Raw genomic sequence first — 56128 nt, 5'->3', positions numbered from 1 at the left:
AGGAGTTGCCGCCCGCGCTGAGCGAGCGGCTGGCCGCCGCGCGCCGCATCGCGCTGGCGCACAAGAAGGCAGAGGTCACGGTCAAGGTACCGCGACTGGCGCTGGCCGGCGCAGATGCCGGGCCCATCTTCGAAGAAGACGATACGCCGCTGCACCGCGCCGGCAGCTGGCTGCGCCGGCTCGCGCTGCTGTGGGCGCTGATCGTGCTGGCCATCGGGCTGGTGGCGATCTACCAGTGGCAACAGCAGAAGCGCATCGACGAACTGGCGGACGTGGATGCCGCCATGTTGCTGGACGAACTGCCCCCGGCCGCCTACGCCGACCAGGGCTTCCACGTTTTCCTCAAGCGCGGCCAATAAGCCCGATGATCCGCCCCCACTCCGACGCTCCTCGTCGCCGGCTGGTTCTGATCGTGTCCGCAGGACTGGTCGCAGCCGCCGCCTGGGTGCTGAATCCGCCCTCCGCGCACGCGCAAGGCAGCGCACCGGCCGCTTCCGCGGCCGCCTCGGTGCCGGCACCCGCGCGCGGCGCTGCGCAGGCCCGTCCCAAGTGGGACGAACTGACCCCGGTCCAGCAGCGCATCCTGGCCCCGCTGCAACCCGCCTGGGAGAGCCTGGGCGAGCTGCACCGGCGCAAGTGGCTGCAGATCGCCGAGCGCTACCCGAAGTTCTCGCCGGCCGAGCAGTCCCGGCTGCAGGCGCGCATGACCGAGTGGATCCGGATGACGCCGCAGCAGCGCCGCCTGGCACGCGAGAATTACCAGATCACGCGCTCGCTGCCGGCGGCCAAGAAGGCCGAGGCCTGGGACAAGTACCAGCACCTGCCGGAAGAGCAGAAGAAGAAACTCGCTGCCGCCGAAACCCCGCACCACCCGGGAGCCGTCAGCGCCCTGCCATCGGCCAGGCGCCTGCCCGTGCAGACCGGCAAGCCGTTGGCGCGGCCGGCCGTGCCGGCCAGCGCGCCGACCGCCCCCACCCCGGCGGCGGCGGCCACGGCCAAGCCGGCGGCCAGTGCCGCCGTGGCCGAAAGCGCGCCCGCGCCGGCCTCGGCTCCGACCCCGCAGGCCGCCGATCCGGCCGAGCCTGCCACCGATACCGCGGCCACCACCCCGGCCGACGCGACCCCCCGCAACTGAAGCAGGAACACCCGGCAGGCCTGGCCTCTGCCTGCGGCCGCACGCGCCGCCGGCGCCCTTTGGCATAATGCCGCGATGCCCGCGATCCCCGCGGGCGGGCGCCTGCCGGTGCCCGACGTCCGCCCGCGCCATGACTGCCGCCACCTTCGCCGAACCGCCCGCCGCCAGCCGCTCACCGTCCCTGCGCCGCCGCCTCGCCTGCATGCTCTACGAGGGCGTGCTGCTGTTCGGCGTGCTGAGCGCATCCACCGCCGCCTACCTGGTGATCCGGCCCGGCCTGCGCGCATCGGGGCTGGATACGGCGCTGGCCATGCAGGCATGGAGCTTCCTGGCGATGGGCCTGTACTTCGTCTGGTTCTGGCAGCGCAACGGGCAGACACTGGCCATGCAGACCTGGCGCATGCGCGTGGAAACCGCGCAGGGCAAACCGCCGCGCTGGCCGCAGGCAGCCTGGCGCTATCTGCTCGCCTGGCTGTGGCTGCCGCCCTCGGCCGCCGTCGGCCACGCGCTGGGGCTGGTCAAGGGCCCCTTCCTGGCCGTGCTGGCCGCTGGACTGCTGCTGTGGGTGATGCTCGCCTGGCTCGACCCGCAGCGCCGCTTCCTGCACGATCGCCTGGCCGGCACCCGGCTGGTCGACCTGCGGCCGCCGCGGGCATGACGCTCTCGGCCAGCGCCCTGCGCCGGCTCGCCCTGGCCGGGCAGTTCGGCCTGGGGCTGGCCTGCGCCGCGGCACTGGCCCGCTGGGCCAGCTGGCGCTGGCCGGCGGCAGCGCTGGGGGCGGCCTTGCTGGCCGCACTGGTGTTCGGGCTGGTCGTGGCCGGCGCCTTCGCCATCTCGCTGTCTGGCGCGGGCGTCCCCGCCACGCGGCGCCCTGCCGTGCCGCAGGCAGCCGCCATCGCCCCGCTCGGGGCGGCCGCGGCACTGGCCTGCTACCTGTACGAATGCACCGCCGTGTTCCGCATGTTCAACTGGATCGAGCCCTTCCGCTCCAGCCTGTCCTTCGTCCCGCCGCACGCCGGCGCGCCGGCGCGGCCGCCACTGCTGCTGGTGCATGGCTACGCCTGCAATCATGCCGTGTGGCTCGACCTGCAGCCGGCGCTGGCGGCGGCGGGCTACGCCTGCGAGGCGATCGACCTCCTGCCCCTGTTCGACAGCATCGACAACCATGCAGGCACCGTGCTGGCGCGCATGCGCGCCATCCATGCGCGCACCGGCCAGGCACCGCTGCTGCTGTGCCACAGCATGGGCGGGCTGGCCGCGCGGGCGGCGCTGGTGCGCGGCCGCGCCGAAGGCGGCGCGCCCTGCGCCGGACTGGTCACACTGGGCTCGCCGCACCAGGGCTGCGCACTGGCCAGCCTGGGGGCCGGCGCCAGTGCGCGCCAGATGCGTTGCGACAGCGCCTGGTTGCGTGCGCTGGCCGACGCCGAAGGGCCGGCCGAGCGCGCCCTGCTCGCCTCCGTGTTCAGCTGGCATGACTCCATCGCCGGCCCGGCCGGCACCAGTTGCCTGCCCGGCGCCCGCCACTGGCCGCTGGCGGGCGTCGGCCACGTGGCGCTGCTGCGCCATCCGCGCGCACGCGACGCCGTGCTCGCCGCCCTCGATGCCTTCGCCAGTGCCGCACCGCATGCTGCCGGCGCCACGCCGTCGGCACGCGCGCCGCGCAAGGCCTGATCGGAGTCCTCCCGGGAGACCTGGGGAGAGCGGTTGCGGGCCGGTCCCGGCCGCCCCGGTCTTCATGTGACATTCATGTTCTCGTCACGGCGCAGTCATGGGGCACTGGCTCAATGCAGCCATCGCCCTTACCGGTGCCGCCATGGTTCACGCAATCCGATTCGCCCGCGGCTGTCTCGCCCGGGCCGCGCACAAGCTGCGCGGCAGTGCTGCCGGGACCCCGCCCCTGCCAGTCGCGCTGGCCGCCTTCATGCCGCCCTCCGGGCTCGATGCCCCGGCAGCCCGTCCCGCCCCCGCCGCCACCCCCGCCCTCTCCGACGCCAATCAGCACGACGCCAGGCAAACCGCCCCGCACACGGTGCAGCGCTACCGCGCCATCTGGGTCTCGGACGTCCACCTGGGCACCGCGGGCTGCCAGGCCGACTACCTGCTCGACTTCCTCAAGCACAACGAATCGGAGCGGCTCTACCTGGTCGGCGACATCATCGACGGCTGGCAACTGCGGCGCGGCTGGTACTGGCCGCAAAGCCACAACGATGTGGTGCAGAAGCTGCTGCGCAAGGCGCGCAAGGGCACCGAAGTGATCTACGTGCCGGGCAACCACGATGAGATGGCGCGGCAGTTCGACGGCCTCGCCTTCGGCGACATCACGGTGCGCGAGGATGCAGTCCACGTGACCGCCACCGGCCGGCACCTGTGGGTGGTGCACGGCGACCTGTTCGACGGCGTGGTACAGCACGCACGCTGGCTGGCCTACCTGGGCGACTCGCTGTACACCGTGATCCTGGCCTTGAACCGCCATTTCAACCGGGTGCGCGCGCGCCTCGGCTTCCCCTACTGGTCGTTGTCGCAATACCTGAAGCACCAGGTCAAGAACGCCGTCAACTACATCAACTCCTTCGAGCACGCGATGGTCGAAGAAGCGCGCCGGCGCGGCTGCGACGGCGTCATCTGCGGCCATATCCACAAGGCCGAGATCCGCGAGGTCGACGGCCAGCTCTATTGCAACGACGGCGACTGGGTCGAAAGCCTGTCGGCACTGGTCGAGACCATGGAAGGCGAGTTGAAGATCGTCTACTGGACCACCTTGCTCGACCCGCCGGCGCCGCCGCGCGCGCGCCGACGCCGCGCCGCCCTGCCCGCCTGAATCCCGCGCGGCGCCCGCCGGCGCGCCGCCTCCCCAGACCAACCATGTCCGCGCAGCAAGGCGGACCGATGCACAAGCGGCCAGCGCCGCGAGGAGCCAGCATGAAGATCCTGATCGTCACCGACGCCTGGGAACCGCAGGTCAACGGCGTGGTGCGCACGCTCAAGTCGACGCGCCGCGAGCTGGAGGCCATGGGGCACACGGTGGAACTGCTCACGCCGCTCGAGTTCCGTACCGTGCCGTGCCCTACCTATCCCGAAATCCGCCTGTCGCTGCTGCCCGGCCGCGCGGTCGCCGAACGCATCCGCGCCTTCGCGCCGGACGCGCTGCATATCGCCACCGAAGGTCCGCTCGGCATGGCAGCGCGCCGGCATGCGCTGCGCAGCAAGGTGCCCTTCACCACGGCCTACCACACGCGCTTCCCGGAGTACGTGCAAGCGCGCTTCGGCATCCCGCTGGCCTGGACCTACCGCTTCCTGAGCTGGTTCCACGGGCCGGCCCGGGCTGTGATGGCGCCGACCCCGGTAGTGCTCGACGACCTGCGCCGCTACGGCATCGGCCACGCCGTGCTGTGGTCGCGCGGAGTGGACCTGGACGTGTTCACCGCCCAGCGCGCCAACGTGTTGAACACGGCGCATCCGATCTTCCTCTACGTCGGCCGCGTCGCCGTCGAGAAGAACGTCGAGGCCTTCCTCGCGCTGGACCTGCCGGGCTCGAAGTGGGTGGTCGGCGACGGCCCGGCCCTGGCCTCGCTGCGCGCGCGTTATCCGGGTGCCAACTATCTGGGCGTGCTGAGCCAGCCCGAGCTGGCCAAGGTGTATGCTTCGGCCGATGTCTTCGTCTTTCCGAGCCGCACGGATACCTTCGGCCTGGTGCTGCTGGAAGCGCTGGCCAGCGGCCTGCCGGTGGCAGCCTACCCGGTCACCGGCCCCATCGACGTGCTGGGCGAGAGCCGGGCCGGCGTGATGCACGAAGACCTGCGCGAAGCCTGCCTGGAAGCGCTGCGCATCGATCGCGCCACCGCCCGCGCTCATGCCGAGCTGTTCTCGTGGCGCGCCGCTACCGAGCAGTTCCTGTCTCATCTGCGGCCGCTGGCCGCCGCCCACGGCGGCGCCACGGCCTCACGCCAACCGCAAGACCATGTCGAAAATGCAGCCGCAATCCGCACCGCTTCCCTCCAAGGCGAAACCGGCTCCGGTGCCAACGCCGGCCGAAGCGAGCACTGAGTACACCATCGAGCACAACCCGTACAAGGGCAACCGCGGCCTGGCGCGCGCCTGGCGCGCCGCCGTCAACTCCCTGTCCGGCCTGCGCTATGCCGTGCTGGAGGAAAGCGCCTTCCGCCAGGAACTGACGCTGGTGGCCATCCTGACGCCGTGCGCGCTGCTGGCGCCGGTCAGCGTGGTCGAGCGCATCCTGCTGCTGGGCACGCTGCTGCTGGTGCTGATCGTGGAATTGCTCAACTCCAGTGTCGAAGCCGCGGTCGACCGCATCTCGCTGGAGCGCAACAGCCTGTCCAAGCGCGCCAAGGACTACGGCAGCGCGGCGGTCATGCTGGCGCTGATCCTGTGCGGCGGAACCTGGATCGCGATCCTCGAGCCGCTGGTGGCACGCTGGCTGCAGGCGTCCTGACTTCGGCGCATGGCGGCGGGCGGCGCGGTAGCGGGGAGCCCGGAAAGCCAGGGAACGGGCGGTGTTTGCTTATAATCGCTGTCCCACGCCCCGATCCAACGGCAGCCCATGGAATCCAAACCGCAAACCGGCCCCCGCCGCACGAGGGACCGCATCCTCGACGTCTCGCTGCGCCTGTTCAATGAACTGGGCGAGCCGAACGTGACCACCACCACGATCGCGGAGGCGATGGAGATCAGTCCCGGCAACCTCTACTATCACTTCCGCAACAAGGACGACATCATCAACTCCATCTTCGTGCAGTTCGAGCAGGAGATGGAGCGCCGCCTGAAGCTGCCCGACGACCACAAGGCCACGCTCGACGAAAGCTGGGGCTACCTCCAGTACATGTCCGAGTTCCTGTGGAACTACCGCTTCCTCTATCGCGACATCAACGACCTGCTGGCGCGCAACCGGATGCTGGAGACCAACTTCAAGCGCATCGTCGAGCAGAAGAACCGCTTCGCCCAGGCCATCTGCCGGCAGTTCATCGAGGACGGCGAGATGGTGGCCACGCCCGAGCAGGTCGAAGCCATCTGCACCAATATCGTCGTGGTCGCCACCTACTGGCTGTCGTTCCAGTTCGTGCAGCACCCGCGCCAGTACAACGACCCGGAACGGATCCGCGGCTACCTGCACGGCTCCAGCTACCACATCTTCTCCATCCTCGCGCCCTACCTGCGCGGCAAGGCGCGTGCCGCCTTCGACCAGCTAGCGCGCGATTACGCGGCCGTCAAGGCCGCCCAGACCATCAAGGAATCGAAGTGAAATCCGTCTGCGTGTATTGCGGCTCCAGCCCCGGCCACCGTCCCGAATACGCCGAACAGGCGCGTGCGCTCGGCCAGGCGCTGGCCGAGCGCGGCCTGGCGCTGGTCTACGGCGGCGGCAAGGTCGGCCTGATGGGCATCATCGCCGACGCCGTGCTGGCCCATGGCGGCACCGCCATCGGCATCATCCCGCAGGCGCTGATGGACAAGGAGGTCGGCCACCGCGGGCTGAGCGAGCTGCACGTGGTGCGCAATATGCACGAGCGCAAGCAGATGATGGCCGACCGCGCCGACGCCTTCATCGCCATGCCCGGCGGCGTGGGCACCTACGAAGAATTGTTCGAGACCGTCACCTGGCAGCAGCTCGGCTACCACGCCAAACCCATCGGCCTGCTCAATGTGGCGGGCTTCTACGACGGCATGCTGGGCTTCCTCTCGCATGCGGTGCAGGAAGGCTTCCTCAAGCAGGTCCATGCCGACCTGCTGCACGTCGACACCGCGCCGGCCGGTCTGCTCGCCAAGCTGGAGCAGGCACCGCGTGTGACCGTCGACAAGTGGCAGGAAAAGCGCGCCGAGGCCTGAGCGCCGCCGGCGCCGCCCTGCCCCGCGCAGCCATGGCCTAGAAGGACGAGCCCGGCTCGCGCAGGAAGGCCGCTTCCTCGGCCGTGCCGGCCCGCCCCAGGATCGCATTGCGGTGCGGGAAACGCCCGAAGCGCACGATGATGGCGCGGTGCTTGTCGGCCCACTCCACGGTGTCGACCGCGCCGCCACTCTCGTCGCGCAGCCGGTGCGTCAGCCTGACCGATTCGTCCTGGGCCGCGAGTTCTTCCGCATGCTCGAAGGGCAGGTAGCAGAACATGCGGTGCCAGCCGGTCGGCAGGCGCAGGTCGCCGCCGCCGGCCACCAGCCGGCGCGCCAGCGCCAGTGCGCGCGCATCGGTGGCGAAGCTGCGCGCATCGCCGCGGAACAGGTTGCGCGGGAACTGGTCGAGCAGCACGATGCGCGCGCAGGTGCCTTCCGGCGTCTGTGCCCAGGCGGCGTCCTGCGCCTCGCCACCGGGCGCGGCGGCGGCCTCCCATTCGGCCAGGAAGGCCTGGCGGATGGTGTCGTCGAAAGCGGCCGATTTGGCGAACCACTCGCGGCGCGAGGTATCCCAGGCGGGAGAGTCGGGTGTGCCGAACCAGAAATCGAGCACGCGGCGGGCGGCGGCGGGAAGCTTGTCCGTCATGCCTGGCGATCTCCTGCTAGTCGAAAAATTGGACGGAGGCGGCGCCGGCGCGCTCAGCGCGCCACGTTGCGCATCCAGTCGGCGGTCTGGAACAGGGCCTCCATCAGGCGCAGCTGCAGCGGCTCCGGCAGGCCCGTGTCCTGCATCGCCAGCGCCATGCAGCGCATCCACTGGTCACGCTCGCTGGTGCCGATCTCGAAGGGCAGATGGCGCGCGCGCAGGCGCGGGTGGCCGAAGCGCTCGATGAAGTAGTTGGGCCCGCCGAGCCAGCCGCACAGGAACCAGAACAGCTTGTCGCGCGAGCCGTCCAGCGAGGCGGGATGCAGCGCGCGCAGTCCGGCGAACTCCGGCTCGAGGTCCATCAGGTCGTAGAAGCGGTCGACCAGTTCGCGCACGCGCGCCTCGCCGCCGATCAGTTCGTAGGCGCTGGTTTCGCGCTTTGCGCCGTCGCCCGGGGTGTCGTTGTGTTCCGTACTCGTCATGCTGTAAGGGGTGTTGGCTGGATCAGGGCGGCCGAACAGGGCTGCCGAAAGCCGCCATGATACGGGGAATACGGGGATCCGGCCGCACGCGCGGCGGCGGGCCGGGTCCCCCGTTTCATGGCGACGGCCCCCGGCGGCGGCGACCGTGCCTGCCTCAGGCGTCGCGCAAGGTCGCCAGGGCCGGCTGGCGCAGCACTTCGCGCAGGCCCAGCCAGCCGCCGGCCAACGCACACAGCGCCCCCGCCACCACGCCGGCCGGCACGATCCACGGATTGAAGCGGTAGGGAAAATCGAACACCTGCGTGGCCAGCCCCCAGCCTACCGCGAGCGCGCCCAGGCTGGCCAGCAGGCCGGCCAGCGCGCCCACCACCAGGAACTCCGCGTATTGGGTCTGGCGCACCAGCGCGGCCGAGGCCCCCAGCGCCTTGAGCAGGCCGGCGTCGCGCCGGCGCTCGTCGCGCGTGCCGGACAGCGCCGCATACAGCACCGTCACACCGGCCGCCAGCGTGAAGGCGAACAGGAACTCGACCGCGGCGATGACCTGGTCCAGCACCTGCTGCACCTGGCGCAGGATCAGCTCGGTGTTGACCACGGTGATGTTGGGGAAAGCCGCCACCAGCCGGTTATCCAGCGGCGCCTGCGTCGACGGCAGGTGGAAGGCCGTGATGTAGGTCTCCGGCATGCCGTGCATCATGGCCGGTGGCAGGATCACGAAGAAATTGACGCGCATCGAACTCCAGTCGAGCTTGCGCAGCGATGTCACCCTGGCCTCCACCGGCTGGCCCGCCACATCGAAGCGCAGCGTGTCGCCCAGGCGGATGCCGAGGGTGCGGGCGATGCCCTCTTCCACCGAGGCCCCGGCCAGCTGCCCGCGCGGCCAGCTGCCGGCAACCACGCGGTTGCCCTCGGGCAGGGTGTCCATGTAGGACAGGTTGAATTCCCGCTCGACCAGGTTGCGCGCCCGCTCGGCCGGATAGTCGGCTCCCGTCACCGCGCGACCGTCGATATGGGTGAGGCGCCCGCGCACCATCGGATACAGCAGGTCCTGGATACCAGCGCCGGCGAGCCGGGCGCGCAGGGCGTCGCGCTGGTCGGGCTGGATGTTGATGACGAAGCGGTTGGGCGCGTCGGCCGGCGTGGCACCGCGCCACGAGGCGATCAGGTCGCTGCGCGTCATGCCGAGCAGCAGCAGCGCCATCAGGCCCACCGCCAGGGCCACCGTCTGCAGCACAGTGACGCCGCGCCGCCGCTCCAGCACCGCCAGCGCGAAACGCCAGCCGACCCCGGCCACGCCGCTGCCCAGGCGCCCGCGCAGCAGCCGCGCCAGCGCGCCCAGCACCGCCAGCGACAACAGGCCGAACAACAGGCCTGCCGCGAGGAAGCCGCCTGCCGTCAGCAGGCCGAGCTTGAGGTCGCGCGCGGCGGCCAGCAGCAGCAGGCCGAAGGCGGCCAGCCCGAAGCCGTAGGCCAGCCAGGCCGATACCGGCGGCAGGCCGAGGTCGCGCCGCAGCACGCGCAACGGCGATACGCGCGTCAGCGACAGCAACGGCGGCAAGGCGAAACCGCTCAGCAGGACCAGGCCCGACAGCAGGCCGAGCGCGGCCGGGCGCGGCGACGGCGGCGGCAAGGTCACGGTCAGCAGGCCGCCCAGCGACAGCAGCAGGCCATAGTGCGCCAGATAGCCCAGCGCCACCCCGACGGCAGCGCCGGCCAGGCCCAGCAGCACAAATTCCAGCCCGAAGGCGCGCAGGATCTGCCCGCGCGACAGCCCCAGGCACTTGTAGACCGCGCAGGCATCGGTGTGACGCTGCACGTAGCGGCGCGCCGACATGGCGATCGCCACCGCGGCGATCATCGCCGACAGCACCGCCACCAGCGACAGGAAACGCTCGGCGCGGTCGAGCGTGGCGCGCATCTGCGGCTGGCCGGTCTCCAGCGACTCGACCCGCATATTGCGCAGGCCGAGCCGCGCGATCTCCTGCTGGGCCCAGCGCTGGAAGGCAGCGGCGGCGGGATCGGCACCCGCCACCAGCAGCCGGTAGCTGACGCGGCTGCCCCAGCCGACCAGGCCGGTGCTGTCCAGGTCCGACAGCGCCAGCATCACGCGCGGCGCGAAGTTCATGAAGCCGGCACCGCGGTCCAGCTCCTGGGTGAGGATGCGCGCGACACGGAAGCCACGGCTGCCGAGCTGGACGGTATCGCCCATGCGCAGCCCCAGCGCATCGAGCAGGGCTTCATCGACCCACACCGTGCCGGGCTCGGGAATGCCTTCGGCAACCGTCTCGGGGCCGCCCGGCGCGGCGCTCGTCTTGAGCCGCCCCCGCAGCGGATAGGCCGGACTGACGGCCTTGAGCGCGGCCAGCCGGCTCGGCGCGTCGCCCGCCGCCGCGCCGCGGGCCGTGGCCATGCTGGGGAAGGTCACGGTCTGGGCCACCGCCAGCCCGGCCTGCCGGGCGTGGTCGGCGAAGCCGGCGGGAAACGGCTGGTCGGCCACCAGCAGCACGTCGGCGCCGATCATCTGGCGCGCATCGCGCTCCAGCCCCAGCCGCATGCGGTCGGCCAGGAAGCCGACGCTGCTGAGCGCGGCCACGGCCAGCACCAGCGCAAACAGCAGCAGGTTCAGTTCGCCGGCCAGCCAGTCGCGCCGGGCCATGCGCAAGGCCTGGCGCCAGGCGGAAAAGCGTGCGGCAGCGGCTGGCGCACCGGGGCTGGCGGGAGCGGTCGGCGGCGGGAATGGCTGGCTTGGCGGCTGGGTCATCGTCGTCGGTCGGGAAAAGGCATGGCCTCGGGTCAAGGCCGGTTCAAGGGTGGATGCCGCAGTGGATGCCGGGCTGGGCCGTCTTGCCGGCGGCAGGATCCGCGCCGTGGCACGACAAGGCGATCGCCATCACGATACCCGCTACTCGCGCCCGGCCGGCTGCCGCGTCCGCGCCGCGGCCCGTCCGAGGGCACCGTGCAGGCGGCGTACACCGCGCCACAGGCGTGGCAGCAGCCAGGCGGCCAGCCCCAGGAAGACCAGCAGCAGCACCAGGAACAGCAGCGGCAGGAAGAACGACAGCAGCAGGCCGGCGGTGGCGCCGAGGTCCTCGCTGAAGGAAGCGACCCAGTTGGAAAACGGCTCGGGCGAGACATTGATCAAGGCGCGCGTGCCCGCCTTGACTGCGTGGGCGGTGCCCGCCAGCGTGCCGCCGGCCAGGCCGGCGGCCACCACCCACTGCGGATCGAGCTGGCCGAAGGCGGCCGCCGCCAGGATGGCGCCGGCGGGAATGCGCACGAAGGTCTGGATGCCGTCCCAGACCGAGTCGAAGCCCGGCATCTTGTCCGCCAGGAACTCCGCCAGCGCCAGTACGGCGGCCAGGCCGAGCACCCACCAGGACGTCAGCGGCTGCAGTCCGGGGGGCAGGTGCAGCCAGCCCAGGCGGGCCAGCAGGCCGGCGGTGAACACGGCCAGGTAGAGGCGGAAGCCGCTGGTCCAGGACAACCCGGCTGCCAGCGCGGCCGTTTCCAGCATGGCGCTCCTTGTGATCGGCTGCGGCAGGATTGCCGCTGGATGCAGTGTAATCCGGATCGCGCAGGCACCCGGCACGGGCGGCGCGGCACCGCCATTGTGCAGAGAACGCCGGTTCAGGCGGCGTCCGCCACCTGCGGCAGGTCGGCCGCCACCTCGGCGATCATGCGGCGCAGCCACAGCACATCGGGCGCGGCGTGGCAGCGCTCGTGCCAGAGCTGGTAGAAGCGCATGCGCGGGAAGACCACCGGCGAGGGCACCATGCGGATCGGCAGGTACTGGGCGTAGTGGGCGGCGAACTGTCGGCCCGTGGTGAAGACCATGTCGGTCTTCATCAGCACGTAGGGCACCAGGCCGAAATACGGCAGCGTGACCTGGATATTGCGCTTGTAGCCTTGCTCGGCCAGCGCCTGGTCGATCATGCTGCGCTGCATCGAGGCATAGGGCGCCGGCGCCAGGTGCGGCATCTCCAGGTAGTGCTTCAGCGTCAGGCCCTTGCGCGCCAGCGGATGCTGGGCGCCCAGCATGCAGACCACCTCGTCCTCGAACAGCGGCGAGATGTGCAGGTGCTCGGGCGGCGACAGCCAGTTGCCGACCACGATGTCGAGCTGGCCCTGCTCCAGGTCCTCCAGGAAGTCGCTGCCGGCGGTCATCGGATGCACGAACAGCTTGGCGCCGGGCGCCAGCCGGCGCACCCGCTCGACGATATTGGGCAGGAAGAAGGCGTCCAGGTAGTCCGGCGCGCCGAGGTGGAAGGTGCGCGTGGTGGTGGCCGGGTCGAACTGCTGCGGCGGGCGCGCGATGCGGTCCATCGCCGCCAGGCTCTGCTCGGCCAGCAGCAGCAGCTCGCGGCCGCGCTCGGTCGGTACCATGCCGCTCTTGCCCCGCACCAGGATGGCATCGCCGGTGATTTCGCGCAGACGCTTGAGCGTATTGCTGATGGCCGGCTGCGACTGGCCCAGGCGCACGGCCGTGCGGGTCACGCTCTGCTCGGTGAGCAGGGTATGCAGCACCCGCAGCAGGTAGGTATCGAGATGGTCGCGTCCGTGCATGGGGCGGTCGCCGCGGGGCCGGCCGGGCCGGCGGCGGTGGTGGCGAGGAGGATGGGAACGGCGCATAGTGTAAGCGAGGCACCCGGCGGCAGGTCAATCCGCGCGCACCCTGGCCGCCCGCTCTCCGCCCTGATGGCGCACATCACCTGGGCCGAATATTGCTTGCTCCAGCCCGATGCTATGTTTCACGCCATAACACAAGGCACCTAACGGAATACGAGACCATGGAGACGCAACCCATCCGCTTCTACCATCGCGGCCAGATCCAGGAAGTCGCGGACGCCCCGATCACCCGCACCGTGCTGCAGTACCTGCGCGAGGACGTGCGCTGCACGGGCACCAAGGAGGGCTGCGCCGAGGGCGACTGCGGCGCCTGCACCGTCGTCATCGGCGAGCTGCAGGACGACGGCCAGGTCGCCTTCAAGGCGGTCAACTCCTGCATCCAGTTCCTGCCCACGCTGGACGGCAAGGCACTGATCACGGTCGAGGACCTGCGCCAGGCCGACGGCACCCTGCACCCGGTGCAGGAAGCGCTGGTGGAATGCCATGGCTCGCAATGCGGCTTCTGCACGCCCGGCTTCGTCATGTCGCTGTGGGCGCTGTACCAGCAGCACACGCCGGGCGGCGACGCCCCCGCGCGCAGCACCATCTGCGATGCCCTGACCGGCAACCTGTGCCGCTGCACCGGCTACCGTCCCATCATCGACGCCGGCCAGCGCATGATGGCGCTGCCCGCGCCGCGGCCCGGCAAGCTCGAGCCGCGCAGCATCGCCGAGGCCCTGCGCGGCCTGCGCCGCGACGGCACCTTCCACTACAGCGCCGCCGGCCGGCAGTTCCATGCGCCGCGCACCGCCTCCGCCTTCGCCGCGCTCAAGGCCGCCGAGCCGGGCATCCGCATCCTGGCCGGCAGCACCGACGTCGGCCTGTGGGTGACCAAGCAGTTCCGCGAACTGGGCGACCTGCTCTATATCGGCCAGGTACAGGACCTGTACTACGTCGAACCGCGCGACGGCATGCTCGAGATCGGTGCCGCCGTGCCGCTGGAGCCGGCCTACGCCGCGCTCACGGCCCATCACCCGGCACTGGAAGAGCTGTGGAAGCGCTTCGCCTCGCTGCCGATCCGCAATGCCGGCACGCTCGGCGGCAATATCGCCAACGGTTCGCCGATCGGCGATTCGATGCCGGCGCTGATCGCGCTGGGTGCCGAAGTGGTGCTGCAACATGGCGACACGCGCCGCACCTTGCCGCTCGAAGACCTCTACCTGGCCTACCAGAAGACCGCCATGGCCGCAGGCGAGTTCGTCGCCGCGCTGCGCGTGCCGCTGGCAGGCCCGGCGCACTTCCGCACCTACAAGCTGTCCAAGCGCTTCGACGAGGACATCTCCGCGGTCTGCGCCGCCTTCGCCATCGACGTCGAGGACGGCATCGTCACGCGCGCGCGCATCGCCTTCGGCGGCATGGCCGCCACGCCCAAGCGCGCCGCCGCGGCCGAGGCGGCCCTCACCGGCCAGCCCTGGGACGAAGCCAGCGCGCGCGCCGCCATGGCCGCGCTGGGCCAGGACTACACGCCGTTGACCGACATGCGCGCCAGCGCCGCCTACCGCGCGCGCGGCGCCGCCAACCTGCTCTACCGCTTCTGGCTGGAGACGCGCGCCGACGCGCTGCCCGCCGCCAGTGTCAACGTCCGCGCCCCCGGCGCCGGCGCCGACGTGATCGCCGCCGGTGTCTAAGGAGTGAACGGCATGAACAAGCAGACCGAACCCTTCCTGCTCGACGAAAGCGTGGCCACCGAGGCTGCGCCACAGGTCGGCATCTCGCGCCCGCACGAGTCCGCCCACCTGCACGTGGCCGGCACCGCCACCTACACCGACGACATCCCCGAGCTGGCCGGCACGCTGCACGCCGCCCTGGGCATGAGTGCGCGCGCCCATGCGCGCATCAGGTCGATCTCGCTCGACAAGGTGCGCGCCGCGCGCGGCGTGGTCGCGGTGCTGACCGCGGACGATATCCCGGCCGTCAACGACTGCGGCCCGATCATCCACGACGACCCCATCCTGGCCCGCGAGGTGGTCCAGTTCATCGGCCAGCCGGTGTTCCTGGTGGTGGCCAGCTCGCACGACGCGGCGCGCCGCGCCGCACGCCTGGGCGAGATCGAGTACGAAGACCTGCCGCCGGTACTGTCGCCCGAGGCCGCGCACGCCGCGGGCAGCTATGTGCTGCCGCCGATGCACCTGACGCGCGGCGAGCCCGCTGCCCGCATCGGCGCCGCGGCCCATCGCGACAGCGGCCACATCCGCCTGGGCGGCCAGGAGCAGTTCTACCTGGAGGGCCAGATCTCCTATGCCGTCCCCAAGGAAAACGACGGCATGCACGTGTGGTGCTCGACGCAGCACCCCACCGAGATGCAGCACGCGGTGGCCCATATGCTGGGCTGGCACGTGCACCAGGTCCAGGTGGAGTGCCGCCGCATGGGCGGCGGCTTCGGCGGCAAGGAATCGCAGTCGGCCCTGTTCGCCTGCTGCGCGGCGCTGGCCGCGTGGAAGCTGCTGTGCCCGGTCAAGCTGCGCCCGGACCGCGACGACGACATGATGATCACCGGCAAGCGCCATGACTTCGTCTTCGACTACCAGGCCGGCCACGATGCCGAGGGCCGCCTCGAAGGCGTGCAGGTGGAGATGGTGTCGCGCGCCGGCTTCTCGGCCGACCTGTCGGGCCCGGTGATGACCCGCGCGATCTGCCATTTCGACAATGCCTACTGGCTGCCGGACGTGCAGATCGACGGCTACTGCGGCAAGACCAATACCCAGAGCAATACCGCCTTCCGCGGCTTCGGCGGCCCGCAGGGCGCCTTCGCCATCGAGTACATCCTCGACAACGTCGCCCGCGCGGTCGGGCGCGACGCCTTCGACGTGCGCCGCGCCAACCTGTACGGCAAGGGCGAGCGCAACGTCACGCCCTATGGACAGACCGTGGAGGACAACGTCATCCACGAACTGCTCGACGAGCTCGAGGCCAGCAGCGAATACCGCGCCCGCCGCGCCGCCACGCGCGCCTTCAACGCGGCCAGCCCGGTGCTGAAGAAGGGCATCGCCATCACCCCGGTGAAGTTTGGCATCTCCTTCAACGTGGCCCACTTCAACCAGGCGGGCGCACTGGTGCACGTCTACAACGACGGCTCGGTGCTGGTGAACCACGGCGGCACCGAGATGGGCCAGGGCCTGAACACCAAGGTGGCGATGGTGGTGGCGCACGAACTGGGCATCCGCCTCGAACGCGTGCGCTGCAGCGCCACCGACACCAGCAAGGTGGCCAACACCTCGGCCACCGCCGCCTCCACCGGCGCCGACCTGAACGGCAAGGCGGCGCAGGACGCGGCCCGCCAGATCCGCGAGCGCCTGGCCGCCTTCGCCGCGCGCAAGGCCGGCGTGGACGTGTCGGAAGTGCGCTTCGGCGACGACCTGGTGGTGGCCGGCGAACTGCGCCAGCCCTTCGACGAGCTGGCGCGCGAAGCCTACGTGGCGCGCGTGCAGCTGTGGTCCGACGGCTTCTACACCACGCCCAAGCTGCACTGGGACCAGAGCAAGCTGCAGGGCCGTCCCTTCTACTATTTCGCCTACGGCGCGGCCTGCTCCGAGGTGCTGGTCGACACGCTGACCGGCGAATGGCGCCTGCTGCGCGCCGACGTGCTGCATGACGCCGGCCGCTCGCTCAACCCGGCGCTGGACATCGGCCAGGTCGAGGGCGCCTTCATCCAGGGCATGGGCTGGCTGACCACCGAGGAGCTGTGGTGGAACCAGAACGGCAAGCTGATGACGCATGCGCCGTCCACCTACAAGATCCCGACCGTCAACGACTGCCCGGAGACCTTCAACGTGCGGCTGTTCCAGAACCGCAACGTGGAAGACAGCATCCACCGCTCCAAGGCTGTCGGCGAGCCGCCGCTGCTGCTGCCGTTCTCGGTCTTCTTCGCCATCCGCGACGCCGTGGCGGCGCTGGGCGACTACCGGATCAATCCGCCGCTGACGGCTCCGGCCACCGGCGAGGCGATCCTCGATGCCGCGGACGCGGTGAGGGAGGCGGTGGCTGCACAGGAATGACGGATCGCGGGGGATGACCGACGGGCGCAGGCAGTTCGCGTGCTGACGCGGCTCCACGCGCCGGCCCTCTCCCCTCACGCCCCGAAGGCAAGACCGCAGCAATCCACCGATCGCCGCATCCAGCACAAGCCGACACCGACAACCGAAACCCGCCACCACCCAAAGACCGAACCATGCAGGACGCTCCGCTCCAACCCTTCCGCTTCGCCGACGCCGCCCGCTGGGTGCGCGCGGGGGTGCCCGTGGCGATGGTCACCATCGTCGAGGTCAAGGGCTCGGCCCCGCGCGAGCCCGGCGTGCGCATGCTGGTGACGGCGGACGCGCTGGTCGGCACCATCGGCGGCGGCCACCTGGAGTGGCGCGGCATGGAGATCGCCCGCACGATGCTGGACGCCGGCAGCGGCAGCCCGTCGCGCCGCATCGAGCGCATCCCGCTCGGGCCGGCCCTCGGCCAATGCTGTGGCGGCGTGGTCAAGCTCGCCTTCGAGGTGCTGAGCGAGGCCGACCTGCCATGGCTCGATGCGGCCGAGGCGGCCTTCGCGCGCGGCGACGCGCTGCTGCGCACGGTGCCGCCATCCGGTCCCGCGCGCCATGTACCCAGCCGTGCCGTGGCGCCGGCGGTGGCGCTGCAGGCCGGCGGCGGCTGGAGCGACACGCTGGTCTCAGACGCCATGCAGATCGTGCTGTTCGGCGCCGGCCATGTCGGCCACGCCCTGGTCAAGGTGCTGGCCAACCTGCCGTGCCAGGTGCGCTGGGTCGACGAGCGCGACACCCTGTTCCCGCCGGGCCTGCCCGCCAACGTGCGCGCCGAGGCCACCGACACGCCCGAGGCCGAGGTCGACGCGGCCCCGCGCGGCAGCTACTTCCTGGTGATGACGCACAGCCACGCGCTCGACCTGGCCTTGTGCGAACAGATCCTGCGGCGGCGCGACTTCGCCTACTTCGGCCTGATCGGCTCGAAGACCAAGCGCGCGCGCTTCGAGCACCGCCTGGCCGAGCGCGGCGTGGACAGCGCGCGCCTCGCCGAGATGACCTGCCCGATGGGGGTGGCCGGCATCACCGACAAGGCTCCAGCTATGATTGCGGTTGCCATCGTCGCCCAACTGCTCCAGGTGCGCGATCAGCGGCTTGCCGCCCTGACCGCCAGCGCCCGGCAGCCGCAAGGGACGGCGCAACCCGTCACCCGGTGAATCCCGCCGGGCAATCATCAGAGGCCCCCATGACCATCGACGCCGCGCTCGCCGAACGCATCCGCCGCAGCCCCAAGGCGGAACTGCATGTCCATATCGAAGGCACGCTCGAACCCGAGCGCATCTTCCAGCTCGCCCAGCGCAACCAGGTCAAGCTGCCCTACCCCACCGTGGAGGCGCTGCGCGCGGCCTACGCCTTCACCGACCTGCAGTCCTTCCTCGACATCTACTACGCCGGCGCCAGCGTGCTGCTGACCGAGGAAGACTTCTTCGACATGACCATGGACTACGTCCGCCGCGCGGTGGCCGACAACGTCCGCCATGCCGAGATCTTCTTCGACCCGCAGACGCATACGGCGCGCGGCGTGCCGGTCTCGACCGTGATCGACGGCATCGCCGATGCGCTGGCCCAGGCGCGCACCGAATACGATTTCTCCAGCAGCCTGATCCTCTGCTTCCTGCGCCACCTCAGCGAGGAAGACGCCTTCGCCACGCTGGAGGCCGCTCTGCCCTTCCGCGACCGCTTCGTCGGCATCGGCCTGGACTCGTCCGAGCGCGGCAACCCGCCCGAGAAGTTCGCGCGCGTGTTCGCCCGCGCGCGCGAACTGGGCCTGCACCTGGTGGCGCATGCCGGCGAGGAGGGCCCGGCCGACTACGTGCGCGACGCGCTCGACCTGCTCAAGGTGGAGCGCATCGACCACGGTGTGCGCGCCATCGACGACGCCGCGCTGGTCGAGCGCCTCGCGCGCGAGCGCGTGCCGCTGACGGTGTGCCCGCTGTCGAACCAGAAGCTGAAGGTCTATCCCGACCTGCGCGACCATTCCCTCAAGCGGCTGCTCGATGCCGGCGTCGCCGTCACGCTGCACTCGGACGATCCCGCCTACTTCGGCGGCTACATGAACGCCAACTGGGAAGCCGTCTTCGAGGCGCTGCCGCTGGACGCGGCCGACGCGCACAAGCTGGCGCGCAACAGTTTCGAAGCGGCCTTCCTGCCCGCAGCGCAGAAGGCCGACTTCCTCGCCGAAGTGGACCACTTCTGGCGCTCCCCGCCCGCCACGCCTGCCTCGGCCTGAGCGAGGCGCAATCCAAGAACGACCGGCGTGCCAGGGCTGCGGCCCGCGCCGCCGGGCCCTGAGACGAACCCATGACGACCACTCCCGCCAACGCCTCCCCCAGCCACGCGAGCCAGGCCACCCGCGCCGTGCGCGGCCGCGTGCTGCACTTCCAGCGCGACCCGCAGTTCCATGAGGACGCCTATCAGTACTGGGAGGACGGGCTGCTGATCATCCGCGACGGCCGCATCGTCGCCGCCGGCGACCATGGCCGCCTAGCCGCGGAAATCCCTGCCGGCACCGAAGTGATCGACCACCGCGGCAAGCTGATCGTGCCGGGCTTCATCGACACCCACGTCCACTTTCCGCAGACCGACATCATCGCCTCGCCGTCGCCAGGCCTGCTGCACTGGCTGGAAACCTATACCTTCCCCGAGGAACGCCGCTTCGAGGACCCGGACTACGCGCGCGGCGTGGCCGGCTTCTTCACCGAGGAACTGCTGCGCAACGGCACCACCAGCGCGGTGGTCTGGAGCACGGTGCACGCCGCCTCGGCCGACGCGCTGTTCGCCGAGAGCCACCAGCGCAACCTGCGCATGGTCACCGGCAAGGTGCTGATGGACCGCAACTGCCCCGAATTCCTGCGCGACACCGCGGAATCCGGCGCGCGCGACTCGGCCGAGCTGCTGTCGCGCTGGCACGGCAAAGGCCGCCTCGGCTACGCCATCACCCCGCGCTTCGCACCGACCTCGAGCGAGGCCCAGCTGGCCACCTGTGCGGAACTGGCGCGCGCCTACCCGGACGCCTACATCCAGACCCACGTGGCGGAGAACCGCGACGAGGTCAGATGGGTCGCCGAACTGTTCCCGCACGCGCGCAGCTACCTGGACGTCTACGACCACTACGGCTTGCTGCGCCCCGGCGCCTTCTACGGCCACGCCATCTACCTGGACCAGGACGACCGCCGGCGCCTGGCCGACAGCGGCGCCGCAGTGGCGCACTGCCCGACCTCGAACCTGTTCCTCGGCAGCGGCTTCTACGACTTCCACCAGTCCGACGCCAACCGCCTCAATGTCACGCTGGCCACCGACGTCGGCGGCGGCACCTCCTTCTCCATGCTGCGCACCATGAACGCCGCGCACAAGGTGGCGCGCATGGGCGGCTACTACCTGACCGCACTGCGCATGTTCTACCTGGCCACGCGCGCGGCCGCCGACGCGCTAGGCTGGTCCGAGCGCGTCGGCAGCTTCACGCCCGGCTGCGAGGCCGACTTCATCGTGCTCGACCCGCAGGCCACGCCGCTGATCGCACGCCGCAGCGCCCGCTCCGAAACGCTGGAAGAGCAGTTGTTCGCCTTCGCGATGCTGGGCGATGACCGTGTCATCGACCAGGTCTATGTGATGGGCGAGGCTGTCTGAGAGACGCCCAAGGCACTTCGTCGCGGCATGGCGCCCCGCCGCCGCGCCATGCCCGCCCCCTGTTGACCACGGTCAACACGGCCGTCATGCAGGGCCACTAAGCTGTCGCTTCGCGCGCGGCCTGCCGGCGCGCCGGGCCAAGACCGGTCCCGGCCGCACGCCGCGCGTCACCGACCTTGGAAAAACCGCATGACCGCCAAGCTGCAAGCCCGGGCCATGGAGCCCTGTCCCGACACCACCGCCGCGCCGGCGCCCGGCGCGCGCCGGCAGGCACCGCTGCCCGAGCCGATCGCGCCCGATGCGCCGCTGCCCTCGCGCAAGATCATCCGCGGCTGGCTGATCCCGCTGGGCCGGCGCACCACGCCACTGCCGCTGGCGCTGACCCTGCTCGACACCGCGCTGTTCCTGGCAGTCCTCGCCGGCGTGGTGCTGGCGCCGCACTGGGCGGCCAAGCTCGGCCTGGGCATCCTGGCCGGCCTGATGATCGCCCGCCTGTTCATCATCGGCCACGACGCCTGCCACCAGAGCCTGACGCCCCGGCGCGGCCTCAACAAATGGCTCGGGCGGCTGACCTTCCTGCCCTCGCTGACACCGTACAGCCTGTGGGAGATCGGCCACAACGTGGTGCATCACGGCTACACCAACCTGAAGGGCTTCGACTTCGTGTGGGCGCCCTACTCGCTCGAGGAATACCGCGCGCTGCCGCGCTGGCGCCGCGCGCTGGAGCGCGTCTACCGCACCGGCCTCGGCCCCGGCCTGTACTACCTGATCGAGATCTGGTGGCTCAAGCTGTTCTTCCCCAGCAAGCGCCAGATGCCGTCCCGGCGTGCCATCTTCACCTGGGACTGCCTGCTGGTGGCCGCCTTCGGCGCGGCCTGGATCGGCGCGCTGCTGGCCCTGGCCGCGGTCACCGGCCAGTCGGCCTGGATGCTGCTGACGATGGGCTTCGTCGTGCCCTTCCTGGTCTGGAACGCCACGGTCGGCTTCGTGCTCTACGTGCACCACACCCACGCCAGCGTGGCCTGGTACGAGACCAAGGCGATGTGGACGCGCGCCCAGCCCTTCGTCTCGACCACCGTGCACCTGCGTTTCCGCTACGGCATCGGCGCCGCGCTGCACCACATCATGGAGCACACCGCCCACCACGTGGACATGAGCGTGCCGCTCTACCACCTGAAGCGTGCCCAGGCCGTGCTCGAGCACGCGCTGCCGGGCCGCATCATCGTGCAGAACTTCTCCTGGCGCTGGTACTTCGACACCGCACGCCGCTGCAAGCTGTATGACTTCAAGGCGCTGTGCTGGACCGACTTCCGCGGCCGCCAGACCAGCGAGAACTCGCCCGTTCCCGTCTGAAGCGACGGGAACGCGCCGGCGCGGGGCAGCCGCCGGCCATGGCGCCGGCACGACAGAGCGCCCGCACCGCGGCCGGCGGCGGTGGACTTGCCCGCCACGGCAACGCTATAATCCGCACTTCCATTGGGGAGTAGCCGCTCCGCCGTCACCGTCCCGCGCAATGCGGGAGCCGGAACGCGGAGGCGTACGTCAACAGACTTGACCGCTTGCGGTTATGGCGTGCGCAGCTTCCGGGACCAGGGCCTGCCATCCGGCGCGGCCCGTGCCCAGGGCCTGGCGAGACCGATGACGTCGCTTTTCCGGACAGGGCCGGGGAAGGCGTGCGTCATTGGCATCTCGCAGATGCGTCCGGCCCGGTGATCTCAAGAAAAATGGAAGCCTTCCTCGTCTCCACAGGTATCGTCGCCCTCGCCGAAATGGGCGACAAGACGCAGTTGCTGTCGCTCGTGCTGGCCGCGCGCTACCGGCGCCCGCTGCCGATCATCCTCGGCATCCTGATCGCCACCCTGGTCAACCATGGATTGGCCGGCGCGCTCGGCGGCTGGATCACCCACATGGTCGGCCCCTCGCTGCTGCGCTGGATCCTGGGCCTGGGCTTCATCGCCATGGCGGCCTGGATCCTGATTCCCGACAAGCTCGACGACGTCGAGCAAGGCAAGCCGGTGCGCGGCGCGCTCGGCATCCTCGGCACCACCATCGTCGCCTTCTTCTTCGCCGAGATGGGCGACAAGACGCAGATCGCCACCGTGGCGCTCGGCGCGCGCTTCAGCGGCGAAGTGCTGGCCGTGGTGGCCGGCACCACCTTCGGCATGATGCTGGCCAACGTGCCCGCCGTGCTGCTGGGCGGCCGCTTCGCCGACAAGCTGCCGATCGGACTGGTGCACAAGATCGCCGCCGCCATCTTCGTCGTGCTGGGCGTGCTGGCGCTGCTGGACGTCGGCGCCTGAGCACGGCACGCGCGCCGGCCCCGCCGGCGCGGAAACGTGCGCTTACAACTTGCTGTCTCACCGCCCTCCCCCTCGCCCGTTAAGGAAGCAGCACTGGAACGGCCTGGCCGCCGGCCACGCCGCCCCAGGCGGATCGAATCTTGACGAGGAGAAGGATTGATGTCGAACCAGACAACACGCCCGCGCCGGGCCATGCACGGCCGGCGCGCCGCACGTGCCGCGCAGGCGGCCCTGGCCGCGCTGGCCGCCGCCGCCGCGCTGAGCGGCTGCGTGACCGAGCGCACAGTGGTGGTGCGCGAGCCGGCGCCGCACCAGGTCGTGCGGGCCATGCCGGCACCGGTGCACGAGGACCGCGGCCCTGCCCCTGGCTACGGCTGGAACTGGGTGCCCGGCCACTGGAAGTGGGCCGGCAACGACTGGCTGTGGGTGCACGGCAAGTGGGTCGAGCAGCCGGTGGCGCCGATGCCGCCGGTGATCGTCGAGCAGATCACGGTTGCGCCCACGCCGCATGCCTTCTGGGTGCCGGGCCACTGGGTGTGGCGCTATGAGGCCGGCGGCGGCTGGGCCTGGGTCAAGGGCCACTGGCACGGCTGAGCCTGGCTGAATGTACCGCCCGCGTACCGCCCGCGTGCCGCCGCCTGCGGCACGCCCGCTGCGGGCATAAAAAAACGGGGCACGAGGCCCCGTTCAAACCCTCTCCGGCCCTGCTGCCGGCCACCCCGCGCGAACGCGGGGACGGCCGGCGGACCGTCGATCACCGATCTTCCTGCCAAGCAGCGCCCTCGCGGCGCGCGCCTGGCGCGTCGGCGCTGCCGACCCGGCTGCTGTGGCCCGCCGGGCCGGCCCGCCACCTTCAGTTCGCCGTCTTGGCGCCGCCCTCGAACCACTGGCCCAGCAGCGCGCGCTCGTCATCCGTGATCTGCGTGACGTTGCCCAGCGGCATCGTCTTCTGCTGCACCGCCTGCTGGTAGATCAGCTGCGCGTGCGACTTGATCTCGTCCGCCGAGTCGAACATGATCCCCTTGGCCGCGGTCGGCATCATCTTCGGCTGGGCCGCGTGGCACTGCACGCAACGGGCGTTGATGATCTCCTGCACCTTGGCGAAGCTGACCTGGTTGGCGGCGCCGTCGGCGTCGCTGGCGGCCACCGCGGGACGCGGCTGCGGCGCGATCATCACCGCCACGCCGGCCAGCAGGGCCACGCCCACCGCGGGCCAGGCGACGTTGATCTTGCCCTTGTGCTTGAGGATGAAGAACTGGCGGATGAAGACGCCCGCCGCCATGATCATCACCAGCACCAGCCAGTTGTACTTGAAGCTGTAGGTCATGCTGTAGTGGTTGGACAGCATGGCGAACAGCACCGGCAGCGTGAAATACGTGTTGTGCACGCTGCGCTGCTTGCCGCGCTTGCCGTGGATCGGATCCACCGGCTGGCCTGCCTTGAGCGCTGCCACCACCTTGCGCTGGCCGGGGATGATCCACACCAGCACGTTGGCGCTCATGATGGTCGCGATCATCGCGCCGGTCAGCAGGAATGCCGCGCGGCCCGAGAATACGTGGCAGGCCACGAAGGCCGCCGCCACCACGTACAGGGCCACCAGCACCCCCACCAGCCCGTCGTTCTTGCCGAAGATGCGGCAGATGCAGTCGTAGACGATCCAGCCGATCAGCAGGTACGAGACCGCGAAGCCGACCGCCGCGCCGGGCGACATGTCGAACACGTTCTTGTCGATCAGGAAGGTGCTGGCATTGAACAGGTACAGCACCACCAGCAGCGCAAAACCCGACATCCAGGTGGAATAGGACTCCCAGTAGAACCAGTGCAGGTTCTCCGGCAACTGCTTGGGCGCGAGCAGGTACTTCTGCGGATTGTAGAAGCCGCCGCCGTGCACGGCCCACAGCTCGCCATCGACACCCTTGTCCTTCAGGTCGCCGGCGGTGGGCTTGGTCAGGCTGTTATCCAGCCAGACGAAGTAGAAAGACGAACCGATCCACGCGATGGCGGTGATGACATGCAGCCAGCGCAGCAGCAGATTGGCCCAGTCGAGAATATAGCCTTCCATGACTTGTCTCCTGTTTCCCGATGCCGTCGGCTCAGCTGCCGCGGTAGGTCGAGTACGACCACGGCGAGACCAGCAGGGGCACGTGGTAGTGCGCGCCCGTATCGGCAATGCCGAAGCGCAGCGGCACCACGTCGAGGAAGGCCGGCTCGGGCAGGCTCACGCCGCGCGCGCGGAAATAGTCTCCGGCATGGAATTCGAGTTCGTACACGCCGGGGGCGAAGGCCTCGCCTTCCAGCAGGGGCTGGTCGCAGCGGCCGTCGTGGTTGGTCACGACCGTCTTCAGGGTTTCGCGGCGATTGTCGACAATTTTATGCAGAGTGATCGACATACCTTGTCCGGGCGTGCCGGCTGCCGTGTCGAGCACGTGAGTGGTCAAGCGTCCCATCCTGTCTTCCTTAGGGCTGTGGGTTGTGAGGGGCGCCGCTGCCTTCACTAGCACCGGATTGGGGAATCCGGTGCCCGCTCGGTACGTGTTTCCAACGCATCCCGGCGCTGAACCGATTGCGGGCGACGATGCGCCCGGCCGGTCCGTTTGACAAATCAGGGATAACCCGAGGAATCCGGCGGATATCCGGGGATTACCCTTGCCTGTCGAAAACATGGTTTTGTTTTGTTGACAATATTGAAGGCACAGCCAAATAATTGTCAACAATTTTCGGATCGCCATCCGCCTCCCGCAGTCCCCCGGCGGCCGCATCCCCTCCCCTTAGCTGGTGCCACGATGTCCAAGAATCTCAAGCTGATTGCCGGTGCCGAAGACACCCTTGCCCCCAGCGCGGCACGGCCCGCGCGCAAGGGCCCGGTCGAAGAGCGCATGTATCACGAAATCTACGACGCGATCATGGAGCACCGGCTGCCGCCGCGCACCAAGCTGACCGAGCACTCGCTTTGCGAAATCTATGCCACCGCGCGCCACACCGTGCGCAAGGTACTGTCGCGGCTGGCCGCCGACGGCATGGTCGACCTGGAGCCGAACCGCGGCGCCTTCATCGCCAGCCCGTCGACCGACGAGGCGCACGATATGTTCGAGCTGCGCCAGATGATGGAGCGCGCCGTGCTGGAGAAGGTGGCCGGCATGCGCGATGCGCGCGCCGTGGTGGCGCCGCTGCGCAAGATGGTGGCGGCCGAGCGCCAGGCCTTCCTCAGCCATGACCGCCCGACCTGGATCCGGCTCTCGGCCGAGTTCCACACCGCGCTGGCCGAGCTGTCGGGCAACGCGCTGCTGGTCAACATGATGCGCCGCCTGGTCTCGCGTACCACGCTGATGATCGCCAGCGTCGAAGCTCCCGGCAACAATGCCTGCTCGTTCGACGAGCACGAAGAGATCCTGGATGCCCTGGAACAGGGCGACGCCGCCCTCGCCCAGGCGCGCATGGCGCACCACCTTGGCGCCTGCGCGGACCGTGTGCAGCCCGACGAACCGGGCACCTTCGACCTTCGCAGCGTGCTGGGCCGCTCCACCTAGCGCCTTGTCGTTCCCGCCGCCGCGCCAGATGACGCGGCCTGCGCGACAAGGCCCGAATCCTGCTCATGACACAGCGTCCCCCCAGAGGGCGCGCAGTGCGGGACCGGGTTGCAGACCGCGGCGCGACGGCGTTCCCACCAAACCCAAGGAGAGGAGACACTTCGATGACTAGCGCAAGCACCACGGTCCCCACGGACCTCACCAACGAGCGGTTGCCTTCGGGCAGGCTGCTCGCGCTCGGCCTGCAGCACGTGCTGGTGATGTATGCCGGCACCGTCGCCGTTCCCCTGATCGTCGGCGGCGCGCTCAAGCTGCCCAAGGACCAGCTTGCCTTCCTGATCAACGCCGACCTGTTCGCGGCCGGCATCGCCACGCTGATCCAGGCCTTCGGGGTGTGGAAGTTCGGCATCCGCATGCCGGTGATGATGGGCGTGACCTTCGCCTCGGTGGCTCCGATGATCGCCATCGGCTCGGATCCCAACGTGGGCCTGCTCGGCATCTACGGCGCAGTGATCGCGGCGGGCATCTTCGGCATCCTGGTGGCGCCGCTGATGGGCCGCATGCTCGGGCTGTTCCCGCCGGTGGTGACCGGCACCGTCATCACGCTGATCGGTTTCTCGCTGATGCGTGTCGGCATCAACTGGGCCGGCGGCGGCCAGCCCACGGTGCGCGCGGTGATCGACGGCGTGGTCAAGGACGTGCCCAACCTCGCCTACGGCGACCTCGGCAACCTCGCCGTCGCCGGCCTGGTGCTGGTGGTGATCCTGCTGCTGACCCGCTTCGGGCGCGGCCTGGTCGCCAACTGCGCGGTGCTGATCGGCATCATCGTCGGCACGCTGGTGTCGATGGCCATGGGCAAGGTCTCCTTCGAGGGACTCAACGAAGCCAGCTACGTGGCCGTCATCACGCCGCTTCACTTCGGCATGCCGACCTTCCAGCTCACCGCCGTGCTGTCGATGTGCATCGTGATGCTGATCACGCTGGTGGAGTCCACCGGCATGTTCCTGGCGCTGGCCGACATCACCGGCAAGCGGCTGAGCAACGCCGAACTGACCAACGGCCTGCGCGCCGACGGCCTGGGCACCGTGATCGGCGGCCTCTTCAATACCTTCCCCTATACCTCGTTCTCGCAGAACGTCGGCCTGGTCACCGTGACCGGCGTGCGTTCGCGCTACGTGGCGGTGGCCGGCGGCATCGTGCTGATCGCCTTCGGCCTGTTCCCCAAGATGGCCCACGTGGTGGCCTCGGTGCCGCAGTTCGTGCTGGGCGGCGCCGGCATCGTGATGTTCGGCATGGTGGCCGCCACCGGCATCCGCATCCTGGGCTCCTGCGACTTCAACCGCAACCGCCACAACCTGTTCATCGTCGCGATCGCGATCGGCTTCGGCATGATCCCGACGCTCGCGCCGACCCTGTTCCAGTACCTGCCGAAGTGGACCGACCCGTTCACCCACAGCGGCATCGTGCTGGGCACCATCGTCGCCGTCGTGCTGAACCTCTTCTACAACGGCATCCAGTCCCGCGAGGAAGCCATGCGCCACGCTGCCGCCAACTCGCACGGCACCGAGTAGGCGCGCGGCGGCCCCGTCCGCCGTCGCGCAGCACCGGGGCTGCCCCGCGCCAGCGGAGGCCCCCGGGCTTCACCGGTGCCCGCCCGTCCTCTGATGTGAAAAGACCCAGATGAAAGACCAACACTATCCACGCGATCTCATCGGCTACGGCGGCCAGCCGCCGCACGCCCGCTGGCCGGGCGGCGCACGCATCGCCGTCCAGTTCGTCCTCAACTACGAGGAGGGCGGCGAGAACTGCGTGCTGCACGGCGACCCCGGCTCCGAGCAGTTCCTCTCCGAGATCATCGGTGCGGCGGCCTACCCCGACCGCCACATGAGCATGGAGAGCATCTACGAGTACGGTTCGCGCGCCGGGGTCTGGCGCATCCTGCGCGAGTTCGAGCAGCGCGGCCTGCCGCTCACGGTGTTCGGCGTATCGATGGCGCTGCAGCGGCATCCCGAAGTGACCCGCGCCTTCGTCGAGCTGGGCCACGAGATCGCCTGCCACGGCTGGCGCTGGATCCACTACCAGGGCCTGGACGAGAACATCGAGCGCGAGCATATGCGTATCGGCATGGAGATCATCAAGTCCCTGACCGGCTCGCTGCCGCTGGGCTGGTACACCGGCCGCGACAGCCCCAACACGCGCCGGCTGGTGGTGGAGCACGGCGGCCTGCTCTACGACTCCGACTACTACGGCGACGACCTGCCGTTCTGGACCGAGGTCGCGCTGGGCAACGGCGAGAGCAAGCCCCACCTGGTGGTGCCCTATACGCTGGACACCAATGACATGCGCTTCGCCACCGCACAGGGCTTCAACACCGGCGAGCAGTTCTACCAGTACCTGAAGGACGCCTTCGACGTGCTCTATGCGGAAGGCGACCCGGCCGGGCTGGACCGTCCCAAGATGCTGTCGGTCGGCATGCACTGCCGGCTGCTGGGCCGCCCTGCCCGCTTCCGCGCGCTGCAACGCTTCCTCGACTACGTGCAGGGCCACGACAAGGTCTGGATCTGCCGCCGCGTCGACATTGCCCGCCACTGGGCCGAGCACCATCCCCACACTTCCGCCAAGCAAGCATGAGCCAGACCTATACCCTGAAGCAGTTGAACACGATGCCCGAGGCGGAGTTCATCGCCGTGCTGGGGGGCATCTACGAGCATTCGCCCTGGGTGGCCCAGGGCGTGGCCGCGCGCCGGCCGTTCGCCAATGCGGCCGAGCTGGCCGACGCCATGCGCGCCGAAGTCGACGCGGCCGGCGATGCCACCCAGATCCGCCTGGTGCGCGCCCACCCGGAACTGGCCGGCAAGGCCGCGGTGCGCGGCGAGCTGACCGCGGAGTCGACGCGCGAGCAGAGCGGCGCCGGACTCGACCGCTGCAGCCCCGAGGAATTCGCCCGCTTGCAGGCACTGAATCAGCGCTACAACGAGAAATTCGGCTTCCCCTTCATCCTCGCCGTGCGCGGCTACGACCGTGCCGGCATCATCGCGGCCTTCGGCGAGCGCGTGGAAAACGAGCCGGCGGTCGAGTTGCAAACTTGCATCAACCAGATCCACCGCATTGCACAGTTCCGCTTGAACGACTTAGTATCCGGCTGAACCAAAAAACGCATCCTGCATCAGCGAGCCAGAAGAACGAACAAGGAAGCCGCCGGATCCCCATCCGATGCCATCCAGGCGGCCGAATCAGAAGAAGAACCCTGCTGGGTCCAGCACACACAGAGCGTTCCGAAACAGGATCAACCACGGAGGTCTTTACCATGCAGAAGCAGTTCACGCCGGCCCTCAAGCTGGCAGCCTTGGCCGCAGCCCTTTTCAGCGGCACCGCGATGGCCCAGTCCAGCGTCACGCTGTACGGCCAGGCCGACATGTTCGTCGGCGGCGTCAAGAACCCCGGCTCGACCAACCGCGCCTGGGTCGCCAACTCCGGCGGCATGCAGACGTCGTACTGGGGCATCAAGGGCACCGAGGACCTGGGCGCCGGCACCAAGGCCATCTTCGACCTGAACGGCTTCTTCCGTACCGACCAGGGCGCGATGGGTCGCTTCAACGGCGACACCATGTTCAGCCGCAATGCCTTCGTCGGCCTGCAGAACGACAAGTACGGCACGGTCAAGCTGGGCCGCAACACCACCCCGTACTTCGTCTCGACGATCCTGTTCAACCCGCTGATCGACTCCTACGTGTTCTCGCCGATGGTGTTCCACACCTACTTCTCGGCGGCCAACAGCAAGGTCTTCGATCCCGGCATCGTCGGCGATTCGGGCTGGAACAACTCCGTGCTGTACTCCACGCCGAACTTCGGCGGCCTCACCGCCAACTTCATCTATGCCTTCGGCGAGCAACCCGGCGCCACCGGCAGGAACAAGTGGGGCGGCAACGTGATGTACTTCAATGGTCCGTTCGCCGCGACCGTGGCCTTCCAGCAGGTCAAGTTCGACAGCGTGCCGGGCGACCTGACCGCCTCCAGCAACGCCTTCCTGACCGGCTTCGACAAGCAGACCGCGGTACAGGGCGGCGCATCGTATGACTTCAAGGTGGTCAAGGTGTTCGCCCAGGGCCAGTACATCAAGACCAATGTGAACACCAACGCCTTCGGCGACATCAAGCACACCAACGGCCAGATCGGCGCCTCGGTGCCCATCGGCGCCGGCAACCTGCTGGCTTCGTACGCCTACGACAAGACCACCAACAGCCAGAGCAGCTTCAAGCGCAACACCTTCGCGCTGGCCTACGACTACAACCTGTCCAAGCGTACCGACGTCTACGCCGCCTACTACTACGACAAGATCACCGGCATCGAGCAGGGCGACACCTTCGGCATCGGCGTGCGCCACAAGTTCTGACGCGCGGCGCCGCCCGCCACGCAAGAAAGCCCGCCTGCCAGCGGGCTTTCTTGCTTGCGGCCGGCCCGCGTTCTAGTTGCGCAGCGCCCGCACGAAGGCGGCCACGGCCGCGCCGATCTCGTCGGGACTGTCTTCCTGGATGAAGTGGCTGCCCCGCACGGTGACCTCGCGCTGCCCGGGCCAGCGCCGGCACAACTCGCGCTGGCGTCCGGTGAGGATCGAGCCCGGCTCGGCGTTGACGAACAGCTTGGGCACCGGACTGCCGGCCAGCCAGGCCGCATAGTCCTCGACCACCTGGACCACCTCGGCCGGCTCGCCTTCGACGGGAATCTGGCGCGGCCAGCTCAGCGTCGGCCTGCGGTCCTCGCCCGGCTGCGCGAAGGGGGCGCGGTAGGCCGCCATCTCCGCCTCGCCCAGCGGACGCAGCACGGAGGCCGGCAGCACGCGCTCGACGAAGGTGTTCTTGTCCAGCACCATCTCTTCGCCAGCCGGCGAGCGGAAACCCTGGAACACGCGGCGCGCGCTCTCCGGCCAGTCCGCCCAGGTCAGCGGTGCAACGATGGCCTCCATGTAGGCGATACCCTGCACGCGCGCGGGATGCTGCCGGGCCCAGTCGAAACCCAGCGCCGAGCCCCAGTCATGCAGCACCAGCACCACGCGCTCGCCCAGGTCGAGCTGGTCGAGCAAGGCGAACAGGTAGTCGCGCTGCTCGGCGTAGCCGTAGCGCTGCGGGCCGGACTGCGGCAGCTTGTCGGAATCGCCCATGCCGATCAGGTCGCAGGCGACCAAACGGCCCAGGCCGCGGCAATGCGGCATCACATTGCGCCACAGGTAGGACGAGGTCGGGTTGCCGTGCAGGAAGACGATGGGATCGCCCTCGCCGACGTCCTGGTAGGCCATGCGGCTGCCGTTGACGATGGCGTACTGCTTCGGGGCAAAGGGGGCTGGGCTCAATGGCACGGGGTCTCCTTCATGCTGGGGTGGCAATGCAGGCTGGGCGCGCAGCGGCCGCGCTTCGGCGCAGGTCCATGTGTCGCTCCGCCCGCCGGCGCATGCGATGCCTCAATCACATAACCTGCCGCGACGGCAGGCTTACGCCGGAGCACCTGGCGTGGACACCGCCCCATCATGACAGAGTGCGCCCGCTATATTTCCTGCGCCCTGCCCGTACTCCGGGCATCCCGCGCTTTCCCGCCGCCCAGCCCCGACATTGACACTTCGTCAGCACCTGACATAAAGTCCAAACCATGGAACGAGACGACGAAAACCGCCTGTTGCTGCGCGAGGCACGCAAGATCGTGCAGGCGCTTGGCGAGACGCTTGCCCCGCTGGTCGAGGTGGTGTTGCACGACCTGACCCGCCCGGAGCATGCGGTGGTGGCCATCGCCAACAATCTGTCGGGCCGCCAGGTCGGCGAGCCGGCGACGGAGATCGGCCTGGCCCGCATCACCGACCCCGGCTATCCCGAGGTCATCCAGAACTATCCCAACCAGTTTCCCGACGGCCGGCCGGCCAAGAGCACCTCGATCGGCCTGAAGAACAGCGGCGGCGAATACGTGGCCGCCATCTGCCTGAACCTCGACACCTCGCTGCTGGGCGCGGTGACGGCCAGCCTGGGCCAGTTGATGCAGACCCGCAGCGGCGGGCCGCCGCTGCGCGAAGCGCTGGCGCCGCGCAGCGCCGATGAAGTGCGCGCCGCACTGGAACGCTTCGCCGCCGCGCGCAACACCACGCCGCTGGGCATGACGCTGGCACAGCGGCGCGAGGCCATGCGCGAACTGGCCGACGCCGGCCTGCTCAACCTGCGCCGCGCCTATACCGAGGTGGCCCAGACCCTCGGGGTCGCCCGCTCCACCGTCTATACCTACCTGCCAACGGAAGATCGCCCATGACCGCCCTGCCCATCACCTTCGATGACGTCTCCGCCGCCCACGAGCGCATCCGCGGCGCCGCGCACCGCACACCGGTGCTGACTTCCACCACCGCCGATGCCGCCACCGGCGCCACGCTGTACTTCAAGTGCGAGAACTTCCAGCGCATGGGCGCCTTCAAGTTCCGCGGCGCCTACAACGCCATCGCCCAGTTCACGCCGCAGCAGAAGGCCGCCGGCGTGCTGGCCTTCTCCTCGGGCAACCACGCCCAGGCCATCGCCCTATCGGCACGCCTGCTCGGCGTGCACGCGGTGATCCTGATGCCGGAAGACGCCCCGGCAGTGAAGATCGAGGCCACGCGCGGCTACGGCGCCGAGGTCGTGCTGTACGACCGCTACAAGCAGGACCGCGAGGCGCTGGCCGTGCAGCTGGCGGCCGAGCGCGGCCTCACGCTGATTCCGCCCTATGACCACCCGCACGTGATGGCCGGCCAGGGCACGGCGGCCAAGGAACTGTTCGAGGACGCCGGCCCGCTCGACCTGCTGCTGGTCTGCCTGGGCGGCGGCGGGCTGTTGTCGGGCTGCGCGGTGGCGGCGCGCGCGCTGCATCCCGGCTGCCGGGTGATCGGCGTCGAGCCCGAGGCCGGCAACGACGGCCAGCGCAGCCTGCGCAGTGGCGAGATCGTGCATATCGAAACGCCCAGGACCATCGCCGACGGCGCACAGACGCAGCACCTCGGGCAGTACACCTTCCCGGTGATCCGCACGCTGGTGGACGACATCGTCACGGTCAGCGATGCCGAGCTGGTCGACACCATGCGCTTCTTCGCCAGCCGCATGAAGATCGTGGCCGAGCCCACCGGCTGCCTGGCCGCCGCGGCGGCGCTGCAGGGCAAGGTCGACATCCGCGGCAAGCGGGTCGGCGTCATCGTGTCGGGCGGCAACGTCGACATGGTGCGCTTCGGGCAGTGGATGCAGGACCAGTAAGCACGGCGACGGCGGCTGTCCAGCCGCCCCGCCGCCCCGCCGCCTGCATCCGGGCGGCTTCTTTTTTTGCCCCTCCTTGAGCCTCACGCAACGTGAGGAACCAGCCACGCAGGACAAGATCCGCACCGCACTGGCCGCGGAACCCGGCTTGACGAAGGGCACCTGGATCGACGACCTCCTGCTGGACTACCTGCGCCAGGCCGTGGCCGCGCAGAGCGAATCCGGCCAGGACTGACAGCCGGAGGCAGCATCCGCGGGGGTGGGCTGCGGCCCCGCCGGCCACGTCGCATGCTGCGCCGCAACGTCCTTAGCATCGCAATCGCGCGGGATCGAAAGCCGTTGCTCCATAGTCCGATTCAATTGGCGACCCTTCGCCACCCTGCCTAGATTGGTTACCCGGGCATTGAATCGCCAATAGACGACGGGAGCGTCTTGTCCGCCTGCGGGGGCGACATCAAGGCGCGGCGCATCCCGCCTCCCCCCGGAATAACCATAGCGAGGTGACACATGCGGCGCTACGCCAAGAGCAGATCGGAGCTGATGTCCATCCTGAACCAGTGTCTCGAGAACAACCCGGAATGCGGAGAATGCGAGTTGCATGCGATGCGGGAGCACCAGCCCGACCACACCGGCTGCAACTGGAGCGCTGAAGTCGACTTTCCGCAGGAGCCGGTCGACAACCTGCCGCGGCGCCTGGCGGCAGCCCGCTCCATCATCGTGGTGATGCGCGAACAGTACAACCTGCTGCAGTAAGCTGTTGCAGCAGGCGCGGCGGAAGCCGGACATGAAAAAGCCGGACCCCCGGGGTCCGGCTTTTTCATGTCTGCGCGGCGCCGCCCGGGACGCCGGCGCGCGGCCCGCGCCGGCGGGCCCGCGCTGCACCGCATCAACGCTGGGCGTTGACCTCCGCCACCGCCACCGCCGTCATGTTGACGATGCGGCGTGCCGTAGCCTGCGGGTTCAGGATATGCACCGGCTTGGCCGCGCCCAGCAGGATCGGGCCCACCGTCACGCCTTGCCCGCCGGTGATCTTCAGCAGGTTGAAAGCGATATTGGCAGCATCCAGCGTCGGCATCACCAGCAGGTTGGCGCTGCCGGCCAGCTTGGTCGACGGCAGGAAATGGCGGCGCACTTCTTCCACCAGCGCGGCGTCGCCCTGCATCTCGCCCTCCACCTCCAGGTGCGGCGCGGTGGCGGCGAGGATCTCGCGCGCGGCGCGCATCTTGCGCGCCGACGGACGGGTCGACGAGCCGAACATCGAGTGCGACATCATCGCCACCTTCGGATGCAGGCCGAAACGCGAGATTTCCTCGGCGGCCAGCTCGGTGATGGCGGCCAGCTCCTCGGCGGTGGGATCGTCGTTGACGAAGGTGTCGGTGATGAAGAGCGTGTACTTTTCCAGCATCAGCGCATTCATCGCCGCGAACACCTTGGCGCCCGGCGCCAGGCCGATCACGTCGCGCACGTGCTCGAGGTGGGCCTCGAAGCGGCCGACCGTGCCGCACAGCAGCGCGTCGGCATCGCCCATGTGCATCAGCATGGTGCCGATCAGGGTGTTGGAGCGGCGCAGCGCCACCTTGGCCATGTCGGGCGTGACACCGTCGCGGGCGCGCAGCGCGTGGTATTCCTCGTGGTAGGCGCGGTAGCGCGGATCGTCCTCGGGATCGATCAGCTCGAAGTCCACGCCCGGCCGCAGGCGCAGGCCGGCCTTGTCGATGCGCATCTGGATCACATGCGGACGGCCGATCAGGATCGGGCGCGCCAGGCCTTCGTCGACCACGCCCTGTACCGCGCGCAGCACGCGCTCTTCCTCGCCTTCCGCATAGGCCACGCGCTTGGGCGCAGCCTTGGCGGCGGTGAAGACCGGCTTCATGATCAGGCCGGTGTGGTAGACGTACTGCGTCAGCTGCTGGCGGTAGGCCTCCAGGTCCTGGATCGGACGCGTGGCCACGCCCGACTCCTCCGCGGCCTTGGCCACCGCCGGCGCGATCTTCTCGATCAGGCGCTGGTCGAACGGCGTGGGGATGATGTAGTCGGGGCCGAACTTCAGCTCGCGGCCGCCGTAGGCCGCCGCCACCGCCTCGTTCAGCTCGGCCTCGGCCAGTTCGGCGATCGCCTTCACGCAGGCCAGCTTCATCTCTTCCGTGATCTTGGTCGCGCCGCAGTCCAGCGCGCCGCGGAAGATGTAGGGGAAGCACAGCACGTTGTTGACCTGGTTCGGGTAGTCCGAACGGCCGGTGGCGATGATGCAGTCGGGACGCGCGGCCTTGGCTACTTCCGGGCGGATTTCCGGCTCGGGGTTGGCCAGCGCCAGGATGATCGGCTTGTCGGCCATGGTCTTGACCATCTCGGCGGTCAGCACGCCGGCGGTCGAGCAGCCCAGGAAAACGTCGGCGCCCTTGACGATATCGGCCAGCGTGCGGGCCGAGGTGTCCTGCGCGTAGCGGGCCTTGTTGGCCTCCATGTTCGCGTCGCGGCCGACGTAGATCACGCCCTTGGAGTCGACCACCGAGATGTTCTCGCGCTTCACGCCCAGGCTGACCATGGTGTCGAGGCAGGCGATCGCGGCGGCGCCGGCGCCGGACACGGCCAGCTTGACCTTGCCGACATCCTTGCCCACCACCTTCAGGCCGTTCAGCAGCGCAGCGGTCGAAATGATGGCGGTGCCGTGCTGGTCATCGTGGAAGACGGGGATGTTCATGCGCTCGCGCAGCTTCTTCTCGATGTAGAAGCACTCGGGCGCCTTGATGTCTTCCAGGTTCACGCCGCCGAGCGTGGGTTCCAGCGCGGCCACGATCTCGACGATCTTGTCCGGGTCGCGCGCGTCGAGCTCGATGTCGAACACGTCGATGCCGGCAAACTTCTTGAACAGGCAGCCCTTGCCTTCCATCACCGGCTTGCCGGCCAGCGGGCCGATGTCGCCCAGGCCCAGCACGGCGGTGCCGTTGGTCACCACGGCGACCAGGTTGGCGCGCGAAGTGTATTCGGCCGCAGTGGACGGATCCTTGGCAATCTCCTCGCAGGCATAGGCCACGCCCGGCGAGTAGGCCAGCGACAGGTCGCGCTGGTTGGACAGCGCCTTGGTCGCGGTGACCTGGATCTTGCCCTTGGTCGGGCTGCGGTGGTATTCCAGCGCGGCCAGGCGCAACTGCGCCTCAGGACTGTTGGGGGCATGTTGCGGTGCATCACCGCTGGTCTTGCTGCTCATTCTGCTCGTCCGGTAAGAATGGCCTCATCCGCGCGGCCGGCCCGCGTCTGTACGGGTCGTCCCCAGCGGCCGGGGCCGGAAGAATCGAAGGGCCATTTTAGCCCAGGCATCCTGTTCGAGAAGGCCCGAATGCCGCGCCAGTGGCCCAAAGCAGGGGAATTCCCCAGGTAAAACAGCTTTTACCCGGGCAGTGGCAATCGCGCCTGTCTGCGCGGCGCCGCAAGCGTGCAACGGTGGACAATTGCACGCACATGTAGCCGGTGCCTCTGGCGGAAGCGCCCCGCGCCTGAGGCGCGCAACGCGTGCCGCCAGGCGGGCCGCCCTCCCCTGCCCACGGGTCCGCCAGCCGACACTCAGCGGTCCGCCTTGTCCAGCGGCAGCGTCACGCGCCGCGGCCGGCCGTCGTCCGCCGGGAAGTTGGCGAAGGCGCTGCGGATCAGGTAGGGCATGGCCGATTGCAACGAGCCCCCTTCGGTCTGCTGCCGCGCCGTCACCTGGTAGACCGGACGACCGCCGGCTGCCTCCTTGAACACGACCGACAAGGTGGCCACCGTCACCGGCACGTCGCGCACCACGGTCGCGGGTGGCCAGTAGCCGGGGCCCCAAGGTCCCCAAGGGCGGTAGGCGGCATAAGGTCCCCAGTACGGTCCCCAGGGCCCGTACCAGGGATCGGGATAGGCCGTGTCGACCACGCGCACCAGGCCGGGGGCCGCCTCATAGCTCATGCCGACCAGGTAGCGCGCCTGCGCGCGCGACACCTGGCTGAATCCGAGCGGCGCCAGCGTCTCGGCCAGCCATTGCTGGTAGGTCAGCCGATCGAGCTGGTCCTGCTGCGCCTTCTCCGTATCGAAGGCATAGGTGCGCGGCGCATCGTTCTGCCAGCCGGCCTGCTTGAAGGCCGTCACCTCGCTGGTCACCGTGCTGGCGCAACCGCCCAGCCACAGCGTGCCCAGCAGCACCATGCCCGCGGCGATGCCGCGCCCCGACCTGTCCGGATACCGCCACTTCATGATCGCCCCTCGCATGCTTCTATCGTTCCTGTCGTGTTGCCTGCACTCTCTGACCGCGGGCGCGCTCCAGGATTCCCGCCGGCCCGCGCCCGGCCCCTTGGCTACAATGGGGTTTTGGCCCGCGCCGCGGCGGCGCGGCGCCCCAACGGTCATCCGAGGACAGAACCGCCATGCTGCGCACCGACACGCCCGTCACCGTCTACCGTAAAGACTATAGTCCGCCAGCCTTCGCTTTCGATCATGTCGACCTGGTGCTCGAACTGGACCCGGAACGGACCCTGGTCACCAGCACCGTGCGCTTTCGCCGCACCGCCGCCGACGCAGCGCTGGTGCTGGCCGGCGAGGACCTGGAACTGGTCAGCGTGAAACTGGACGGCCAGGCGTTCGCCGCCACCGCCCAGGACGGCACGCTGACGCTGGCCGGCCTGCCTGGCGAAGGCAGCCTGGAAATCACCACCGCCTGCCGTCCCGCGGCCAACACCACGCTGTCCGGCCTCTACGTCTCCAACGGCAACTTCTTCACGCAGTGCGAGGCAGAGGGCTTCCGCCGCATCACCTATTTTCTCGACCGGCCGGACGTGATGACCACCTACCGGGTCACCCTGCGCGCCGACCGCGCCGCCTATCCGGTGCTGCTCTCCAACGGCAACCTGGTGGGCCGGCGCGAACTGCCTGCGGGGCGCCATGAGGCCGTTTGGGAAGACCCCTTCAAGAAGCCGAGCTACCTGTTCGCGCTGGTGGCTGGCAAGCTCGAATGCATCGAAGAACGGGTGGTGTCGGCCTCCGGCAAGGAGAAGCTGCTGCAGGTGTGGGTCGAGGCGCAGGACCTCGGCAAGACGCGCCATGCGATGGACTCCCTGATCCATGCCATCCGCTGGGACGAACGGCGCTTCGGCCTCGAGCTCGACCTGGACCGCTTCATGATCGTCGCCGTCGGCGATTTCAACATGGGCGCGATGGAGAACAAGGGCCTCAACATCTTCAACACCAAGTACGTGCTGGCCAATGCCGAGACGGCCACCGACACCGACTTCGCCAATATCGAATCGGTGGTGGGCCACGAGTACTTCCACAACTGGACCGGCAACCGGGTCACCTGCCGCGACTGGTTCCAGTTGTCGCTCAAGGAGGGCCTGACCGTCTTCCGCGACCAGGAATTCTCCGCCGACATGATGGGCTCCGAATCCGGCCGCGCGGTCAAGCGCATCGAGGACGTGCGCCTGCTGCGCCAGGTGCAGTTCCCCGAGGACGCCGGCCCGATGGCGCACCCGGTGCGCCCGGACAGCTACGAGGAAATCAACAACTTCTACACGGTGACGGTGTACGAGAAGGGTGCCGAGGTCGTGCGCATGTACCAGACCCTGCTGGGCCGCGACGGCTTCCGCAAGGGCATGGACCTGTACTTCCGGCGCCATGACGGCCAGGCCGTCGCCTGCGACGATTTCCGTGCAGCCATGGCCGACGCCAACGGGCGCGACCTCGGCCAGTTCGGGCTCTGGTACAGCCAGGCCGGCACACCGGTGGTCAGCGTGCGCAGCGCGTGGGATGCCAAGGACGGCAGTTTCACCCTGACGCTGTCGCAGCATTGCCCCAAGGTGGGCATCGAGACGCGTGCCGGCACGCCGGACAAGCAGCCCTTCCACATTCCCTTCGCGATCGGCCTGATCGGCGCCGACGGGCGCGACCTGCCGCTGCACCTCGACGGCGAGGCCGGCGATGCGCCCGGCGCCGGCGACACCACGCGCGTGCTCGATTTCACCGGCGCCGAACAGAGCTTCCGCTTCACCGGCCTGCCGGCACAACCAGGTGGCGCCGCCCCGCTGCCCTCGCTGCTGCGCAATTTCTCCGCGCCGGTGATCGTCGACGCCGACTACACCGACGCCCAGCTCACCTTCCTGCTGGCGCACGACAGCGATCCCTTCAACCGCTGGGAAGCCGGCCAGCGCCTGGCCACGCGCGCGCTGCTGCAACTCGTATCGGACGCCCAGGCCGGCCGCGAACTGCGCCTGGCCCCGGAACTGGTGGCCGCCGTGCGCACGGTGCTGAGCGACGACAGCCTCAACCCCGCCTTCCGCGAGCAGGCCCTGCTGCTGCCGGCCGAGGCCTACCTGGCCGAGCGCATGAGCGTGGCCGATCCCGCCGCCATCCACCGCGCGCGCCAGTTCCTGCGCGAAGGCCTGGCGCGCGCGCTGCAGCCTGAGTGGCTGGCCGCCTACGAGGCCAACGCCACGCCGGGACCCTACAGCCCCGACGCGGCCAGCGCCGCCAAGCGCGCGCTGCGCAACCTGGCGCTGGGCTACCTGGCCGACAGCGGCGACGCCGCCATGCAGGCGCTGGCCGAGCGGCAGTACCACGCCGCCGACAACATGACCGATCGCTTCGCCGCGCTGAGCGCCCTGGTCAACAGCTTTGCGCCCGGCCGCGAAGCGGCGCTGGCCGACTTCTACCAGCGCTTCGAGCACGACGCGCTGGTGATCGACAAATGGTTCTCGCTGCAGGGCATGCAGCGCGGCGAGATCGGCGCCCACGCCGGCAAGCGCACCCTCGACACGGTGCGCGCGCTGATGGAACACCCCGCCTTCACCCTGCGCAACCCCAACCGCGCACGCGCGCTGATCTTCAGCTTCTGCTCCGGCAACCCGGCGCAGTTCCATGCCGAGGACGGCGCGGGCTACCGCTTCTGGGCCGAGCAGGTGCTCGCGCTCGATGCCATCAATCCGCAGGTGGCGGCGCGGCTGGCGCGCGTGATGGACCGCTGGCAGAAGTACACGCCGGTGCTGCGCGATGGCATGCGCGCCGCGCTGGAGCAAGTGTCGGCAGCCCCGTCGCTGTCGCGTGACGTGCGCGAGATCGTCGGCAAGGCGCTCGCCGCCTGACACCGGGGGCCGCCGCCGGCTACCCGCCCGAAGCGGGAAGGCCGGCGGCGCCGGCCCGCCCCTGGCGGCCATGTAGAATTGCGGCCATCCAAGGAGAACCACCATGACTCGCATCAGCCTGACCCGATATCTGGTCGAGGAGCAGCGCAAGCACAACACGATCCAGCCCGAACTGCGGCTGCTGATCGAAGTGGTCGCGCGCGCCTGCAAGGCCATTTCCAACGCTGTCAGCAAGGGCGCGCTCGCCGGCGTGCTCGGCTCCGCCGGCACCGGCAACGTGCAGGGCGAAACCCAGCAGAAGCTGGACGTGATCGCCAACGAAGTGCTGCTCGACGCCAACGAATGGGGCGGCCACCTCGCCGCCATGGCCTCGGAGGAGATGGATTCCTTCTACGAGATCCCCAATCGCTACCCGAAGGGCGAATACCTGCTGCTGTTCGATCCGCTCGATGGCTCGTCGAATATCGACGTCAACGTCTCGATCGGCACCATCTTCTCGGTGCTGCACATGCCCAAGCCGGGCCAGACCGTGACCGAGGCCGACTTCCTGCAGCCGGGCAGCCACCAGGTCGCCGCCGGCTATGCCGTCTACGGCCCGCAGACCACCCTGGTGCTGACGGTCGGCAACGGCGTGCAGATGTTCACGCTCGACCGCGAGGCCGGCAGCTTCGTGCTGACCCAATCCGATGTGCAGATTCCCGAGGACACCAAGGAATTCGCCATCAACATGTCCAATATGCGCCACTGGGCCCCGCCGGTGCGCCGCTATATCGACGAGTGCCTGGCCGGCACCGACGGCTCGCGCGGCAAGAACTTCAACATGCGCTGGATCGCCTCGATGGTGGCCGACGTGCACCGCATCCTGACGCGCGGCGGCATCTTCATGTACCCCTGGGACAAGCGTGAGCCGGAGAAGCCGGGCAAGCTGCGCCTGATGTACGAAGCCAACCCGATGGCCATGCTGGTCGAGCAGGCCGGCGGCGCCGCCACCAACGGCCACGAGCGCATCCTCGACGTGCAGCCGGAAAAACTGCATCAGCGCGTGTCGGTGATCCTGGGCTCGAAGAACGAAGTGGACCGCGTCACGCAGTACCACCGCGAAGCCGAACAGGCCCAGCAGGCTCAACAGGCAGGCGGAGCCTGAGGCACCCCTCTGCGCTGGCGGGAAGATGGATGAGGTGGCCCGCATGGCGCGGCCGCTTCAAAAAAAGCTTCCCACCGGCAGGACTCCCTGCTATTATTGCGGGCTGTTCCGGTTCACACGGAACGATGTTGCCGAAGTAGCTCAGTCGGTAGAGCAGCTCATTCGTAATGAGAAGGTCGGGGGTTCGATTCCTCTCTTCGGCACCATTCAGATCAAGCACCAAGCCCAGCCCACCGGTTGGGCTTTGTTGTTTCTGGGTGCCATGTAGCCATCGATGCGGCATTTTGGCCTCATGCGGCCGACACCGGTCCAGCCCCCCTCCCCGCAAACAGCCCGAGCAAGCCATGCAACGTACGGACAGGCACCCGTCTTGCACCGGGCAGGAATGTCATGCGGTGACTCATGCGATGACGCCGGCCTTCATGCGGGGATGGATAACCGGGCCACGAGCGAAATTGCTCCGCCGCCCATCTTTGATACCATCCAGCCCGAGACATGCCCTCTGGCCGACAGCCCCTCGGCCCCAAGGGCACGAACGGAGATCGCGCTGTGAAATACTCGAAGATCCTGGCGGTGATGGCATGCCTGGTGTCCGCTGCTTGCACCACCACGGCGCCGCCCTACTCCGGCCGCCAGATGTCCACGTACGATATGTCGACGGAATACACGGTGGAATATGTGCCGGACGGCTTCAAGCTTGCGGTCGACTACCGGTACCAGCAGTTCACGATTCTGCCCGGTAGCGCAGCCGCCGAGTGCAGGACAGCGATGCACAATGTGGCCGACAGCCTGGCAGACCGAAGGCAAAGGCCGATCGAACCGATAGGTGACCAAGACATCAAGTTGCACACCAGCAGGAATTGGTTCGGGAAGATAACCGTCTGCTCCGCGACCGCGCCGGTCGTCTGGAAGCGCTGAATCGATACACAACGGAGTACGGCCCGGCTCGCCTCGGGTCACGGCAGCCCGCGTGAGGCGGCGGGATCCGCTCCAGGGCACCGAGCCGGCCGGCAAACCGAAACGGCTTGGCCGCGCTGGCGCGGCGGGAAGCATCGACGCTGCGGTTCCGCACGGCACCCGGCGCGATCGCCGTCATGCATGCCGCAACTCACCTGCCCTGCCCTGCAGCAGTGCTTCGTTGCGCAGCGCGGCCTCGCGCAGGTAGTCCCATAGCGTGGTGATGCGCTTGAGCGTGCGCAGTTCTTCGTGGCAATAAATCCAGAAACTGCGCGCCACGACCACCTCGTCCACCAGCAGCGGCACAAGCCGCGGGTCTTGCGCGGCCATGAAACAGGGCAGGATCGCCAGCGCCTCACCCTGCAGCGCAGCATGGTATTGCGCGATCACGCTCGTGCTGCGCAGCACGACGTCGCCGCCGGGCACGATGTCTTCCAGATAGCGCAGCTCCTTGCTGAAGGTGAGTTCGTCGACGTAGCTGATGAAGCGCCGGCCCTTGAGGTCGCCGAGCCGCTCGATCGCGCCGTGACTGGCGAGATACGCTGGCGTGGCGTAGAGCTGCAGCCGGTAGTCACACAATTTGCTGCACACATAGGGGCCACGCCGCGGGCGCTCGATCGTGATGGCCAGGTCCGCCTCGCGCTTGGACAGGCTCACGAAACGCGGCACGGGCAGGATGTCGAGCTGGATCGACGGGTATTGCCGCTGAAAGCGCGACAGCAAGGGCGTAAGGAAGTAGGTGCCGAACGCCTCGGTGGAACCGATGCGCACGTGCCCCGACAGCGTCTGCCCCCAGCCGGCCACCTGCTCGCAGGCCGATTGCAGCGTTCCTTCCATCTGCTCGGCGTACACCTGCAACTGCTGCCCCTCGGGCGTGAGCGCGAAGCCCGCATTGCGCGACTTGTCGAACAGCAGCGTGCCCAGCGCCTGCTCCAGCGCGCGCACGCGGCGCGAAACCGTGGTGTGGTCGACTCCAAGGCGCTGCGCCGCCACGCTCACCCGCTGCGTGCGGGCGACCTCAAGAAAGTAGCGCAGGTCATCCCAGTCGGGGCGAGCGCCCGGCAAACCACCGTGTGCCCCCCCGGGTCCGTTTGACGCACGCCGTGCGCTGGATGTCCTCGCCGCCCTCGTGACTTGGCCGGCCCCACTCGCTCGGCTCGGCATGGGGGCATCTCCTATGTGTGTTTTTGCACATATTAAATGCAGATTTTCTGCATACAAAGCAAATTCACACAAATATACTCGCCCGATGCCACGCAAAGATGGCAAGGCAAGACAAGAAAAAACATCAAGGAGACACACGATGAAGATCAAGCCATGGTTGGCCGCGCTGGGACTCGGCGTCGGCTTTTGCGTCAACGTCCCTGCAGGCTTTGCGCAACTGCCCGACAGGCCGGTGAAGATCGGTGTGCTGACCGACATGACCGGTCCGTATTCGGCGATGGGTGGCTCAGGATCGGTGGTGGCCGCACAGATGGCCATCGACGACTGCCTGGCGGCCGAATGCAAGGGCATGAAGATCAGCCTGGTCTCGGCGGACAACCAGAACAAGGCGGACGTCGCCGCCAACCGGGCGCGCGAATGGTTCGACCGCGACAATGTCGATGCGATAGCCGACCTGACCAACTCCGCCGCGGCCCTGGCCGTGCAGAAACTGGCGATGGAGAAGCAGCGCGTGGTGATGTTCTCCGGCCCTGCGACCACGCGCCTGACCAATGAGGACTGCTCGCCGACGGGCTTTCACTGGATGTTCGACACCTATTCGCAGTCGGCCGCCACGGCCCGCGCGATGGTCAAGAGCGGCGGCAAGTCCTGGTACTTCCTGACCGTGGACTATGCGTTCGGCACCTCGCTGGAGAAGGACGCGGCCGATAACGTCAAGATGCTCGGCGGCACGGTGGTGGGCCAGTCGCGCCATCCGCTCAACGCGTCGGATTTCGCCTCGTTCCTGCTGCAGGCGCAGGCGTCGAAGGCGCAGGTCGTGGCGCTGGCCAACGGCGGGCAGGACACCGTCAACGCGCTCAAGGCGGCGCGCGAGTTCGGCATCGTGCAGCGCGGCCAGAAACTCGCGGCCTTGCTCGTGTTCCTCTCGGACGTGCACGCCCTCGGCCTCGATACCGCGCAGGGCCTGATGTTCACCGACGGCTTCTACTGGGACTACGACGACGCCTCGCGCGCCTGGTCCGCCCGCTTCCAGCAGAAGTACAAGAACCTGAAGCCGACCATGGTGCAGGCGGGGGTGTATTCGAGCGTGCTGCATTACCTGCGCTCGGTCGCGGCGGCCGGGAGCGTCGATGCCAAGGTAGTGGCGCAGAAGATGCGCGAGCTGCCGATCCGCGACCCGATCATGCGCAATGCCTCGATCCGTCCCGACGGCCGCGTGATCCACGACATGACCCTGTTCCGCGTCAAGACGCCGGCCGAATCGAAGGGTCCGTGGGACTACTACACCGCGGTAGCCACGGTGCCTGCGGCCGAAGCCTTCCAGCCGCTGTCGAAGTCGAGCTGCCCGCTGCTCAAGACGACGTCCGCGTCGCGCTGACACGCTGGCGCAGGCACGCGATGACCGGTACCGCCACCGCGGCCCGGCTCGCCCCCCCATCTTCTTCTTGATTGAGCATCTGATCCGGTTTTCCCAGGAGAGCGATCCATGTCCATTCCGACCCTCCCGCTGCTGATCGACGGCAAGCGGGTCGAATCGAAGACCACCGAGTGGCGCGATGTCATCAACCCGGCCACGCAGGAAGTGGTCGCGCGCGTGCCGTTCGCGACGGCAGACGAACTGAACGCGGCCATCGCCTCGTCCAAGGCCGCGTACAAGACGTGGCGCAACACCTCGCAAGCGGCGCGCATGCGCATCATGCTGCGGTTCCAGCAACTGCTGCGCGATCACACCGCCGAGCTGGCGGCGCTGATCACCCGCGAGCACGGCAAGACACTGCCCGACGCGGAGGGCGAGGTGGGACGCGGCCTGGAGGTGGTGGAGCACGCCTGTTCGATCGCATCGCTGCAGCTCGGCGAATACGCGCAGAATGCCGCCGGCGGCATCGACGTCTACACGCTCATCGAGCCGCTCGGCGTCTGCGCCGGCATCACCGCGTTCAACTTCCCGGTGATGCTGCCGTGCTTCATGTTCCCGCTGGCGGTGGCGTGCGGCAATACGTTCGTACTCAAGCCCTCGGAACAAGACCCGAGCGCGTCGCTGCGGCTGGCCGAGCTGGCGCTCGAAGCCGGGCTGCCGCCGGGTGTGCTCAACGTGGTGCACGGCGGGCCGGACATCGCCAATGCCCTGTGCGAGCACCCGGACATCAAGGCCGTGTCGTTCATCGGCTCGACGCATGTGGGCACGCAGCTCTACCGCCGCGCGTCGGACGCCGGCAAGCGCTGCCAGGCGATGATGGGCGCGAAGAACCATTGCGTGATCCTGCCCGACGCCGATCGCGAGCAGGCCATCAACCACCTGCTGGGCGCGGCATTCGGCGCGGCGGGCCAGCGCTGCATGGCAACCTCGGTGGCCGTGCTGGTGGGCGAGGCGCGCGAGTGGGTGTCCGAGATCGTCGAGCGTGCGCGCAAGCTCAAGGTGGGCCCGGGCACGGACCGCAGCGCGGACCTCGGCCCCGTGGTCTCGAAGAGCGCGCGTTCGCGCATCGAGCGCCTGATCGGCGCCGGCGTGGAAGAAGGCGCCAAGCTGCTGCTCGACGGCCGCGGCCACAGCGTGGCGCAGGCGCCCGAGGGCAACTTCATCGGGCCGACGGTGTTCGATGGCGTAACCGCCGGCATGTCGATCTACCGCGAGGAGGTCTTCGGGCCGGTGCTGTGCATGACGGGCGTCGACACGCTCGACGCGGCCATCGACCTCATCAATGCCAATCCGAACGGCAACGGCGTGGCGCTGTTCACGCAGGACGGCGGTGCGGCGCGCCAGTTCCAGAACGAGATCGACGTCGGCCAGGTCGGCATCAACCTGCCGATTCCCGTGCCGGTGGCATGGTTCAGCTTTACGGGCTCGCGCGCATCGAAACTGGGCGACCTCGGCCCCAATGGCAAGCAGGCGATCCTGTTCTGGACGCAGACCAAGACGGTGACGGCACGCTGGCAGGCGCGCGGCACGGGGCCGGCCGGCGTGAATACGACCATCACGCTGAAGTGATGCCAGCCTGATGCGAACACGGGAGACCGTCATGACCACACAGAGAATCGCCTTCATCGGCCTCGGCAATATGGGCGGCCCGATGGCTGCCAATCTCGTCAAGGCCGGACACGCCGTGCGCGGCTTCGACCTGTCGGGCGCGGCACGGGAACGCCTGGCCGCGCAAGGCGGACAGGCGGCCAGCTCGATCGCCGACGCCGTGCGCGATGCCGACGTGGTCATCACGATGCTGCCGGCGGGCGAGCACGTGCTGGCCGCCTACGGCGGACCGGACGGCATTCTCGCGCATGCCGCGCCGCACGCGGTGCTGCTCGACAGCAGCACGGTGCCGCCGGACGTGCCGCGCCAGATCGCGGCGCAGGCGCGCCCGGGCACGGCCCTGCTCGATGCACCGGTGTCGGGCGGCACCGCGGGCGCCGCGGCCGGCACGCTCACCTTCATGGTCGGCGGCGACGCGGCGCTGGTCGAGCGCATGCGGCCGCTGCTGGCATCGATGGGGCGAGCCATCCACCATGGCGGGCCGCTGGGCGCCGGGCAGACGCTCAAGCTGTGCAACAACATGCTGCTGGGCATCCTGATGGCCGGCACCAGCGAAGCGCTACGGCTGGGCATCGCCAACGGGCTCGACCCGAAGGTGGTCTCGGCCGTCATGCAGCAGAGTTCGGGACGCAACTGGACGCTCGAGGTGTACAACCCCTGCCCGGGCGTGATGGAATCGGCCCCGGCCTCGCGCGGCTATACGGGAGGCTTCGCCACGGACCTGATGGCCAAGGACCTGCGCCTGGCGCACGCCGCCGCAGCGGCGAGCGGCGTGGCCGCACCGCTGGGCGACCTGGCGCGGCGCATCTTCGAAGTACACCGCGCCAACGGCCACGGGCCGCTGGACTTCTCCAGCGTGTTCGCGGATCCGGTGATGCTGGAGCAGGCGCTGGCGGTCAGGTAGGCGGCGCGGGCATCATGCCGCACAAGCCTGCCCTGGTGCCCGCGCGCCCTGCTTTACGTCGATGGCGGCTCATGCCAGGCCGACAACGGCTTCTTCGCGCCCGGCCGTTCCATCCGGCCACGATCGCTCCAGCCAGCCTCGACCTCGCCGGATGGCCGTCCCGTCACCAGCCAGTGTGCTGGTTCGTGAATTCGTGGAATCACTAAGCCTGCCGAGAAGACGTGCGAGGCCAGGAACGAAGCGCAGCAAGGCTGGAGCCTTGCGAGCATTCGTGACGACGCATCGCGCGGCCCATCGACGGACTCAGGGCGGACTTAGTCAACGAATTTGTGATCCAGGACACTAGAAGCGAAGCCAGGCAAGCACGCCGAGCACCAGGCCGACCGCTCCGATCCCATACGAGACGAGTTGCAGCCACCTGCGCCGCGTGAGGATGGTGATGGCCGCCATGGCGATGGCCACCTGCGTGGCGACCAATGCCTGCGCCCAGCGATGGTGGCTGTGCACTGTCTTCTCGCTGGCCTCGTCCGCATCCCGCGCGGCCTTCTCGAACGACTCGGCCTTCAGGCGGATCTGCTCGCGTTCCATCGCGTAGCGCTTTGCTTCCCGCGCGGCCCGCTCATGGTCGACGCCGGGTAACTGCGCGCTCAGTTCCGCGATGGCCTCCGCCTGCCCCTTGGCCTGGTAGTAGGCCCACTGGTTGGCCGCTTCGGTCTTGTGGATGGCGGCCTGGTTCTTCAGCAACAGTGCTTCGTTCTGGGTGGCCCCGCCTTGATACCCGAAGACCGCGCCGATCGTCGACAGGATTGCCGTCATGACCGCGATGCGGCCCGCCAGCGGATCGAACGCCCCGGCCTCGGCGGCGCGGTCGAGCGCGTCGTCATGGGCACCATGCACCTCGAATTCTTCCGGCATCCCCCTCCTCCGGACTGGCCGCTCGATGCCGCTAATATCTACCGCGTCATCGGTCCAGGCAAGTCCCTGCCTCGATGCTGCCATGCGATGGTTGGCCGCGGCACTGGAGTGCGGCCGGCCGGCATGCGGCAGCACACGCACACGTGAACACGCCCACCGCCGGGCCGCTCAAGCATCGCAAGCCCAGTGCGCCAGTGTGGCGACGGTGTTCATATTGCGCGCCGTGCCGGCCTGCGCCGCGGGAACCTTCAGCTTCGAAGCCGCCATGCCCGACCCATAGTGCACGTAGATCTCGCGCGTACCCAGGGCGATCTGCTCGTCCTTCAGCCCGCTGGCCTTGCGCGCCGCATCGGCAGGCGGCGCCGCGTCCAGGAAGATGGCGACGGTACGGTTGGGCGCCGCCTGCGCAAAGGGATTGGCTGCCAGCACGGCCGCCATCTCGGCGCCGGTGCGCACCAGCACACCCACGGGCTTGCCGGCATAGGCGGCCAGCGCCTCTTCCAGCGCGGCCTTGACGGCCGCTTCCTTCAGTTCACTGCGGAACACCACATTGCCGCTGGCGATATAGGTACGCGCGCCGCTAAAGCCGAGGCCCTCGCAAAGCGCGCGCAGTTCCGCCATCGGCAGCTTGCCGGTGCCGCCGACATTGACGGCGCGCAGCAGGGCGATATAGGTAGTGGTAGGCATCGCGCCATTCTACGCCGCCCGGACCGCATGGCCCGGGCCACCGTCGGCTGCGCCTGACGCAATGGACTAGCGGTGCGACGCCACCCGTGCCGGCGGCATCCACGGATTACGGCAGGCGAGTGCCGCCGGCTGCTCGGCGTCCAGTTCGAGCAGCCGCCGCACCGCCGCCTCCAGCGTCGGCAGCGATGCCGTCTTCGGCAGGCTCAGGTGGCCACCCCAGGGAAAATCCGCCTCCGCCTGGCACATCCACATGTTGTCGCACAGCACCAGCACGCGGGCGCCGGGCATGCGCGCGCGCCAGCAGCGCAGCAGGTGGGCGTTGTCGCTGGCATCGTCCGCCATGCTGTACACCAGCAGCGCCGTTTCGTAGCCGCCGCCGTCGACGACGTCGAAATCGTAGGGCTCCAGCCCGATCACCACATCCAGTTCCGGCAATTGCCGCAGCAGGCTCTGCAGTCCCATGCGCATCAGCGGGTGGCTCTCCAGCACGATCGCTCTCATTTCCCTGCTCCTCGTCTTTGTCGTCAGCGGCGGATGCCACCGCTCCCCTGCGCAGGATTCTGCAATCGGCGTGCCAGAGCGCCGCGCCCACGCGGGGGCACCGTGTCGTGCGGCGCCAGGCCTTGCCGCGCCTGGCCTGGCGGGGCATGGGCGGGCGCCGGCGGGGGCGCCAAGCCACCGGCCGCGTGCGGCGCCGGCGTTACGTGTCACGTAACGCGTTACGGCGGCGTCCCCATCCGGCCGCCTCCGCGCCTGCCAAGCGCCGCCGCTTTCGGTAAACTGGCGGACATCGCTCGCCCTGCCGCGCACGCCAGCCCGGCGCCGCGCCGCGCGCGGCCCATCCTCCCGCTTCATGTCGAATACCCACGAAATCCGCCCCGGCCAGTCGATCGAATTGCTCAAGGCCCTGCACATCCTGACCCGCGACGGCAAGATGAACCAGGACAGCCGGCGCAAGCTCAAGCAGGTCTACCACCTGTTCCAGTTCATCGAGCCCCTGCTGCAGGAGCGCAAGCAGGCGTGCGGCCAGGTCACGCTGGTCGACCACGGCGCCGGCAAGTCCTACCTGGGCTTCATCCTCTACGACCTGTTCTTCAAGACGCTGCAGGACGCCTCGCACATCTACGGCATCGAGACCCGCGAGGAACTGGTGCAGAGCTCGCGCGAGCTGGCAGCGCGGCTGGGTTTCCCCGGCATGTCCTTCCTCGACCTGTCGGTGGCCGACTCGATCACCTCCGACGCGCTGCCTGCCACGGTCGACGTGGTCACCGCCCTGCACGCCTGCAACACGGCCACCGACGATGCCATCCGCTTCGCCCTGCACAAGCACGCCCACCACATCGTGCTGGTGCCTTGCTGCCAGGCCGAGGTGGCCAGCGTGCTGCGCAAGCACAAGGGCAAGCTGCTGGCCGGCAATCCGCTCACGGAGCTCTGGCGCCATCCGCTGCACACGCGCGAATTCGGCAGCCAGCTGACCAATGTGCTGCGCTGCCTGCAACTGGAGGCACACGGCTATCAGGTGACGGTGACCGAGCTGGTGGGCTGGGAACACTCGATGAAGAACGAGCTGATCATCGCCCAGTACAAGGACCTGCCGCGCCGCCGCCCGGCCGAGCGGCTGGCCAGCGTGATCGACTCGCTGGGCCTGGAAGAACTGCGTGAACGCTTCTTCGCGCCGGCCTGAACGGGCTCCCGGGCAGGCGCCTGCACCATTGCCTGCGCCAGCGCGATGCGCCTGCCGGCGCCCCGGTCGTCAGTCGCCGGACGGCTCCCGCATCCACTCGTGCCAGCCGGCCAGGCCCAGGCGGCGCATGGTTTCCTGGTTGCGCTCGTAGATGTCCGCCGCGTCGGGAAACGCCTCGGCCGCGCGCGCGATGCTGTCTTCGCGCAGCAGGTGCAGGATGGGGTAAGGCGAGCGGTTGGTGCAGTTCTCGACATCGTCCGGCTCGCTGCCGGCGAACTGGTACTCGGGGTGGAAGCTGGCGATCTGCAGCGTACCGTCCAGCCCCAGGCTGGCCAGCAGGCGCTCGGCGAAGTACAGGAAGTCGTTGTACTCGAGGAATTCGTTCAGGGCATGCGGCACGATCAGCAGGGTGGTGTCGACCTGCTCCGGATCGGCCTCCGCCAGCAGCTTCAGTTCGCGCTCGAGGTCGTCGAGCACCTCAGGCGCCGTGCGCGCGGCGCTGATGGCGTAGCGGATCTGGCCCTTGACGTGCACGCCCTTGGCGAAGGGGCACAGATTGAGCCCGATGACAGCGCGCGTCAGCCAGTGGCGTGTGGCGGCGAGCACGGCATCGTCGCCGGCAGGAGTGGCGCTGCCAGGGGCAGCCGGAGAAGGCAGGTCGGACATGGAAGCAAGCTCGGTACGGGCCCCGATTCTACCCCCGCCACCCGATATAATCCGCCGCGCAAGCGCCAGCGCGCGCCTCTCCCCGACCACCTCGATGCCCACTGCAGACCAGCCTGACACCACTACCCCACGCCACCTGGGTGATCCCGGCCACGCCGGCGCACCGCATGCGGGCGAGCGCCGCGCGGTGGCCGTGGTCGGCGGCGGCCCGGCCGGCCTGATGGCGGCGCAGCGGCTGGCACAAAGCGGCCTGGCCGTCACGTTGTTCGATGCCATGCCCTCGGTCGGGCGCAAGTTCCTGATGGCCGGCAAGGGCGGCATGAACCTGACCCACGCGGAAGCGGCGCCGGCCTTCCTGGCCCGCTACGGCAGCCGCAGCGCGGACATCGCGCCGCTGCTCGCCGCTTTCGGCCCGCAGGCGCTGCGCGAGTGGGCGCACGGCCTCGGCATCGAGACCTTCGTCGGCAGCTCGGGACGGGTCTTCCCCACCGACATGAAGGCCGCACCGCTGCTGCGCGCCTGGCTGCATCAGTTGCGCGAGGCCGGCGTGACCTTCCGCATGCGCCACCGCTGGCTGGGCTGGAGCGAAGGCGCGGTGGCCGGCGGCCAGCGCCTGCGCTTCGCCACGCCCGACGGCGAAGTCCATGCCGATGCCGGCGCCGTGGTGCTGGCGCTGGGCGGCGGCAGCTGGGCCAGGCTGGGCTCCGATGGCGCCTGGGTGCCGCTGCTGGCCGCGCGCGGCATCGGCACCGCGCCGCTGCAGCCGGCCAACTGCGGCTTCGACGTGGACTGGAGCGCGCACTTCCGCGAGCGCTTCGCCGGCCATCCCCTCAAATCCGTGGCCATCGGCCTGCAGGGGCCGGACGGCAGCGAACTCTATCGGCAAGGCGAATGCGTGGTCACGGCCGGCGGCATCGAAGGCAGCCTGGTCTACGCGCTGTCGGCGCCGATACGCGACCGCATCGTGCGCGACGGCGCGGTCGAGATCCGCCTCGACCTGGCGCCCGGGCTGGAGGCGCGGCGCGTGGCCGACGAAGTGGCGCGTCCGCGCGGCGCGCGCTCGCTCTCCAGCCACCTGCAGAGCCGGCTGGGCATCACGGGGGTCAAGGCGGGACTGCTGCGCGAGTGCCTGCCGAAGGAGGCGATGAACGATCCGGCAGCGCTGGCGGCCGCGATCAAGGCGCTGCCGCTGCGCCTGCTGCGGCCCCGTCCCATCGACGAAGCGATCAGCAGCGCCGGCGGCGTGCCCTTCGAGGCAATGGACGAGCACCTGATGCTGCGCGCGCTGCCCGGCGTGTTCTGCGCCGGCGAGATGCTCGACTGGGAGGCCCCCACCGGGGGCTACCTGCTGACCGCCTGCTTCGCCAGCGGCTTGGTGGCGGGAGCCGGCGCGGCCGGCTACCTGGGCCGGCGCTGAGTCCGCCGCCGGGTCCGCCATCTCCGGCGGGCGGAGCTCAGCCGCGCCGGCCGCCGGTAATGGCCAGGGCCACCGCCTCCGCCACCTCGATGCCGTCGATGGCCGCCGAGTAGATGCCGCCCGCATAACCGGCACCCTCACCGGCGGGATAGAGACCTTCGACGTTCACACTCTGGTAATCGTCGTCCTTGCGGCGGATGCGCAGCGGTGACGAGGTACGCGTTTCCACGCCGGTCAGCACGGCATCGTGCATGGCAAAGCCATGCAGTTTCTTGTCGATCTCGGGCAGGGCCTCGCGGATCGCCTCGATGACGTAGTCCGGCAACGCGGTCGACAAGTCGGTGGGCGTCACGCCCGGCTTGTACGAAGGCTCGACCGTGCCGAGCGAGGTCGACGGCCGGCGCGCGATGAAATCGCCCACCAGCTGGCCCGGTGCCCGGTAGTCGCTGCCGCCGAGGACGAAGGCACGCTCTTCCCAATGGCGCTGGAAGGCGATGCCGGCCAGCGGACCGCCGGGATAGTCCTCCGGCGAGATGCCCACCACGATGCCGGCATTGGCATTGCGCTCGGCACGCTTGTACTGGCTCATGCCGTTGGTGACCACGCGGCCGGGCTCCGAGGCCGCGGCCACCACCGTGCCCCCCGGGCACATGCAGAAGCTGTAGACCGCGCGGCCGTTGCTGCAGTGGTGCACCACCTTGTAGTCGGCCGCGCCCAGCAGCTTGTTGCCGGCGAACTTGCCGAAGCGGCTGCGATTGATCAGGCCCTGCGGATGCTCGATGCGGAAGCCGAGCGAGAACGGCTTGGCCTCCATGAACACGCCGCGCGCATGCAGCATCTCGAAGGTGTCGCGCGCGCTGTGGCCGACGGCCAGCACGAGGTGCTCGCAAGGCAGGTAGTCGCCGGTGGAGAGCTTGACGCCGCGCAGCTTGCCGCCGTCGATGTCGAGGTCGTCCACGCGCGTGCTGAAGCGGATCTCGCCGCCCAGTTCGAGGATCTCGGCACGCATCTTTTCCACCATGCTGACCAGGCGGAAGGTGCCGATGTGCGGCCGCGCCTTGTACAGGATGTCGTCCGGCGCACCGGCCTTGACGAACTCCTCCAGCACCTTGCGGCCGTAGTGCTTCGGATCCTTGATCTGGCTGTAGAGCTTGCCGTCGGAGAAGGTGCCGGCACCGCCTTCGCCGAACTGCACGTTCGACTCCGGGTTCAGCACGCCCTGCCGCCACAGGCCGAAGGTGTCCTTGGTCCGCTCGCGCACTTCCTTGCCCCGCTCCAGGATGATGGGGCGGAAGCCCATCTGCGCCAGCAGCAGCCCGGCCAGCAGGCCGCACGGCCCCATGCCCACCACCACCGGGCGCGGGGTGCCGCCCTCGGGCGCGCGCGCGACGAAGCGGTACTGCATGTCGGGCGCGATGCTCCACTGCGGCTTGCCGGCCATGCGCTGGCGCGCACGCTCCTCGTCCTTGACCTCGATATCGATGATGTAGGTCAGCTTGATGTCCGAGCGCTTGCGCGCGTCGTGCGCGCGCCGGAACACGGTATAGCCGACGAGGCCGTCCGCCTTGACGCCGATCTGGGCGAGATGGGAAAGCACAGCGGCCTCGAGGTCACTTTCAACGTGTTCGAGGGGGAGTTTGACTTCACTGAGACGTAGCATGGGCAAAGAATCCAGCGGCCGGGATGACAAAGCGGGGACGGCCGGAGCGCAATTCTATCGGCTTTTCGGCACAGCCCCCCTTTCGACCCGCCACAGGGCCGCCGTGCCGGGCGCTCAGCCGCGTCCGGCGGGCCGCCGCAGCAGGCCCCAGACCGGCCAGCGGACCAGCAGGCGCGCCACCCTGCCGGGACGCGCGGGCGCCTGGCGCAGCGTCAGTTCCGCGCCGGCCTCGCTCTCCACGACGATCCAGCCGGCGGTCTCGATCCGGTAGACGTCACCGGCCGCCAGGCGGTGCTGCGCCTGATGGATGCTCTGCGCCAGCCAGGCCGGCGCGGTATGCAGCCGGGCCCGGCCGGCGGCGACGTGCAATACGCTGCCCGGCGTGGCGGACAGGCGCAGTGACTGGCCGCCGCGCAGGGAAATCGTTTGGGGGATGGGCCGGCTGGCGGCGGAATCGGCTGGCATGAGGGGCTCCTCGCGTGATCTCGGACCTGCACAGCGTAGCCAGCGCGATGCGGCCGCAACAGGCACAAGAGCACGGCATAGCGACCGCAACAGATACCAGGACTCCCCCACTGTTACGATACAGATTTCGCTGTCTGTATCTGTTCGCACGGCGCCTCCGACGCCATCATGCCGCATGGATTCCGCGACACTTCCGCTCTATCACCAGCTCGCCACGCGCTACCGCCGCGCCATCGACGATGGCGCGCTGACTCCCGGAGACCGCATGCCATCGGTGCGCCAATTGATGGAACGGCATGGTGTCAGCCTGTCCACCGCGCTGCAGGCCTGCCGGGAGCTCGAGCGCGAGGGGCTGCTCGAGGCGCGGCCGCGCTCGGGCTATTTCGTGCGGCGCCGGCCGCAGCCGGCACGGGCCGCGCCGATCGCCGAGCCGGAAGCGCGCCTGCCCGACCCGGCCCAGTACGTCGGCATCCACCAGCGTATCTCGGCCATCCTGGCGCGCAGCCACCAGCACGCCGTGCGCGTCAGCCTGGCCGGTCTCAGCGCGGCGTCCGACCTCTACCCGGTGGCCGCGCTCAATGCCGCCACCACGCGGGCCCTGCGGCGGCATCCGCAGCTCTACGGCCGCACGCCGGAAGCCGAGGGCCACCCCGAGCTGCGCGCCGCGCTGGCACGCCACGCCCTCCTCTCTCAGATCAACCTGGCGCCCGAGGACATCGTCGTCACCCATGGCTGTACCGAGGCGCTGCACTTGGCGCTGCGCGCCGTGGCCGGCCCCGGCGACGTGATCGCGGTCGAATCGCCAACCTACTACGGGCTGCTGCAGATTCTCGAAGGACTCGGCATGCGCG

The 56128-nt window shown here is 69.2% G+C and carries 52 protein-coding genes, 1 tRNA gene and 1 riboswitch (2 of these 54 only partly in view); of the genes, 36 read left to right on the top strand and 17 right to left on the bottom strand.

The annotated features are described in order from the left end of the window. The 9 genes from BKK80_RS07150 to BKK80_RS07110 all read left to right on the top strand — a co-directional run. Positions 1-359: the 3' portion of a DUF3619 family protein gene (locus tag BKK80_RS07150; protein ID WP_071011865.1), read on the top strand. It extends 76 nt beyond the left edge of the window; only the last 359 of its 435 coding nucleotides appear in the window; the start codon falls outside the window, past its left edge; it ends in the stop codon at positions 357-359. Positions 360-364: 5 nt separating this feature from the next. Continuing rightward, positions 365-1135: a DUF3106 domain-containing protein gene (locus BKK80_RS07145; RefSeq protein ID WP_071011864.1), complete on the top strand. Its 771-nt coding sequence runs from the start codon at positions 365-367 to the stop codon at positions 1133-1135. Between the two features lie 130 nt (positions 1136-1265). After that, positions 1266-1793 (top strand): RDD family protein, encoded by a 528-nt coding sequence (locus BKK80_RS07140; protein WP_071011862.1) that lies wholly within the window; start codon positions 1266-1268, stop codon positions 1791-1793. Beyond that, the gene (locus BKK80_RS07135) at positions 1790-2806 is read left to right on the top strand and encodes an esterase/lipase family protein (protein ID WP_071068782.1); all 1017 of its coding nucleotides are present in this window, start codon (positions 1790-1792) and stop codon (positions 2804-2806) included. Before BKK80_RS07140 ends, BKK80_RS07135 begins: the two co-directional genes overlap by 4 nt. 142 nt (positions 2807-2948) lie before the next feature. Continuing rightward, a complete protein-coding gene (locus tag BKK80_RS07130) occupies positions 2949-3953 on the top strand; it encodes a UDP-2,3-diacylglucosamine diphosphatase (protein WP_071016214.1) in 1005 nt (334 codons plus the stop codon). Positions 3954-4054: 101 nt separating this feature from the next. Beyond that, a complete protein-coding gene (locus tag BKK80_RS07125) occupies positions 4055-5179 on the top strand; it encodes a glycosyltransferase family 4 protein (protein ID WP_071037259.1) in 1125 nt (374 codons plus the stop codon). Continuing rightward, positions 5103-5585 carry a diacylglycerol kinase gene (locus BKK80_RS07120; protein ID WP_231907999.1) on the top strand — a complete coding sequence of 161 codons (483 nt, stop codon included), beginning with the start codon at positions 5103-5105 and terminating at the stop codon, positions 5583-5585. The genes BKK80_RS07125 and BKK80_RS07120 overlap by 77 nt, the downstream gene beginning before the upstream one ends. Positions 5586-5693: 108 nt before the next feature. Further along, positions 5694-6392, top strand: a complete 699-nt coding sequence (locus BKK80_RS07115) for a TetR/AcrR family transcriptional regulator (RefSeq protein WP_071011858.1) — start codon at positions 5694-5696, stop codon at positions 6390-6392. Further along, positions 6389-6973, top strand: a complete 585-nt coding sequence (locus tag BKK80_RS07110; protein WP_071011855.1) for an LOG family protein — start codon at positions 6389-6391, stop codon at positions 6971-6973. Before BKK80_RS07115 ends, BKK80_RS07110 begins: the two co-directional genes overlap by 4 nt. A 37-nt stretch (positions 6974-7010) precedes the next feature. On the opposite strand, the gene BKK80_RS07105 is transcribed toward BKK80_RS07110, so the two are convergent. From BKK80_RS07105 to BKK80_RS07085, 5 genes are all read right to left on the bottom strand, one after another. Next, positions 7011-7619, bottom strand: coding sequence for a DUF924 family protein (locus tag BKK80_RS07105; protein ID WP_071037260.1), 609 nt, complete (start codon positions 7617-7619; stop codon positions 7011-7013). A 53-nt stretch (positions 7620-7672) separates the two neighbouring features. Beyond that, a complete protein-coding gene (locus tag BKK80_RS07100; RefSeq protein ID WP_071011851.1) occupies positions 7673-8101 on the bottom strand; it encodes a group II truncated hemoglobin in 429 nt (142 codons plus the stop codon). Between the two features lie 154 nt (positions 8102-8255). Then, the gene (locus tag BKK80_RS07095) at positions 8256-10859 is read right to left on the bottom strand and encodes an ABC transporter permease (protein ID WP_071068781.1); all 2604 of its coding nucleotides are present in this window, start codon (positions 10857-10859) and stop codon (positions 8256-8258) included. A 141-nt stretch (positions 10860-11000) separates the two neighbouring features. Continuing rightward, the gene (locus BKK80_RS07090) at positions 11001-11612 is read right to left on the bottom strand and encodes a DUF4126 domain-containing protein (protein WP_071037261.1); all 612 of its coding nucleotides are present in this window, start codon (positions 11610-11612) and stop codon (positions 11001-11003) included. A 113-nt stretch (positions 11613-11725) separates the two neighbouring features. After that, entirely contained in the window at positions 11726-12661 is a 936-nt protein-coding gene (locus BKK80_RS07085) for a LysR substrate-binding domain-containing protein (RefSeq protein ID WP_071011843.1), read from the bottom strand. Positions 12662-12885: 224 nt separating this feature from the next. On the opposite strand from BKK80_RS07085, the gene xdhA reads away from it, so the two are divergent. From xdhA to BKK80_RS07045, 8 genes are all read left to right on the top strand, one after another. Further along, positions 12886-14391, top strand: coding sequence for a xanthine dehydrogenase small subunit (gene xdhA / locus BKK80_RS07080; protein ID WP_071011841.1), 1506 nt, complete (start codon positions 12886-12888; stop codon positions 14389-14391). A gap of 12 nt (positions 14392-14403) precedes the next feature. Next, complete coding sequence (xdhB, locus tag BKK80_RS07075; RefSeq protein ID WP_071037263.1) at positions 14404-16758, top strand: xanthine dehydrogenase molybdopterin binding subunit; 2355 nt, start codon at positions 14404-14406, stop codon at positions 16756-16758. Between the two features lie 173 nt (positions 16759-16931). Further along, positions 16932-17948, top strand: a complete 1017-nt coding sequence (xdhC, locus tag BKK80_RS07070; RefSeq protein ID WP_071068780.1) for a xanthine dehydrogenase accessory protein XdhC — start codon at positions 16932-16934, stop codon at positions 17946-17948. 29 nt (positions 17949-17977) lie between these two features. Continuing rightward, the gene (locus tag BKK80_RS07065) at positions 17978-19021 is read left to right on the top strand and encodes an adenosine deaminase (RefSeq protein WP_071068779.1); all 1044 of its coding nucleotides are present in this window, start codon (positions 17978-17980) and stop codon (positions 19019-19021) included. Positions 19022-19092: 71 nt separating this feature from the next. Beyond that, complete coding sequence (guaD, locus tag BKK80_RS07060) at positions 19093-20418, top strand: guanine deaminase (RefSeq protein ID WP_071068778.1); 1326 nt, start codon at positions 19093-19095, stop codon at positions 20416-20418. 216 nt (positions 20419-20634) lie between these two features. Then, entirely contained in the window at positions 20635-21771 is a 1137-nt protein-coding gene (locus BKK80_RS07055) for a fatty acid desaturase (protein WP_071016212.1), read from the top strand. Between the two features lie 105 nt (positions 21772-21876). Further along, a riboswitch (yybP-ykoY riboswitch) is annotated at positions 21877-22089 on the top strand. A 53-nt stretch (positions 22090-22142) separates the two neighbouring features. Continuing rightward, entirely contained in the window at positions 22143-22718 is a 576-nt protein-coding gene (locus tag BKK80_RS07050) for a TMEM165/GDT1 family protein (protein WP_071011833.1), read from the top strand. A 159-nt stretch (positions 22719-22877) separates the two neighbouring features. Then, on the top strand, positions 22878-23312 hold the full coding sequence (locus BKK80_RS07045; RefSeq protein ID WP_071011832.1) for a YXWGXW repeat-containing protein: 435 nt from the start codon (positions 22878-22880) through the stop codon (positions 23310-23312). Between the two features lie 259 nt (positions 23313-23571). Here the strand turns inward: BKK80_RS07045 and BKK80_RS07040 are convergent, their stop codons facing one another. Further along, positions 23572-24780, bottom strand: a complete 1209-nt coding sequence (locus BKK80_RS07040; RefSeq protein WP_071011830.1) for a urate hydroxylase PuuD — start codon at positions 24778-24780, stop codon at positions 23572-23574. Between the two features lie 31 nt (positions 24781-24811). Further along, entirely contained in the window at positions 24812-25165 is a 354-nt protein-coding gene (gene uraH / locus BKK80_RS07035; protein WP_071011828.1) for a hydroxyisourate hydrolase, read from the bottom strand. A 336-nt stretch (positions 25166-25501) separates the two neighbouring features. Here uraH and BKK80_RS07030 point away from each other — a divergent pair, with 336 nt between their 5' ends. From BKK80_RS07030 to BKK80_RS07010, 5 genes are all read left to right on the top strand, one after another. Continuing rightward, positions 25502-26245 carry a GntR family transcriptional regulator gene (locus tag BKK80_RS07030; RefSeq protein ID WP_071011825.1) on the top strand — a complete coding sequence of 248 codons (744 nt, stop codon included), beginning with the start codon at positions 25502-25504 and terminating at the stop codon, positions 26243-26245. A 164-nt stretch (positions 26246-26409) separates the two neighbouring features. Beyond that, positions 26410-27816: a nucleobase:cation symporter-2 family protein gene (locus tag BKK80_RS07025; RefSeq protein WP_071011824.1), complete on the top strand. Its 1407-nt coding sequence runs from the start codon at positions 26410-26412 to the stop codon at positions 27814-27816. Between the two features lie 109 nt (positions 27817-27925). Continuing rightward, complete coding sequence (gene puuE, locus BKK80_RS07020) at positions 27926-28876, top strand: allantoinase PuuE (protein ID WP_071011822.1); 951 nt, start codon at positions 27926-27928, stop codon at positions 28874-28876. Then, a complete protein-coding gene (uraD, locus tag BKK80_RS07015; protein ID WP_071068777.1) occupies positions 28873-29391 on the top strand; it encodes a 2-oxo-4-hydroxy-4-carboxy-5-ureidoimidazoline decarboxylase in 519 nt (172 codons plus the stop codon). The genes puuE and uraD overlap by 4 nt, the downstream gene beginning before the upstream one ends. 161 nt (positions 29392-29552) lie before the next feature. Further along, a complete protein-coding gene (locus BKK80_RS07010; protein ID WP_071011818.1) occupies positions 29553-30638 on the top strand; it encodes a porin in 1086 nt (361 codons plus the stop codon). 72 nt (positions 30639-30710) lie between these two features. Here the strand turns inward: BKK80_RS07010 and BKK80_RS07005 are convergent, their stop codons facing one another. Then, on the bottom strand, positions 30711-31598 hold the full coding sequence (locus BKK80_RS07005) for a haloalkane dehalogenase (RefSeq protein ID WP_071068776.1): 888 nt from the start codon (positions 31596-31598) through the stop codon (positions 30711-30713). Positions 31599-31885: 287 nt separating this feature from the next. Here BKK80_RS07005 and BKK80_RS07000 point away from each other — a divergent pair, with 287 nt between their 5' ends. From BKK80_RS07000 to BKK80_RS06990, 4 genes are all read left to right on the top strand, one after another. Next, a complete protein-coding gene (locus BKK80_RS07000) occupies positions 31886-32530 on the top strand; it encodes a helix-turn-helix transcriptional regulator (RefSeq protein WP_071011815.1) in 645 nt (214 codons plus the stop codon). After that, positions 32527-33495, top strand: a complete 969-nt coding sequence (locus BKK80_RS06995) for a threo-3-hydroxy-L-aspartate ammonia-lyase (protein ID WP_071011813.1) — start codon at positions 32527-32529, stop codon at positions 33493-33495. Before BKK80_RS07000 ends, BKK80_RS06995 begins: the two co-directional genes overlap by 4 nt. Before the next feature lie 76 nt (positions 33496-33571). Then, a complete protein-coding gene (locus tag BKK80_RS36275) occupies positions 33572-33730 on the top strand; it encodes a hypothetical protein (protein ID WP_157903166.1) in 159 nt (52 codons plus the stop codon). Between the two features lie 272 nt (positions 33731-34002). After that, positions 34003-34248: a hypothetical protein gene (locus BKK80_RS06990; protein WP_071011811.1), complete on the top strand. Its 246-nt coding sequence runs from the start codon at positions 34003-34005 to the stop codon at positions 34246-34248. A gap of 133 nt (positions 34249-34381) precedes the next feature. Here the strand turns inward: BKK80_RS06990 and BKK80_RS06985 are convergent, their stop codons facing one another. After that, entirely contained in the window at positions 34382-36703 is a 2322-nt protein-coding gene (locus BKK80_RS06985; protein ID WP_071011810.1) for an NADP-dependent malic enzyme, read from the bottom strand. Positions 36704-37056: 353 nt separating this feature from the next. Next, the gene (locus BKK80_RS06980) at positions 37057-37665 is read right to left on the bottom strand and encodes a DUF4136 domain-containing protein (RefSeq protein WP_071016210.1); all 609 of its coding nucleotides are present in this window, start codon (positions 37663-37665) and stop codon (positions 37057-37059) included. A gap of 218 nt (positions 37666-37883) precedes the next feature. On the opposite strand from BKK80_RS06980, the gene pepN reads away from it, so the two are divergent. The 4 genes from pepN to BKK80_RS06960 all read left to right on the top strand — a co-directional run bounded on the left by pepN (position 37884) and on the right by BKK80_RS06960 (position 42651). Next, complete coding sequence (pepN, locus tag BKK80_RS06975) at positions 37884-40589, top strand: aminopeptidase N (protein WP_071068775.1); 2706 nt, start codon at positions 37884-37886, stop codon at positions 40587-40589. A gap of 103 nt (positions 40590-40692) precedes the next feature. After that, positions 40693-41733, top strand: a complete 1041-nt coding sequence (locus tag BKK80_RS06970; RefSeq protein WP_071037272.1) for a class 1 fructose-bisphosphatase — start codon at positions 40693-40695, stop codon at positions 41731-41733. Positions 41734-41863: 130 nt separating this feature from the next. Further along, positions 41864-41939, top strand: a tRNA-Thr gene (locus BKK80_RS06965). A 343-nt stretch (positions 41940-42282) separates the two neighbouring features. After that, the gene (locus BKK80_RS06960) at positions 42283-42651 is read left to right on the top strand and encodes a hypothetical protein (protein WP_071011805.1); all 369 of its coding nucleotides are present in this window, start codon (positions 42283-42285) and stop codon (positions 42649-42651) included. A 174-nt stretch (positions 42652-42825) separates the two neighbouring features. On the opposite strand, the gene BKK80_RS06955 is transcribed toward BKK80_RS06960, so the two are convergent. After that, positions 42826-43755 (bottom strand): LysR family transcriptional regulator, encoded by a 930-nt coding sequence (locus tag BKK80_RS06955; protein ID WP_071037274.1) that lies wholly within the window; start codon positions 43753-43755, stop codon positions 42826-42828. A gap of 238 nt (positions 43756-43993) precedes the next feature. Between BKK80_RS06955 and BKK80_RS06950 the strand changes: the two genes are divergently transcribed. The 3 genes from BKK80_RS06950 to mmsB all read left to right on the top strand — a co-directional run bounded on the left by BKK80_RS06950 (position 43994) and on the right by mmsB (position 47783). Continuing rightward, complete coding sequence (locus tag BKK80_RS06950; RefSeq protein ID WP_071068774.1) at positions 43994-45232, top strand: ABC transporter substrate-binding protein; 1239 nt, start codon at positions 43994-43996, stop codon at positions 45230-45232. Between the two features lie 108 nt (positions 45233-45340). Further along, a complete protein-coding gene (locus BKK80_RS06945; protein ID WP_071068773.1) occupies positions 45341-46840 on the top strand; it encodes a CoA-acylating methylmalonate-semialdehyde dehydrogenase in 1500 nt (499 codons plus the stop codon). A 31-nt stretch (positions 46841-46871) separates the two neighbouring features. Then, on the top strand, positions 46872-47783 hold the full coding sequence (mmsB, locus tag BKK80_RS06940; RefSeq protein WP_071068772.1) for a 3-hydroxyisobutyrate dehydrogenase: 912 nt from the start codon (positions 46872-46874) through the stop codon (positions 47781-47783). 342 nt (positions 47784-48125) lie between these two features. Here the strand turns inward: mmsB and BKK80_RS06935 are convergent, their stop codons facing one another. From BKK80_RS06935 to BKK80_RS06925, 3 genes are all read right to left on the bottom strand, one after another. Next, the gene (locus BKK80_RS06935; protein ID WP_071011796.1) at positions 48126-48698 is read right to left on the bottom strand and encodes a DUF4337 domain-containing protein; all 573 of its coding nucleotides are present in this window, start codon (positions 48696-48698) and stop codon (positions 48126-48128) included. A gap of 168 nt (positions 48699-48866) precedes the next feature. Beyond that, positions 48867-49385, bottom strand: coding sequence for a DUF1697 domain-containing protein (locus tag BKK80_RS06930; RefSeq protein WP_071068771.1), 519 nt, complete (start codon positions 49383-49385; stop codon positions 48867-48869). Between the two features lie 66 nt (positions 49386-49451). After that, positions 49452-49886: a response regulator gene (locus tag BKK80_RS06925; protein WP_071011792.1), complete on the bottom strand. Its 435-nt coding sequence runs from the start codon at positions 49884-49886 to the stop codon at positions 49452-49454. A 352-nt stretch (positions 49887-50238) separates the two neighbouring features. Here BKK80_RS06925 and BKK80_RS06920 point away from each other — a divergent pair, with 352 nt between their 5' ends. Further along, positions 50239-51069 (top strand): class I SAM-dependent methyltransferase, encoded by an 831-nt coding sequence (locus tag BKK80_RS06920; protein ID WP_071011791.1) that lies wholly within the window; start codon positions 50239-50241, stop codon positions 51067-51069. A 69-nt stretch (positions 51070-51138) separates the two neighbouring features. Here BKK80_RS06920 and BKK80_RS06915 read toward each other — a convergent pair whose 3' ends face one another. Continuing rightward, positions 51139-51735, bottom strand: coding sequence for a DUF1415 domain-containing protein (locus tag BKK80_RS06915; RefSeq protein WP_071068770.1), 597 nt, complete (start codon positions 51733-51735; stop codon positions 51139-51141). Positions 51736-51955: 220 nt separating this feature from the next. Between BKK80_RS06915 and BKK80_RS06910 the strand changes: the two genes are divergently transcribed. Continuing rightward, on the top strand, positions 51956-53152 hold the full coding sequence (locus BKK80_RS06910) for a TIGR03862 family flavoprotein (RefSeq protein ID WP_236903745.1): 1197 nt from the start codon (positions 51956-51958) through the stop codon (positions 53150-53152). 37 nt (positions 53153-53189) lie between these two features. Here the strand turns inward: BKK80_RS06910 and BKK80_RS06905 are convergent, their stop codons facing one another. Further along, entirely contained in the window at positions 53190-54812 is a 1623-nt protein-coding gene (locus BKK80_RS06905) for an NAD(P)/FAD-dependent oxidoreductase (RefSeq protein ID WP_071011787.1), read from the bottom strand. Between the two features lie 114 nt (positions 54813-54926). Beyond that, a complete protein-coding gene (locus tag BKK80_RS06900; protein ID WP_071068769.1) occupies positions 54927-55277 on the bottom strand; it encodes a hypothetical protein in 351 nt (116 codons plus the stop codon). Positions 55278-55452: 175 nt separating this feature from the next. Here BKK80_RS06900 and BKK80_RS06895 point away from each other — a divergent pair, with 175 nt between their 5' ends. Further along, a protein-coding gene (locus BKK80_RS06895; protein ID WP_071068768.1) for an aminotransferase-like domain-containing protein crosses the window boundary here: on the top strand, positions 55453-56128 show its 5' end (the start). The gene runs 806 nt beyond the window's last position; 676 of the gene's 1482 nt are visible here — the first part of the coding sequence; its start codon is at positions 55453-55455; its stop codon lies beyond the right edge, outside the window.

It is taken from the genome of Cupriavidus malaysiensis (assembly GCF_001854325.1).
Classification (GTDB): domain Bacteria; phylum Pseudomonadota; class Gammaproteobacteria; order Burkholderiales; family Burkholderiaceae; genus Cupriavidus; species Cupriavidus malaysiensis.
Note: the sequence above shows the minus strand (reverse complement) of the source record. Positions and strands in the feature narration are given on the sequence as shown.

Bases quoted from the DNA above. Each gene is read 5' to 3' on its own strand.
- BKK80_RS06945 (WP_071068773.1), top strand. From the start codon at position 45,341: ATGTCCATTCCGACCCTCCCGCTGCTGATCGACGGCAAGCGGGTCGAA.
- BKK80_RS07030 (WP_071011825.1), top strand. From the start codon at position 25,502: ATGTCCAAGAATCTCAAGCTGATTGCCGGTGCCGAAGACACCCTTGCC.
- BKK80_RS07045 (WP_071011832.1), top strand. From the start codon at position 22,878: ATGTCGAACCAGACAACACGCCCGCGCCGGGCCATGCACGGCCGGCGC.
- pepN (WP_071068775.1), top strand. From the start codon at position 37,884: ATGCTGCGCACCGACACGCCCGTCACCGTCTACCGTAAAGACTATAGT.
- BKK80_RS06905 (WP_071011787.1), bottom strand. From the start codon at position 54,812: ATGCTACGTCTCAGTGAAGTCAAACTCCCCCTCGAACACGTTGAAAGT.
- xdhB (WP_071037263.1), top strand. From the start codon at position 14,404: ATGAACAAGCAGACCGAACCCTTCCTGCTCGACGAAAGCGTGGCCACC.
- BKK80_RS07040 (WP_071011830.1), bottom strand. From the start codon at position 24,780: ATGGAAGGCTATATTCTCGACTGGGCCAATCTGCTGCTGCGCTGGCTG.
- BKK80_RS07050 (WP_071011833.1), top strand. From the start codon at position 22,143: ATGGAAGCCTTCCTCGTCTCCACAGGTATCGTCGCCCTCGCCGAAATG.
- BKK80_RS07105 (WP_071037260.1), bottom strand. From the start codon at position 7,619: ATGACGGACAAGCTTCCCGCCGCCGCCCGCCGCGTGCTCGATTTCTGG.
- xdhA (WP_071011841.1), top strand. From the start codon at position 12,886: ATGGAGACGCAACCCATCCGCTTCTACCATCGCGGCCAGATCCAGGAA.
- BKK80_RS06900 (WP_071068769.1), bottom strand. From the start codon at position 55,277: ATGCCAGCCGATTCCGCCGCCAGCCGGCCCATCCCCCAAACGATTTCC.
- BKK80_RS07135 (WP_071068782.1), top strand. From the start codon at position 1,790: ATGACGCTCTCGGCCAGCGCCCTGCGCCGGCTCGCCCTGGCCGGGCAG.
- BKK80_RS06970 (WP_071037272.1), top strand. From the start codon at position 40,693: ATGACTCGCATCAGCCTGACCCGATATCTGGTCGAGGAGCAGCGCAAG.
- BKK80_RS06995 (WP_071011813.1), top strand. From the start codon at position 32,527: ATGACCGCCCTGCCCATCACCTTCGATGACGTCTCCGCCGCCCACGAG.
- BKK80_RS06915 (WP_071068770.1), bottom strand. From the start codon at position 51,735: ATGTCCGACCTGCCTTCTCCGGCTGCCCCTGGCAGCGCCACTCCTGCC.
- BKK80_RS07140 (WP_071011862.1), top strand. From the start codon at position 1,266: ATGACTGCCGCCACCTTCGCCGAACCGCCCGCCGCCAGCCGCTCACCG.
- BKK80_RS07095 (WP_071068781.1), bottom strand. From the start codon at position 10,859: ATGACCCAGCCGCCAAGCCAGCCATTCCCGCCGCCGACCGCTCCCGCC.
- BKK80_RS07085 (WP_071011843.1), bottom strand. From the start codon at position 12,661: ATGCACGGACGCGACCATCTCGATACCTACCTGCTGCGGGTGCTGCAT.
- BKK80_RS07125 (WP_071037259.1), top strand. From the start codon at position 4,055: ATGAAGATCCTGATCGTCACCGACGCCTGGGAACCGCAGGTCAACGGC.
- BKK80_RS06985 (WP_071011810.1), bottom strand. From the start codon at position 36,703: ATGAGCAGCAAGACCAGCGGTGATGCACCGCAACATGCCCCCAACAGT.
- BKK80_RS06950 (WP_071068774.1), top strand. From the start codon at position 43,994: ATGAAGATCAAGCCATGGTTGGCCGCGCTGGGACTCGGCGTCGGCTTT.
- BKK80_RS07090 (WP_071037261.1), bottom strand. From the start codon at position 11,612: ATGCTGGAAACGGCCGCGCTGGCAGCCGGGTTGTCCTGGACCAGCGGC.
- BKK80_RS06925 (WP_071011792.1), bottom strand. From the start codon at position 49,886: ATGAGAGCGATCGTGCTGGAGAGCCACCCGCTGATGCGCATGGGACTG.
- mmsB (WP_071068772.1), top strand. From the start codon at position 46,872: ATGACCACACAGAGAATCGCCTTCATCGGCCTCGGCAATATGGGCGGC.
- BKK80_RS06910 (WP_236903745.1), top strand. From the start codon at position 51,956: ATGGCGGCGCAGCGGCTGGCACAAAGCGGCCTGGCCGTCACGTTGTTC.
- BKK80_RS07025 (WP_071011824.1), top strand. From the start codon at position 26,410: ATGACTAGCGCAAGCACCACGGTCCCCACGGACCTCACCAACGAGCGG.
- BKK80_RS06990 (WP_071011811.1), top strand. From the start codon at position 34,003: ATGCGGCGCTACGCCAAGAGCAGATCGGAGCTGATGTCCATCCTGAAC.
- xdhC (WP_071068780.1), top strand. From the start codon at position 16,932: ATGCAGGACGCTCCGCTCCAACCCTTCCGCTTCGCCGACGCCGCCCGC.
- BKK80_RS06920 (WP_071011791.1), top strand. From the start codon at position 50,239: ATGTCGAATACCCACGAAATCCGCCCCGGCCAGTCGATCGAATTGCTC.
- BKK80_RS07000 (WP_071011815.1), top strand. From the start codon at position 31,886: ATGGAACGAGACGACGAAAACCGCCTGTTGCTGCGCGAGGCACGCAAG.
- uraD (WP_071068777.1), top strand. From the start codon at position 28,873: ATGAGCCAGACCTATACCCTGAAGCAGTTGAACACGATGCCCGAGGCG.
- BKK80_RS07130 (WP_071016214.1), top strand. From the start codon at position 2,949: ATGGTTCACGCAATCCGATTCGCCCGCGGCTGTCTCGCCCGGGCCGCG.
- puuE (WP_071011822.1), top strand. From the start codon at position 27,926: ATGAAAGACCAACACTATCCACGCGATCTCATCGGCTACGGCGGCCAG.
- BKK80_RS07145 (WP_071011864.1), top strand. From the start codon at position 365: ATGATCCGCCCCCACTCCGACGCTCCTCGTCGCCGGCTGGTTCTGATC.
- BKK80_RS06980 (WP_071016210.1), bottom strand. From the start codon at position 37,665: ATGGTGCTGCTGGGCACGCTGTGGCTGGGCGGTTGCGCCAGCACGGTG.
- BKK80_RS07055 (WP_071016212.1), top strand. From the start codon at position 20,635: ATGGAGCCCTGTCCCGACACCACCGCCGCGCCGGCGCCCGGCGCGCGC.
- uraH (WP_071011828.1), bottom strand. From the start codon at position 25,165: ATGGGACGCTTGACCACTCACGTGCTCGACACGGCAGCCGGCACGCCC.
- BKK80_RS07100 (WP_071011851.1), bottom strand. From the start codon at position 8,101: ATGACGAGTACGGAACACAACGACACCCCGGGCGACGGCGCAAAGCGC.
- BKK80_RS06930 (WP_071068771.1), bottom strand. From the start codon at position 49,385: ATGCCTACCACTACCTATATCGCCCTGCTGCGCGCCGTCAATGTCGGC.
- BKK80_RS06935 (WP_071011796.1), bottom strand. From the start codon at position 48,698: ATGCCGGAAGAATTCGAGGTGCATGGTGCCCATGACGACGCGCTCGAC.
- BKK80_RS07115 (WP_071011858.1), top strand. From the start codon at position 5,694: ATGGAATCCAAACCGCAAACCGGCCCCCGCCGCACGAGGGACCGCATC.
- BKK80_RS07010 (WP_071011818.1), top strand. From the start codon at position 29,553: ATGCAGAAGCAGTTCACGCCGGCCCTCAAGCTGGCAGCCTTGGCCGCA.
- BKK80_RS07065 (WP_071068779.1), top strand. From the start codon at position 17,978: ATGACCATCGACGCCGCGCTCGCCGAACGCATCCGCCGCAGCCCCAAG.
- guaD (WP_071068778.1), top strand. From the start codon at position 19,093: ATGACGACCACTCCCGCCAACGCCTCCCCCAGCCACGCGAGCCAGGCC.
- BKK80_RS07120 (WP_231907999.1), top strand. From the start codon at position 5,103: ATGCAGCCGCAATCCGCACCGCTTCCCTCCAAGGCGAAACCGGCTCCG.